This window comes from Pontibacter sp. MBLB2868, assembly GCF_051904785.1.
Classification (GTDB): Bacteria; Bacteroidota; Bacteroidia; order Cytophagales; family Hymenobacteraceae; genus Pontibacter.
Window position 1 is genome coordinate 1,267,856 of sequence record NZ_CP196710.1, and the last position, 55,761, is coordinate 1,323,616.

The 55,761-nt window shown below is 46.0% G+C and carries 57 protein-coding genes (2 of these 57 only partly in view); 25 read left to right on the top strand and 32 right to left on the bottom strand.

Features of this window, described 5'->3' with window-relative positions; all coding sequences use genetic code 11:
• Both ACSX1A_RS05485 and ACSX1A_RS05490 read left to right on the top strand, forming a co-directional pair.
• Positions 1-602: the 3' portion of a 2-hydroxyacid dehydrogenase gene (locus ACSX1A_RS05485; protein ID WP_439882616.1), read on the top strand. Its footprint begins 328 nt before the window's first position; 602 of the gene's 930 nt are visible here — the last part of the coding sequence; its start codon lies beyond the left edge, outside the window; it ends in the stop codon at positions 600-602.
• Between the two features lie 2 nt (positions 603-604).
• Positions 605-1,018: a VOC family protein gene (locus ACSX1A_RS05490; RefSeq protein WP_439882617.1), complete on the top strand. Its 414-nt coding sequence runs from the start codon at positions 605-607 to the stop codon at positions 1,016-1,018.
• 46 nt (positions 1,019-1,064) lie between these two features.
• On the opposite strand, the gene ACSX1A_RS05495 is transcribed toward ACSX1A_RS05490, so the two are convergent.
• Together ACSX1A_RS05495 and ACSX1A_RS05500 are read right to left on the bottom strand one after the other, a co-directional pair.
• Positions 1,065-2,417: a sensor histidine kinase gene (locus tag ACSX1A_RS05495; RefSeq protein WP_439882618.1), complete on the bottom strand. Its 1,353-nt coding sequence runs from the start codon at positions 2,415-2,417 to the stop codon at positions 1,065-1,067.
• Complete coding sequence (locus ACSX1A_RS05500) at positions 2,407-3,765, bottom strand: sigma-54-dependent transcriptional regulator (protein WP_439882619.1); 1,359 nt, start codon at positions 3,763-3,765, stop codon at positions 2,407-2,409. Before ACSX1A_RS05500 ends, ACSX1A_RS05495 begins: the two co-directional genes overlap by 11 nt.
• Positions 3,766-4,112: 347 nt before the next feature.
• Between ACSX1A_RS05500 and ACSX1A_RS05505 the strand changes: the two genes are divergently transcribed.
• Positions 4,113-6,539, top strand: coding sequence for an ABC transporter permease (locus ACSX1A_RS05505; protein ID WP_439882620.1), 2,427 nt, complete (start codon positions 4,113-4,115; stop codon positions 6,537-6,539).
• Positions 6,540-6,657: 118 nt separating this feature from the next.
• Here ACSX1A_RS05505 and ACSX1A_RS05510 read toward each other — a convergent pair whose 3' ends face one another.
• The 3 genes from ACSX1A_RS05510 to ACSX1A_RS05520 form a co-directional block, all read right to left on the bottom strand.
• Positions 6,658-8,220 (bottom strand): protein adenylyltransferase SelO, encoded by a 1,563-nt coding sequence (locus ACSX1A_RS05510; protein ID WP_439882621.1) that lies wholly within the window; start codon positions 8,218-8,220, stop codon positions 6,658-6,660.
• 73 nt (positions 8,221-8,293) lie between these two features.
• Positions 8,294-8,746 (bottom strand): cold-shock protein, encoded by a 453-nt coding sequence (locus tag ACSX1A_RS05515; RefSeq protein ID WP_439882622.1) that lies wholly within the window; start codon positions 8,744-8,746, stop codon positions 8,294-8,296.
• A gap of 356 nt (positions 8,747-9,102) precedes the next feature.
• Complete coding sequence (locus tag ACSX1A_RS05520) at positions 9,103-9,537, bottom strand: hypothetical protein (RefSeq protein WP_439882623.1); 435 nt, start codon at positions 9,535-9,537, stop codon at positions 9,103-9,105.
• 248 nt (positions 9,538-9,785) lie between these two features.
• Between ACSX1A_RS05520 and ACSX1A_RS05525 the strand changes: the two genes are divergently transcribed.
• The 3 genes from ACSX1A_RS05525 (at position 9,786) to ACSX1A_RS05535 (ending at position 12,084) form a co-directional block, all read left to right on the top strand.
• Positions 9,786-10,022: a hypothetical protein gene (locus ACSX1A_RS05525; protein ID WP_439882624.1), complete on the top strand. Its 237-nt coding sequence runs from the start codon at positions 9,786-9,788 to the stop codon at positions 10,020-10,022.
• 331 nt (positions 10,023-10,353) lie between these two features.
• Positions 10,354-11,478 carry a three-Cys-motif partner protein TcmP gene (gene tcmP, locus ACSX1A_RS05530; RefSeq protein ID WP_439882625.1) on the top strand — a complete coding sequence of 375 codons (1,125 nt, stop codon included), beginning with the start codon at positions 10,354-10,356 and terminating at the stop codon, positions 11,476-11,478.
• Positions 11,479-11,514: 36 nt separating this feature from the next.
• Positions 11,515-12,084, top strand: a complete 570-nt coding sequence (locus ACSX1A_RS05535; protein WP_439882626.1) for a DUF1543 domain-containing protein — start codon at positions 11,515-11,517, stop codon at positions 12,082-12,084.
• Positions 12,085-12,181: 97 nt separating this feature from the next.
• Here ACSX1A_RS05535 and ACSX1A_RS05540 read toward each other — a convergent pair whose 3' ends face one another.
• Positions 12,182-14,731 carry a T9SS type A sorting domain-containing protein gene (locus ACSX1A_RS05540; protein ID WP_439882627.1) on the bottom strand — a complete coding sequence of 850 codons (2,550 nt, stop codon included), beginning with the start codon at positions 14,729-14,731 and terminating at the stop codon, positions 12,182-12,184.
• Between the two features lie 338 nt (positions 14,732-15,069).
• On the opposite strand from ACSX1A_RS05540, the gene dacB reads away from it, so the two are divergent.
• Entirely contained in the window at positions 15,070-16,467 is a 1,398-nt protein-coding gene (dacB, locus tag ACSX1A_RS05545; RefSeq protein WP_439882628.1) for a D-alanyl-D-alanine carboxypeptidase/D-alanyl-D-alanine endopeptidase, read from the top strand.
• A gap of 93 nt (positions 16,468-16,560) precedes the next feature.
• A complete protein-coding gene (locus ACSX1A_RS05550; RefSeq protein ID WP_439882629.1) occupies positions 16,561-17,427 on the top strand; it encodes an aldo/keto reductase in 867 nt (288 codons plus the stop codon).
• An 18-nt stretch (positions 17,428-17,445) separates the two neighbouring features.
• On the opposite strand, the gene ACSX1A_RS05555 is transcribed toward ACSX1A_RS05550, so the two are convergent.
• The 5 genes from ACSX1A_RS05555 to ACSX1A_RS05575 form a co-directional block, all read right to left on the bottom strand.
• Entirely contained in the window at positions 17,446-18,507 is a 1,062-nt protein-coding gene (locus ACSX1A_RS05555) for a proline iminopeptidase-family hydrolase (protein ID WP_439882630.1), read from the bottom strand.
• A 123-nt stretch (positions 18,508-18,630) separates the two neighbouring features.
• Positions 18,631-19,365, bottom strand: a complete 735-nt coding sequence (locus ACSX1A_RS05560; RefSeq protein ID WP_439882631.1) for a hypothetical protein — start codon at positions 19,363-19,365, stop codon at positions 18,631-18,633.
• 141 nt (positions 19,366-19,506) lie between these two features.
• The gene (locus ACSX1A_RS05565) at positions 19,507-19,884 is read right to left on the bottom strand and encodes a spore germination protein GerW family protein (RefSeq protein WP_439882632.1); all 378 of its coding nucleotides are present in this window, start codon (positions 19,882-19,884) and stop codon (positions 19,507-19,509) included.
• 48 nt (positions 19,885-19,932) lie between these two features.
• A complete protein-coding gene (locus ACSX1A_RS05570; RefSeq protein ID WP_439882633.1) occupies positions 19,933-20,580 on the bottom strand; it encodes a c-type cytochrome in 648 nt (215 codons plus the stop codon).
• A gap of 140 nt (positions 20,581-20,720) precedes the next feature.
• The gene (locus tag ACSX1A_RS05575) at positions 20,721-21,506 is read right to left on the bottom strand and encodes a hypothetical protein (protein WP_439882634.1); all 786 of its coding nucleotides are present in this window, start codon (positions 21,504-21,506) and stop codon (positions 20,721-20,723) included.
• A 273-nt stretch (positions 21,507-21,779) separates the two neighbouring features.
• Here ACSX1A_RS05575 and ACSX1A_RS05580 point away from each other — a divergent pair, with 273 nt between their 5' ends.
• The gene (locus tag ACSX1A_RS05580) at positions 21,780-22,547 is read left to right on the top strand and encodes a hypothetical protein (protein WP_439882635.1); all 768 of its coding nucleotides are present in this window, start codon (positions 21,780-21,782) and stop codon (positions 22,545-22,547) included.
• Between the two features lie 272 nt (positions 22,548-22,819).
• Positions 22,820-24,256, top strand: a complete 1,437-nt coding sequence (locus ACSX1A_RS05585; RefSeq protein WP_439882636.1) for a hypothetical protein — start codon at positions 22,820-22,822, stop codon at positions 24,254-24,256.
• A 9-nt stretch (positions 24,257-24,265) separates the two neighbouring features.
• Here ACSX1A_RS05585 and ACSX1A_RS05590 read toward each other — a convergent pair whose 3' ends face one another.
• Positions 24,266-25,087, bottom strand: a complete 822-nt coding sequence (locus ACSX1A_RS05590; RefSeq protein ID WP_439882637.1) for a tRNA pseudouridine synthase A — start codon at positions 25,085-25,087, stop codon at positions 24,266-24,268.
• A 183-nt stretch (positions 25,088-25,270) separates the two neighbouring features.
• Between ACSX1A_RS05590 and ACSX1A_RS05595 the strand changes: the two genes are divergently transcribed.
• Positions 25,271-25,813 carry a hypothetical protein gene (locus ACSX1A_RS05595; protein WP_439882638.1) on the top strand — a complete coding sequence of 181 codons (543 nt, stop codon included), beginning with the start codon at positions 25,271-25,273 and terminating at the stop codon, positions 25,811-25,813.
• 26 nt (positions 25,814-25,839) lie between these two features.
• Here the strand turns inward: ACSX1A_RS05595 and ACSX1A_RS05600 are convergent, their stop codons facing one another.
• Positions 25,840-26,247, bottom strand: a complete 408-nt coding sequence (locus tag ACSX1A_RS05600; protein WP_439882639.1) for a hypothetical protein — start codon at positions 26,245-26,247, stop codon at positions 25,840-25,842.
• Positions 26,248-26,579: 332 nt separating this feature from the next.
• On the opposite strand from ACSX1A_RS05600, the gene ACSX1A_RS05605 reads away from it, so the two are divergent.
• The gene (locus tag ACSX1A_RS05605; protein WP_439882640.1) at positions 26,580-27,200 is read left to right on the top strand and encodes a hypothetical protein; all 621 of its coding nucleotides are present in this window, start codon (positions 26,580-26,582) and stop codon (positions 27,198-27,200) included.
• 241 nt (positions 27,201-27,441) lie between these two features.
• Positions 27,442-29,190, top strand: coding sequence for an ABC transporter ATP-binding protein (locus ACSX1A_RS05610; RefSeq protein WP_439882641.1), 1,749 nt, complete (start codon positions 27,442-27,444; stop codon positions 29,188-29,190).
• Between the two features lie 74 nt (positions 29,191-29,264).
• Here ACSX1A_RS05610 and ACSX1A_RS05615 read toward each other — a convergent pair whose 3' ends face one another.
• Positions 29,265-30,101, bottom strand: coding sequence for an alpha/beta fold hydrolase (locus ACSX1A_RS05615; protein ID WP_439882642.1), 837 nt, complete (start codon positions 30,099-30,101; stop codon positions 29,265-29,267).
• 238 nt (positions 30,102-30,339) lie between these two features.
• On the opposite strand from ACSX1A_RS05615, the gene ACSX1A_RS05620 reads away from it, so the two are divergent.
• Genes ACSX1A_RS05620 through ACSX1A_RS05630 form a run of 3 tightly spaced genes read left to right on the top strand, consistent with a single transcriptional unit; the run spans position 30,340 to position 32,230 of the window.
• Complete coding sequence (locus ACSX1A_RS05620) at positions 30,340-30,813, top strand: DinB family protein (protein ID WP_439882643.1); 474 nt, start codon at positions 30,340-30,342, stop codon at positions 30,811-30,813.
• A gap of 15 nt (positions 30,814-30,828) precedes the next feature.
• On the top strand, positions 30,829-31,812 hold the full coding sequence (locus ACSX1A_RS05625; protein ID WP_439882644.1) for a cache domain-containing protein: 984 nt from the start codon (positions 30,829-30,831) through the stop codon (positions 31,810-31,812).
• Positions 31,813-31,843: 31 nt separating this feature from the next.
• Positions 31,844-32,230 (top strand): hypothetical protein, encoded by a 387-nt coding sequence (locus tag ACSX1A_RS05630; protein ID WP_439882645.1) that lies wholly within the window; start codon positions 31,844-31,846, stop codon positions 32,228-32,230.
• Positions 32,231-32,282: 52 nt separating this feature from the next.
• Here ACSX1A_RS05630 and ACSX1A_RS05635 read toward each other — a convergent pair whose 3' ends face one another.
• From ACSX1A_RS05635 to ACSX1A_RS05670, 8 genes are all read right to left on the bottom strand, one after another.
• Positions 32,283-32,813 carry a hypothetical protein gene (locus tag ACSX1A_RS05635; RefSeq protein ID WP_439882646.1) on the bottom strand — a complete coding sequence of 177 codons (531 nt, stop codon included), beginning with the start codon at positions 32,811-32,813 and terminating at the stop codon, positions 32,283-32,285.
• Positions 32,814-32,869: 56 nt separating this feature from the next.
• Positions 32,870-33,679, bottom strand: a complete 810-nt coding sequence (locus ACSX1A_RS05640; RefSeq protein WP_439882647.1) for a DUF6597 domain-containing transcriptional factor — start codon at positions 33,677-33,679, stop codon at positions 32,870-32,872.
• A gap of 76 nt (positions 33,680-33,755) precedes the next feature.
• Positions 33,756-34,646 (bottom strand): ATP-grasp fold amidoligase family protein, encoded by an 891-nt coding sequence (locus ACSX1A_RS05645; protein ID WP_439882648.1) that lies wholly within the window; start codon positions 34,644-34,646, stop codon positions 33,756-33,758.
• Positions 34,647-34,802: 156 nt separating this feature from the next.
• On the bottom strand, positions 34,803-35,213 hold the full coding sequence (locus ACSX1A_RS05650) for a hypothetical protein (protein ID WP_439882649.1): 411 nt from the start codon (positions 35,211-35,213) through the stop codon (positions 34,803-34,805).
• Between the two features lie 142 nt (positions 35,214-35,355).
• Positions 35,356-35,556: a helix-turn-helix transcriptional regulator gene (locus ACSX1A_RS05655; RefSeq protein ID WP_439882650.1), complete on the bottom strand. Its 201-nt coding sequence runs from the start codon at positions 35,554-35,556 to the stop codon at positions 35,356-35,358.
• Positions 35,553-35,960 (bottom strand): hypothetical protein, encoded by a 408-nt coding sequence (locus tag ACSX1A_RS05660; protein WP_439882651.1) that lies wholly within the window; start codon positions 35,958-35,960, stop codon positions 35,553-35,555. The genes ACSX1A_RS05655 and ACSX1A_RS05660 overlap by 4 nt, the downstream gene beginning before the upstream one ends.
• 355 nt (positions 35,961-36,315) lie before the next feature.
• Positions 36,316-36,795, bottom strand: coding sequence for a hypothetical protein (locus ACSX1A_RS05665; protein WP_439882652.1), 480 nt, complete (start codon positions 36,793-36,795; stop codon positions 36,316-36,318).
• Positions 36,796-37,216: 421 nt separating this feature from the next.
• A complete protein-coding gene (locus ACSX1A_RS05670) occupies positions 37,217-37,393 on the bottom strand; it encodes a hypothetical protein (protein ID WP_439882653.1) in 177 nt (58 codons plus the stop codon).
• Positions 37,394-37,781: 388 nt separating this feature from the next.
• Here ACSX1A_RS05670 and ACSX1A_RS05675 point away from each other — a divergent pair, with 388 nt between their 5' ends.
• Positions 37,782-38,393 (top strand): hypothetical protein, encoded by a 612-nt coding sequence (locus ACSX1A_RS05675; protein ID WP_439882654.1) that lies wholly within the window; start codon positions 37,782-37,784, stop codon positions 38,391-38,393.
• Positions 38,394-38,517: 124 nt separating this feature from the next.
• Here the strand turns inward: ACSX1A_RS05675 and ACSX1A_RS05680 are convergent, their stop codons facing one another.
• Positions 38,518-39,468 carry an NADP-dependent oxidoreductase gene (locus ACSX1A_RS05680; protein ID WP_439882655.1) on the bottom strand — a complete coding sequence of 317 codons (951 nt, stop codon included), beginning with the start codon at positions 39,466-39,468 and terminating at the stop codon, positions 38,518-38,520.
• Between the two features lie 271 nt (positions 39,469-39,739).
• Between ACSX1A_RS05680 and ACSX1A_RS05685 the strand changes: the two genes are divergently transcribed.
• Together ACSX1A_RS05685 and ACSX1A_RS05690 are read left to right on the top strand one after the other, a co-directional pair.
• Entirely contained in the window at positions 39,740-40,534 is a 795-nt protein-coding gene (locus ACSX1A_RS05685) for a LytTR family DNA-binding domain-containing protein (RefSeq protein WP_439882656.1), read from the top strand.
• Between the two features lie 118 nt (positions 40,535-40,652).
• Positions 40,653-41,441 carry a lysostaphin resistance A-like protein gene (locus tag ACSX1A_RS05690; protein ID WP_439882657.1) on the top strand — a complete coding sequence of 263 codons (789 nt, stop codon included), beginning with the start codon at positions 40,653-40,655 and terminating at the stop codon, positions 41,439-41,441.
• A gap of 306 nt (positions 41,442-41,747) precedes the next feature.
• On the opposite strand, the gene ACSX1A_RS05695 is transcribed toward ACSX1A_RS05690, so the two are convergent.
• Positions 41,748-42,773, bottom strand: a complete 1,026-nt coding sequence (locus ACSX1A_RS05695) for a pentapeptide repeat-containing protein (RefSeq protein ID WP_439882658.1) — start codon at positions 42,771-42,773, stop codon at positions 41,748-41,750.
• A 319-nt stretch (positions 42,774-43,092) separates the two neighbouring features.
• On the opposite strand from ACSX1A_RS05695, the gene ACSX1A_RS05700 reads away from it, so the two are divergent.
• Positions 43,093-43,413: an ArsR/SmtB family transcription factor gene (locus ACSX1A_RS05700; protein ID WP_187065905.1), complete on the top strand. Its 321-nt coding sequence runs from the start codon at positions 43,093-43,095 to the stop codon at positions 43,411-43,413.
• Positions 43,410-43,919 (top strand): SRPBCC family protein, encoded by a 510-nt coding sequence (locus ACSX1A_RS05705; RefSeq protein WP_439882659.1) that lies wholly within the window; start codon positions 43,410-43,412, stop codon positions 43,917-43,919. Before ACSX1A_RS05700 ends, ACSX1A_RS05705 begins: the two co-directional genes overlap by 4 nt.
• A gap of 190 nt (positions 43,920-44,109) precedes the next feature.
• Here the strand turns inward: ACSX1A_RS05705 and ACSX1A_RS05710 are convergent, their stop codons facing one another.
• On the bottom strand, positions 44,110-44,979 hold the full coding sequence (locus ACSX1A_RS05710) for a DUF5694 domain-containing protein (protein ID WP_439882660.1): 870 nt from the start codon (positions 44,977-44,979) through the stop codon (positions 44,110-44,112).
• Positions 44,980-45,245: 266 nt separating this feature from the next.
• Positions 45,246-46,148 (bottom strand): mechanosensitive ion channel family protein, encoded by a 903-nt coding sequence (locus ACSX1A_RS05715; RefSeq protein WP_439882661.1) that lies wholly within the window; start codon positions 46,146-46,148, stop codon positions 45,246-45,248.
• 194 nt (positions 46,149-46,342) lie between these two features.
• Here ACSX1A_RS05715 and ACSX1A_RS05720 point away from each other — a divergent pair, with 194 nt between their 5' ends.
• Positions 46,343-46,630: a hypothetical protein gene (locus tag ACSX1A_RS05720; protein ID WP_439882662.1), complete on the top strand. Its 288-nt coding sequence runs from the start codon at positions 46,343-46,345 to the stop codon at positions 46,628-46,630.
• Between the two features lie 141 nt (positions 46,631-46,771).
• On the opposite strand, the gene ACSX1A_RS05725 is transcribed toward ACSX1A_RS05720, so the two are convergent.
• Positions 46,772-46,897 (bottom strand): hypothetical protein, encoded by a 126-nt coding sequence (locus tag ACSX1A_RS05725; RefSeq protein WP_439882663.1) that lies wholly within the window; start codon positions 46,895-46,897, stop codon positions 46,772-46,774.
• A 322-nt stretch (positions 46,898-47,219) separates the two neighbouring features.
• Here ACSX1A_RS05725 and ACSX1A_RS05730 point away from each other — a divergent pair, with 322 nt between their 5' ends.
• Positions 47,220-47,963 carry a hypothetical protein gene (locus tag ACSX1A_RS05730; RefSeq protein ID WP_439882664.1) on the top strand — a complete coding sequence of 248 codons (744 nt, stop codon included), beginning with the start codon at positions 47,220-47,222 and terminating at the stop codon, positions 47,961-47,963.
• A 141-nt stretch (positions 47,964-48,104) separates the two neighbouring features.
• On the opposite strand, the gene ACSX1A_RS05735 is transcribed toward ACSX1A_RS05730, so the two are convergent.
• The 3 genes from ACSX1A_RS05735 to ACSX1A_RS05745 are packed head-to-tail and all read right to left on the bottom strand — an operon-like array spanning position 48,105 to position 49,892.
• The gene (locus tag ACSX1A_RS05735; protein ID WP_439882665.1) at positions 48,105-48,548 is read right to left on the bottom strand and encodes a hypothetical protein; all 444 of its coding nucleotides are present in this window, start codon (positions 48,546-48,548) and stop codon (positions 48,105-48,107) included.
• Positions 48,549-49,223 (bottom strand): hypothetical protein, encoded by a 675-nt coding sequence (locus ACSX1A_RS05740; protein WP_439882666.1) that lies wholly within the window; start codon positions 49,221-49,223, stop codon positions 48,549-48,551.
• Positions 49,224-49,892 (bottom strand): hypothetical protein, encoded by a 669-nt coding sequence (locus tag ACSX1A_RS05745; RefSeq protein ID WP_439882667.1) that lies wholly within the window; start codon positions 49,890-49,892, stop codon positions 49,224-49,226.
• Positions 49,893-50,169: 277 nt separating this feature from the next.
• Here ACSX1A_RS05745 and hrpB point away from each other — a divergent pair, with 277 nt between their 5' ends.
• Positions 50,170-52,665 carry an ATP-dependent helicase HrpB gene (hrpB, locus tag ACSX1A_RS05750; protein ID WP_439882668.1) on the top strand — a complete coding sequence of 832 codons (2,496 nt, stop codon included), beginning with the start codon at positions 50,170-50,172 and terminating at the stop codon, positions 52,663-52,665.
• A 448-nt stretch (positions 52,666-53,113) separates the two neighbouring features.
• Here the strand turns inward: hrpB and ACSX1A_RS05755 are convergent, their stop codons facing one another.
• Complete coding sequence (locus ACSX1A_RS05755) at positions 53,114-53,929, bottom strand: SDR family NAD(P)-dependent oxidoreductase (RefSeq protein WP_439882669.1); 816 nt, start codon at positions 53,927-53,929, stop codon at positions 53,114-53,116.
• Between the two features lie 674 nt (positions 53,930-54,603).
• Here ACSX1A_RS05755 and ACSX1A_RS05760 point away from each other — a divergent pair.
• The gene (locus ACSX1A_RS05760; RefSeq protein WP_439882670.1) at positions 54,604-54,738 is read left to right on the top strand and encodes a hypothetical protein; all 135 of its coding nucleotides are present in this window, start codon (positions 54,604-54,606) and stop codon (positions 54,736-54,738) included.
• A gap of 26 nt (positions 54,739-54,764) precedes the next feature.
• On the opposite strand, the gene ACSX1A_RS05765 is transcribed toward ACSX1A_RS05760, so the two are convergent.
• Positions 54,765-55,761: the 3' portion of an MFS transporter gene (locus ACSX1A_RS05765; RefSeq protein WP_439882671.1), read on the bottom strand. 140 nt of this gene lie beyond the right edge of the window; 997 of the gene's 1,137 nt are visible here — the last part of the coding sequence; its start codon lies off the right edge, out of view; its stop codon occupies positions 54,765-54,767.

The following is a 55,761-nucleotide window of genomic DNA, read 5'->3' on the forward strand; positions in this document are numbered from 1 at the left end:
GCCTGGCATTCTACAAAATGCAGGAAGCAGCGCATGACTGGCAACCAAGGCATTACCTGAACATTTCTGATGTAACCATCGGGGTAATGGGAGTAGGGGTATTAGGGGCGCATGTAGCAAGCCAGTTAAGTAATTTAGGTTTTAAAGTAAATGGCTGGGCAAGAAGTAAAAAGATGATTGAGGGTGTGGAGATTTTCTCAGGCGATACTATGCTCGGGGATTTTTTAGCTACATCTGACATCCTGATCTGCCTGCTGCCACTTACCAAAGAAACCACTGATATTTTAAACAGGGATACTTTTCAGAAGTTACCTAAAAATGCTTTTGTGATCAATGTAGCAAGAGGAGCGCATCTTGTCGATGCTGACCTGATTGAAATGATTGATACGGGACATCTGTCAGGTGCCAGCCTTGATGTATTCAGGCAGGAACCGCTCCCGGAAGAACATCCTTTCTGGTCGCATCCAAAGATCAACGTTACTCCCCACATTGCCAGCGTAACTGAACCGAAAGCTGTTGTTTCGCTTATCCTGGAAAATTATGACCGGGTGAGGAATAATGAACACCTTTTAAATGTAGTTTCACCCCAAAAAGGATATTAAGTATGAACGCTTTCCATTATGCTTTTAAAGTAAAGGATATTGCCTCTACCCGGCAGTTTTATGTTGAAATTTTAGGCTGCCCGGAGGGGAGGAGCACGGAGCATTGGATCGATTTTGACTTCTTCGGCAACCAGCTTTCAGCCCATGTCAGCAGCAACATTCCAGACCTTGATTACTGTGGCAAAGTGGATGGTATAAGCGTACCTGTACCCCATTTTGGATGTGTATTAAGGCATGAGCAGTTTGTGCAGGTGCAGGAGCGTTTAACAGCTCACAACGTTAACTTTGTGGTGAAGCCCTATACGCGTTACGAAGGGAAAACCGGGGAGCAACTCACCATGTTCTGCCTCGACTACAGCGGAAACCCCCTGGAGTTTAAGGCCTTTAAGCATGAAGAGGAAATGTTTGCTTCCTGATCCTATCACAACCACTTTCATGCTCTGAAACAGGTGTTAAGGCTTGTTAATTAAATTGAAGTATGAATGTGGTGCCCTCATCCACGGCAGACTTTATTGTAATGCTGCCGTGGTGCAACATTACTATTTGCTTACACAGGCTGAGGCCAATACCACTTCCGTTCTTTTTGCTGCTGAAAAACGGGATAAATGCTTTCTCCTGCACTTCCCTGGACATTCCTGTTCCATTATCACTAATCTTCAGTATTCTCTTCTGGTCAGCAGAAACATAAGCGGATAAAGTGATTTTGGGGTTTGGCTGGTTCTTCACTGCTTCCATGGCATTCATCAGCAAATTGATCAACACCTGATCCAGCAGGTTTCTGTCTGCAAGTAGCTGCATGTCTGGTGTTGCTAGAGTTATTTCCAGCTGAATATTTTTCTGGGTAAGCGTTGGGAGCAGTAGGTGTTTTAAGTTCGTGTACACATCCTTTACTGAAACATCAATCAGGTTGAGCTTTGTGATCTTGTTTAAATTCCGATACGTTTCCGCAAATCGTAACAAGCCTAAGCTTCTGCTCTTAATAGTGCTTACCCCAACTTCAAAGTCATCGAGGTCATCAATTGTAGGTCCATTGGCAGTTACCTCCTGCAGTCGGTTTTTAAGGGTGTCGGCAAGTGAGGCAATGGGAGCCACTGAGTTCATTATTTCATGGGTCAATACGTTTAAAAGTTTCTGCCATGCCTTCGACTCAGTTTCATCCAGCGCATCGTTTATATTCTGAAACGACACCAGCTTATATGTTTTTCCATCGCTTGTGAACGTTGTAGCGGAAAGAAGCACTTTAAATGGGCTTTTCTCAAAATGCGATGTATACGCTGTAGAAATTTTAGAATGGCCTGGCTCTAATTGTTGTATATCCTGGTATAATTCAAGATCCCGTTTCTCTAAATGCTGAAGGTGTTTCATGAAAGGGATGTGCAGCAGCTTTTTCAACGACTCATTCATCAGCACGATTTCACCTGATCCGGTATCATACGAAAGTATACCTGTGTTAACCAGTTCCATGATTTTTTGCAAGTGCAGGTGTTGGCTTTCTTTCTCCCGGTTAATGTTTTTTAGGGTAGTGGTGATCTCATTAAATCCCTTGCGAAGCATATGGAATTGAGCACTGGTATATCTCGCATCAAAATGCCTGGAGAAATCACGGTTGTGTACTGAATCAATGAACTGGACAAGTTCATCCTGTGCTTTCTTCAAAAAATTAAAAAGCTCAAGTACCTGGTAAACAATAACCGGCACTAAAAAGACAAGTATTTCCGGCCAGCCTTTGGCTATTACTAGTGCTGGTAGGCTTAATGTAAGTAACAGCAAGCCGATCCGCAGGAGCAGGTTCCACTGAAAGCTTCTAAAAACCATACTTTCCTATTCGTCGGTACAAAGCAGTGCGGGTAATGCCCAACTCCTTTGCCGCCTTTGTTAAATTGCCGCTATGTTTTTGCAAAACATGGTTTATCGTACTTTTTTCAAGTTCCTCCAGGTTGGTTTCCTGAGGCTTTTCAGGCGTTACAGGTGCTGCTTCTATAGGTGAAAATACAATGTCGTCGGCACCAAGTGCCTCGCCTTCTGCCATAATAACTGCCCGTTCCATAATGTACTGCAGTTCCCGTACGTTGCCCGGAAAATCGTACCGCATTAGTTTTGTAAGCGCTTGTTTGCTGATTTCAGGTATCGGTTTCATGTACTTCTCGGAGTACACCTTTGCAAAGTGTTTTGCCAGGAGCGGTATATCGTTGCCTCTGCTGCGTAAGGGTGGAAGTATAATCTCTACTGTATTAATGCGATAAACAAGGTCTTTACGAAACCTGGACTCATTGGCGAGTCCTGTGAGGGGTACATTGGTAGCACACAACAACCGGACGTCTACGTTTAGAGGCTTATTAGCCCCTAATGGCATAACTTGCCTGTTTTGTAATACACTAAGAAGTTTAGACTGCTGGTGGAGGGATATGTTGCCAATTTCATCCAGGAATATGGTACCCCCACTGGCAATTTCAAAGCGGCCTTGCCTATCTTCACGGGCATCTGTAAAAGCACCTTTTTTATACCCGAAAAGCTCGCTCTCAAAAAGGGTTTCAGTCAATGCGCCCACATCAACTTTCACAAATGGTTTGGATGCTCTCAACGAGTAATGGTGAACTGCCTTTGCGACTAATTCTTTACCCGTACCATTCTCCCCCAGGATGAGGATATTAGCATCGGTTGGTGCAACTTTTTTAATTTTCAAAAAAACATCCTGCATGGCTTCGGATTCTCCGAGTAAACCGGCGTCAAAACCTGTTGCTGTTTCTAGTGATCCCGCTGAAGAATTTCCTTTACTTTTATTAACTAACGCATCTTTAAGTATAGTCAGCAGCTTCTCGTTCTTCCATGGCTTTACTACAAAATCAAACGCGCCTTCTTTTAACGATCGAATGGCAAGGTCTATATCACCGTAAGCTGTGATCATCACCACTGCTGTTTCAGATCTCAACTCCTTCACTTTCTTTAGCCAGAACAAGCCCTCGTTACCTGTATTCAAGGCGCTTTTGAAGTTCATATCCAATAGTACAACGTCAAACTCTTTTTGCTTGAGCAAGGCAGGCAAATGTACCGGGTTCTTTTCAGTTATAATTTCTTTGACCTGTGGGCGCAGCAGCAACCGTACAGCTGTAAGTACATCCGTATCATCATCAACAACTAGTATAGTAGCATGCTTTAGCTGCATAGTAGAGAAAATATTGTAACTAATAAACTATTATTATGCCATTATTGCAATAGCTTGAAAACGAGGGACTACCGTGGTGTTGAGTGATAAAAATCGTGCGAATTCGCACACTTATCGCACGAATATGCACAGTTGTCAATCAATTTATATTGGTATGTGGCTAGTAATCAATTATATATACTGTTGGCATAGGTTCTGTTTAATCGAATTACGTAAACAGCAGCCCTTTGAGCCAAAGATATTTTTAATAAGAACTGTCATTTGTTCATTGGCTTTTGCAAAAAGGATGGAGCTGTTTTCGGATTAAGTATACTTGCAAAATAATGCTTCTCTTAATACTAAACCCTATGTTCAGAAACTACCTTAAAACAGCTTACCGAAATTTGACAAGGCACAAAGTCTTTACGATTATAAATATCACAGGCTTAACTTTTGGACTGACAGCGTGTTTGTTAATTGGTCTTTTTGTTCATGACGAACTTCAATATGATAAATTTCTGCCGGAAGGTGACAGGGTTTATCGTATTTACAATACGTTCAGTACGAAGGATGCCGGTGAGGTAATGGCTGTTACGCCTCCGATGTACGGTACCACACTGCAGCAAAGTTTACCCGAAGTAGAAACAGTAGTACGGATTCTGATGCAGCAGTTTGATGCCAATAACCTGGTGGAAGCGGAAGGGAAAAAGGTGTATGAAACAGGGCGTTTTTTAGCTGATCCGGATTTTTTTGAAGTGTTCCAACTTCCATTTTTGTATGGCACTCCCGTTAATGCGCTCACTGACCCGTCCTCCATTGTCATTTCTGATAAGTTTTCCAGGAGAGTTTTTGGTGACATGGATCCTGTGGGAAAGGAAGTAACGGTTAACAAAGTAAACTACATTGTAAGAGGAGTATTTAGTACTGATAATAAGTTTCACTTACCTGTCAACTTTATACTTCCATTAGCAGCTGCAGAAATTCCGGCTGACCGCATGAAGGGTTGGGGATGGCAGCAGTTTTATACTTATGTTAAATTGAAGCCAGGTGCTGATCTGAACCTAGTACAGGATAAATTTACCGACATCGTAGCAAAACAGATCGATTCCGAAACAGGACAGCCTTATGGGTACCAGCCGCATTTTCAGCCCCTGAAAGAGATCTATCTGTATTCTGCTGCTTTTAAATTTGAGCCTTCAGTAAAGGGGAACATAACGTATGTAAAAGCACTTAGTATAATTGCTGTTTTTATACTACTCATAGCCTGCTTCAACTTTGTGAATCTTGCCACTGCCAAATCAACGCAAAGAGCAAAAGAAGTGGGTGTGAGGAAAGCAGTTGGTGCAAGCCGCAGCCAGTTAATGTTGCAGTTTGTAACTGAAACTGTTTTTCTCACCTTTATAAGCGTTGTTTTCGCTGCTGCACTTACTTCACTTGTGTTACCTTCTTTAAATGCTTTTACGGGTAAGCAAATGGTTTTCAATGTTTTTCGGGAACCATTCCTTCTCCTGCTCTTACTGTTGCTCACCTTATTAGTAGGTATATTGTCAGGTTTTTACCCAGCCCTGGTACTGTCAGGTTTCAGGCCTGCTAAAGTGTTGAAAAGCGCTGTTGTAATTGACAGCGGTTTTGGCCGAATAAACTTGTTGCGGCATGGCTTAATAGTGGCACAGTTTGCACTCTCCATCTTCCTGATCATATGTTCGGCAATAGTATTTAAACAAGTTAGTTACCTGCACAACAAAGACCTGGGTTTCAATAAAGATCAGATCATGTTCTTTCAGATGCGGGGTGATGCTATGTTTAACAACTATGAAACGTTCAGGAGTGAACTGCTGAAAGCACCAGGTATAAAAAATGTATCCATCGGCTATGGGTTTCCAGGAGATGCCACGGCTGGTGACGGAGTAATAGTGCCAAGGGATGGCGAACAGGTACGCCACTCGGTTACACAAATAATGGTGGATTACAATTATGTTTCTACACTAGGGATAGATGTTATTGCAGGCAGGCCCTTTTCTAGAAGCTATAAAACCGATGCAGACCATGCGTTCATGATCAACGAGACTGCAGTAAAAGAACTGGGCTACGGCACCCCTGAAAAAGCCCTGGGGCAGCCTTTGAAATGGCAGGTATGGAGTGATGAAAATCCTGATTCTCTGAAGGAAGGGAAGATAATAGGTGTTGTAAAGGATTTCCATTACAAAAGCTTATATGATAAAATGGAGCCTACTGTGCTGCAGATCTTTCCGGATGCTTACTGGAAAGTAGCTGTGAAAATGGACGCGAATGATATTGCAGGGAGTTTAAGCTATGTAAAAGGTGTTTGGGATAAGTTTTCGCCGGACTACCCTCTGGAATATGTTTTTCTGGATGATAATTTTGTGAAAATGTACAAGGCAGAAGATAAGTTAAAAACCCTGATGTGTGTATTTACGGGAATTGCCATATTTGTTGCCTGTCTTGGCTTATATGGACTGGCGGCTTTCTCAGCGGAGCGCCGTAAGAAGGAGATCGGGATCCGAAAAGTAATGGGCGCTGCGTCATCCTCCATTGTTTTCCTGCTTTCAAAAGATTTCCTGAAGCTTGTATTAGTCGCTGCTCTGGTTGCTTTTCCTGTGGCCTGGTATGCTATGCGCACCTGGCTTCAGAACTTTGCCTATCGCATAGAAATTCCTGTTTGGGTATTTCTGATAGCGGGACTGTTGGCAACACTGGTGGCATTTCTTACAATTAGTTACCAGGCATTCAGAGCCGCTTCTGCTAATCCGGTTCTAAATTTAAGAACTGAGTAAAAATATTGTTAATTACGTTTTCAAGTAGCCTGTGAGTTTTTGTTTAGTTTGTTTGTTAAAAAGAGAAGGCCGTAAATTCAGATTTACGGCCTTCTCTTTTTAACATATTTTCCAGGTTTTAAGAACTACAGGATAGCATAGAACACCCTGCTTTTTCGGATGCCCACTCTGGCCTTTTCGCAAAAAACATATCAAACTTATTGGAGTAAGGTGATCTGATTGCGGACTGCAGTTCATTAAATAGTTTCTCATCGCCTTTCTCCAGTTGCTCAATGGCCTGGTGCAGGAGGTAATTACGGAGTATGAAACGCGGGTTAGTAGCACGCATTAAATCCTGTGAGTCTTTTCGTTTGATCGTATTCCTGTTAAGGCGTTGCAGGTAAGCCTTTATAAGTATAAAAAGGGAGTTACTCTCTTCCTCTGTCAGCTCCTGGTAAAAACTTTGCTCGAAATGCTTTACTACCTCCTGCGTGTCTTCAACCTGCAAGGGCAGTTCGATAAGCAGCTGGTAAAAGATGGTCATGTCGGGTTTGATGGCAGCAAGTGTTTTCTCTACGTGCTTAATCAGCTCAATATCTTGCTCAGTCACCTGGTCCAGGCCAAGCTTTTTGCCCATCATGGCATAATAGTTTTGCCAGTACGTTGTCTTGAAGCTTTCCAGAACGGCAACCAGTTCATCTTTTTGCTCATTTACCAGGGGTAAAATAGCGCCGGCCAGGCAGCCAAGGTTCCAGAAAGCAATAGACGGCTGTTTACCAAAAGCATATCTTTTTCCCGGAAGGTCAGTTGTATTTGGTGTGAAATCAGGATTATAGTCATCTACAAAGGAGTAGGGGCCATAATCAATTGTGAGACCTAGTATGGACATGTTATCGGTGTTCATCACGCCATGCACAAATCCCACCCGCATCCATTCTACCATGAGTTTAGCAGTGCGGTCGACAACCTCTTTAAACCATAACAATACCTTATTCTCCCCTTTTATGTGAGGGTAGTAACGCGTAATGGTCCACTCAGTAAGCTTACGCAGGTTATTTGTTTCCTTGCGGGAATTGAGTATCTCAAAATTGCCAAATCGAAGGAAACTCGGAGCTACGCGCAGCACAACAGCACCTGGCTCGTAAGCTGCATTCCCGTTATAGAACATGTCTCGCAATACCGGCTCACCGGTACTTACCAAACTAAGTGCTCTTGTTGTAGGAATACCAAGGTAATGCATGGCTTCACTCATCAGGTATTCACGAACGGAAGAACGTAAAACAGCCCTACCATCTGCTCGGCGTGAGTAGGGGGTAAGGCCGGCGCCTTTTAGCTGAAACTCATACACTTTACCGTCAGTAACTTCCCATTCACCGAGCGTTATAGCACGGCCATCGCCAAGCTGCCCTGCCCAGTTACCAAATTGGTGACCGGCATAGCAGGCGGCATATGGGTACATCGATTCTGAAACGTAATTGCCACCCAGTACATCTATGTCCTGCTGGTCAGCAGGATAAAGTATTCCCAGGTCCTTGGCCAGGTCTTCTGACCAGGCCAGTAAAGCAGGCTGCGCTACTGGTGTTGGCTTTGCTTTACAGTACAGTTGCCCGGGGGTTTGGCGGGGTGTCAGAATACCGGAATCGTCACCATCAAAAGCACTAACAAATTCGTTCTTAAATTCTTTTGAGCTTAGGCGCTGCATAAGTTTCAGGGTAAGATCTGATCAGGATACTTAGGGGCAGATTTAAGTTTAAAAAATCAGGAACGAAAGCTGATTAAACGGCTTTCTTAACCTTGATCGCGTTAGGACCTTTAGGGGTCATTTCGATCTCAAAAGTTACTTTGTTGTTTTCCTTGATCGAGTCTATCAAACCGTTCAGGTGAACAAAGATACTCTCTTGTGTTTCCTGGTCTTTAATAAAGCCATAACCTTTGGAATCGTTGAAGAACGCAACTACGCCTGTCCTGACAATTTCTGGTTCAACGTCTTCCTGTCTGGCAACACCGATCTGAATATCTTCCTGCATGATGACCTTCTTCTGCTTCGGATCTGGTGGGGTAGACGTGAAATTACCATCTTCATCTACGTATGCGATCATTGCCTCTAGGCCCTGCCCTTTATTGGCATTCGCTTTACGCTCTTCGCGCTTCTCTTCTTTATCCTTTCTTTTTCTTAATTTTTTCTTCTCGTTTTCTTTTTTACTGAAGGTTTCTTGTGATCTGCCCATGTATGGTTTTTTGTTTAAGTGAAAAATTCCCGCTCCTTTTAAGTGCAACGGGATAAATATGAAATAAGAAAGGTAAAATCTTAACTTTCTGCTTGTCTCTTATTCTTAACGCCACTGATGCAGTAACAATTCAAATAAGAACCTGGCGAAGCGATTATTTATACTTAGTACAGTACAGTGAGTTTCACAACTACCAAAAAGATGGTTACTGACTGCACTTTGGAAGTAACAATTTTTGCCTTCGGATTTTAATCAGAAGCTTCTGAGCAGGCTGAAAGAGAGAGTAATTTGCTTCCTTTAGCGGGTCTGGTGCAAATATATGCAATTTTACTGATGTAATGCTGCAGGAGGTATAATTACTTATTCTTTCGTGCCTTGCTTTTCTTTGCCTTATTGGCCTCGCTTCTGTCTCTTTTTATCTGCTGAAACTCTTCGTTCGATACCGTTACAGTATAATCAATGAACCTTAGGATGGTAAGGTCCGTGTCAAAATCGTAGGTGGTGGTTAAATGCAGCTTCTTGTTTTCATTAAGCTCGTAGCCCTCCGGTGTTTTATCATATACGGCAAATTCATGCTCACCTTCTTCCAGGTGCTTGCCTGTAATACGCGCTAACCGGTCACCGGTAATGATAATTGGTGTGTCGAGTTCATCTACAAAGTCAAAAGGCTGGTAAAACCGGCCATCTTTTTTGTGCGTGATGTATTCGATCTGATCTACCTGAAGTATGATCTCACTGTTGTTATCGTCCCTCTTGTTCTTGATCTGCTGTATGTTACCTGTTAATCTCATTTTAATGTATTCTGGCTTATACCTAACTGCCACCTTTAGCTGTGGGCAATAAAGTATGCGAAGATAGGAAGTATATGCTAAAGCGCATCTTCCTTGTTCCCTTTATACATTAATTGGATACTCCCACCTGTTAAAATTGTTTTGAAAAACGGGTGTGGTAAAACGGTACAGCTTTAAATTCCGGTTTCATACTTTAAAATATATCCAATCGTGAATTAACGCCGTACTAACTCAAAAACGGAATCATTATGAGAACTAACTATAACACAATTAACAAATTACTCGACAACCCTTCTGAGATATCGGAGGTTATAAGTAACCCGGGCAAATATGGCGTGGATTTTTGGAACGAGCTCTCAAATAAGCACAAGAGTTATATTGCGTTTGCTGCAGCGGCGTGCCTTGTGATGTATGGTATTTACCTGAACAGGCAGGAAGAAGAACCAATGCTTGAAAAAGATTCTATTAAAGGCGAATTGCAGTAAACAACCCCGGCGTATCTGCCTAAAAAACTTTTAGTCCAGTAGGTCCATTTTGAGCCTATCTACGGGAGCAACGAGCTTGAGTGTTTTTTGATAATAGCCAGCCTGTAGTGGAACACAGGCAATTATACAGCGTCAGCGTTATACTCTGGCGCTTTTTTTATGCTTTTTATTTGATGGTACTGCTGCTTTATATTTCGTGTTAAGTAAGTAGCTGCCTATCAGCAAACATCTATTTTACTCTGCTTACATTACCCTCTCTTTAAAATTCCGGCTTAACTTTGTCTACATTCAAAGTAAGGCTCTCTATAATACGCGCTCATTATTACCAATTATGTCAAGTGTAGATACGAACGAATTTTTTAAGGAACAGCGGGATACGTCTGATATAAAGGCTGAGATACTCAATGAATTCTTTAAAGCATGGTGTACCAGCATGCTGCAGGGGCAACGCTATAAATCAGAACACACGCTGGCCTATGTAGACCTTTTTGCCGGAGAAGGTAATTATGAAGATGGTAAACCGGCAACTCCTGTAAAGATCCTCAACAACATCTTCGGGGCTACTGACAAGTATAACCTGAACAAGATCGTCAGAACTTTTTTTACCGATGAAAAACCAGCTGTTGCGGCAAAGCTGAAACAGAACCTTGAAAGCCTGCCGTATTACGACAACCTGGTGCACAAGCCTGTCATACTTAATGAGGAACTAAACTTTACAATGCTGGCGAAAGTGCTTGGTAACAATGCGCCTGCTTTACTTTATACTGATCCGTTTGGTTATGACTTTGCTCAGCAGATGCTGCTACAGTCTGTAAGGCGATGGGGAATGGATCTGTTCATGATTTTTACCCCAGCAAAAATGCGCGCAGCCTTCCAAGCTGTAAGTGAGGGTAGCTTGTTATGGGATATCTTCGGGGCGAACCGAATAACTAAGATCAGGGAGTTTAACGAGCGTTACCAGGATGCATCCCAGCGGGAGGATTTTATAGTTGATAACTTCGAGGACATTTTTAAAGAGAAAGAATATAAGACGTTCCGTTTCAAAATAAGCCTTCCGAAAAAGAACCAGACCAGCCATTACCTGTTCTTTGCATCCAAAACCGATAACGCTTACATGAAAATGAAGGAACTGATGCTGATGTACAGCGATTACCAGGAGGATGGGGTTCCTTTGTTTGGTGCCAACATCAAACATCAGTTGTCATTGTTCCAGGAGCAGTACCGGTACTCTATTAAAAACCTTATAGCTGAGCTTGCTTCAAAAACAGGTTACTACCACAACCTGCCGCTGGATAGTATTTACAGGCACCACAACATCGGTACAAACTACATCCGCGGTAACTACCAGGAGGCATTTGAAGAACTTAGAAAAGAGGGAGTGGTGGAAGCCATCAACCCAGTAAGCCGGAAGCCTATGCGAAAAGTGGCATTCACTTCTATCATAGCTTATAAATAGATCGATCGTTTTATCTGTATAAACTTCAACAACAGAATGAGAGAACCTAAACTATTTATGCTGATGCTCGGGTGCACGCCTGCTGGCAGAAATACAGAACAGCATGATATCTTTTTTGGAATCGGGGAAACAGTAAAAGACCTGGTGCCTGCCATTACAGCTTTCTGGCCAGAGGCAAAGGGCATACTGCACATCGATGCCTGGCGCGAAGTAACACATGTAAATGGTTTTGAGGTGAAGGTAATACCCAAAGCAATGCCCGGAGATGCTACAGAGGATGGTGCAGCAAAACTTTTCTTTTTGAACCTTGGAGGGTATAAAACAGGTCAGTTTGACGAGTTACATTACAAGATGCTGGTTGTTGCCGGTTCAAAGGCGGAAGCAATTAAAGAGGCGAGGCAGACAGCTTTTTATAAACATACTGGCTTCAAAGGTGCGGCCTCCCATATTGATGATAAATTTGGAGTAGATGTGGATGACCTGCACCAGGTAAAAGACATTTTAGCCGATGACCTGAAGCAACAATATAAGCTGCAGGTTACTCCGTCGGAAGCGCAGCACGAGGACCTCTTACATCTTGGCTATTTTATGCTGGAGAAACTGTAGTTTATACTCCCTGCCATAGTAAACAAAAAACAGGTCATGCTCACTTTAGCTTAAAGTAGAGCATGACCTGTTTCTGTATTTTATGAGGCCAAGGCGCTTAGTAGCGTATTACCTTTCTTGTCAGGCATTCTTTACCTGAGTAAAGCTTGATAACATACATGCCGGCAGGAAGATTGTTCAGTGAGAACTGCATTTCTTTTGCCTTAACCGCCCTTGCGAACAGCAGTGTACCCAGGTTATTGTAAAGCTCCATCCGATCGATCACAGCTTTTGCATTAATGTTTACATCACTTTCTGTGGGGTTAGGATACAAAGTAGCAAATCCATCTCCTAAAGGAGTACCTGTAACTTGTAGCTGTACGCTAACCGGTTCTGATCGATTAGGGCCAGCTATGACACGGTACGAAAATGCGACCATCCCTGTATACCCTTCTTCAGGTACATACACAAAGCCTCCGTCCCGGTAAAGTATAAGCTGTCCGTGTTCGGGCCCCACATGAATCACGGCTTCCATTGGGCTGCCATCCAGCGACATATCATTTTGGAGCAACCCTTCGCTTGCTCTCAGCTCATTAACCTGATCCAGCTTTACTGTGTAATGATCTTGCTTTGCAACCGGGTTGCCAGGCATGGTTCTAAGGTACTGGCTGGCTATGTCGTACGAAGCTTTTTTGTATTCTTTAGCTGCAAGGGTGTTGGTCCAGTTTTGCCAGGTAAACCGTGAGGAGGTGGCATAGGTCTCACCCTTGTAAATTACGGTTGCTGCAATACCATCTGACTTCATTTCCTGCCGGCCTGGCACAGCCAGATCATCGTGCATCACGGCAGAAGAACTTGGATCTGTAAAGTTCAGCAGTGTCCAGGGAAGTTTGATGTCGATAGATGTGTCCTTTAAGGTGACCGCGTCCATGGAGGAGGGAGGCAGCCCTAATCTGTTAACGCGCAGGCTTCCGATATACTGTACCTCCTGGTCGTTATTGTTATTGCGCCAACGCACAATTTTCCAGGGGGCTCCGTCAGTGGCAATTGACTTGTAGAGTTGTTTTGCTGTGGATGTTCCGTGCCAGATGCCATACAGGTCATACGCCTCGGTTACATACAGCTCGGCCTTATAATTGGTGATCATCAAAGCAAACTCAGCTCTGTTAGTGACAGTCTTTCCGTTGGGAAGTATCTTTTCACCCAGATCAGCTGCATAAGTGTCCAGTGCGATCCAGATGGTGTCGTTTACATCAAGCGGACGCTGTACGTTTAGCTTTAAATTAAAATAGGTGAAGTCTGCACCGGCTTCAACAGATTTCACTGGACAGGTAGTACAGAACTGTTCCCATTCCTGTACTGCTGGTCCGGCCTTTTTAAAGCCAAGCAATCCGAAGTTCTGCTCAGCCGCTGTAACGTTATGCCATAAAACACGCCTGTCTGGGTTTGAATCCATGGGGTCCGTTATCCAGGTGCGTTTAAACCATTCATCTATAATGGAGAATTGTATGCCACCACCACCGCCGGCAGTCTCTATATTACGAAGCATGCGCAGGTTATTCTTTCCCTGTGTTTCCTCATCCATTCCCCCATGATGGATACCACTTTGGGCATAATGCGCAACACCCCAGCTGGATGGCGCACCATATTCACCTATAATGAGGGGCACGTTCTTGTAGTGTTTTTTTAAAGCTGTCAGATAGCCCAGGTAGCTGTTTTGTCCCAGGTAATCTGTGTATCCCGCATATGCCGGATCGCGGCTCATGAAATCAGGATAGTATGGGTAGGCATGGTAGCTGGCAAAATAACCTGCAGGCGCTTTCGATAAGTCTATCCCGGACACATCAATTGACACCATGTCTTCGTAACGGTTCAGTTCACCTGGGTGGTCAAGCGGGTCCAGGGTGGGCCAACTTGAAAAACTGATTGGGCGCTGCGTTTTATACTTTTCCATTTCATAAGCAACCAGCTTGTCCAGATGCTTCACCGTCCAGGCCTCAGCAGCATGCACATTTTCGATGCTGAAGTAGCTGCCTTTGTATGAGGTTTCTGTAGGATGTTTTTCATTGGTATGCACTACTTCCGGCGGGTGTATTTCGCGGCCAATGATGTAGCCGATCATCCACCTGGAAGCATCAATACGGTATGCGCCATACGCTTTTCCCTGTCGGCTGCTGATGGTTTTGTTCCCGTGCACACAATCCACGTTTTCTTTGATCTCCTGCTCGAAATAAGAGGAGAGCGTGTACAGATCCTCATCGTAACCCGGTACTTCTTCCTCCAGCCACACACCCTGGAAAAAAAGGATTGGTTTCTGCGGATTGGCCAGGTTAAAAGAATCAAGCACTTCGTAGAAACGGGGGTGGTGCAGGGTGTACAGCCTGATAGTGTTAAAGCCAGCATCCCGGATCAGTTGCAACCACCTGGCGTAGTCTGCTCTGCTGGCAGCCAGTTCACCCGGGAACGTGCCCGGTACAGCAATACCCATGTTCACGCCCTTTATAAAAAGCGGGACGTATTGTTCGCCATTCCAAACAGTCAGGTTTGTACTGTTGGTCGAAAAAGGAACAGGTGCTGAAGCAGGCGCTTGTTGCTGTGCAGTAGCAGTTAAACTGAGGCAGAAAAGAACAAGGGCAAAAAAGGAACGGAGATAGTAAAGGTGTTTCAAAGGCAACCAGGTAAAACGATGTTATTTTCTATATAAAAGCGGCAGTACGACACTAAATGCTGCGATTCCGGCAATACTTTGGAGCGTTACCTAATTGGCTGCGTGTCGTTTATTCAGAATCTGAAAATTTTACAAATGTATGTCCTAATCTCTTTAGTTCCTGCTGTCTAACTAAATATTCCTAAGGGTTTTTAGTGGGCAGCAGTGCACTGCCAGCTTGTTCACCCTTTAGTATAGTTGGATTTATAACCTGTTGACAATGAGTGTGTCATCCCCTGTGTCGTATGGCCGATGCTTCAATTCTTGGGATACAGGCGATTAATCTTTAATTTATAGGCATGAAAAATATTTTTCCAAGGTTCATCCTACTGTTGTTTTGTTTGCTGTTACAATTTTCTGCCCGGTGCCAGTCTGTTCCGGATAAACTTGCCGCTGCCTTCAAAAGCTTCGAAGAAGATGCACAGCTTGCCAACGGTATTGCCTCCCTGTATGTGACAGATGCCGCTACCGGCAAAGTTGTTTTTGAAAAGAACGGTATGGTCGGTTTAGCACCTGCATCTACTATGAAAGTGATCACGAGTGCCAGCGCCTATGAACTGCTCGGTAAAAACTATACCTACCGGACTACTTTTGCCTACCAGCAAAATAAGCGAAATCCATACCTGCTCATAGTGCCAGCCGGCGACCCTACTTTAGGCAGTTGGCGCTGGAGTGCTACCAATGAGAATACCATACTTAAAGGGTTAACAAGCGCGATAGAAAAGACAGGGGTGAAAGCATTTGGAGAAGTGATCGTGGCAAATAAAGGGTGGAATTTTGAGACCGTGCCGGATGGGTGGATGTGGCAGGATATTGCTAATTATTATGGTGCCGGAGCAAGCAAGTTTAATTGGAGGGAAAATCAATATGACGTCATTCTCAAGTCGGGTAAAAAAGTTGGTGACCCGGTTACGGTTGTAAAGACGATTCCCCGCATGTATAATTATGGCCTGAGGTCCGAACTAACTTCTGCTGCTGCAGGCACTGGTGATAATGCCTACATCTATTTCCCGCTGAACGCACCGGCAGCTACCATCAGGGGCACGATTCCGGTAAACGAAAATAGCTTCAGGATTTCCGGGGCCATGCCTTCGGCAGCCGATCAGTTTGTTTACAGGTTATCCGACAGTTTAAGAAACATGGACATCACACTTCCAACTACAGTTGTGAAACAGGATAACGATTCCTGGAAAGGAGGAGATTATACTACATTTTACACCGTTACATCACCGCCGCTGGACAGCATTATTTACTGGTTCAACAGGAAAAGTATAAATTTATACGGCGAAGCCCTGGTCAAAACCATAGCCTTTGAAAAGGAGGGAAGCGGTTCTACGGAGGCAGGCCTTAAACTTATCAGGGATTACTGGCAAAAAAAAGGCATCCCCGATACAGAGCTAAGTATGGTGGATGGTTCAGGTCTTTCACCCCTCAACCGGATCACCACACACGCACAGGTACGCATTCTGGAACATGCCCGCAAGCAGAACTGGTACAATGGTTTCTATAAGGCGATGCCGCTGTATAATGGCATGAAAATGAAGAGTGGCACCATCCACGGAGTGAAGGGATATAGTGGCTACCATAAGAGCAAAGACGGGAAAGAATATGTGTTTTCGTTCCTGGTGAATAACTATAGTGGATCGTCCGGTGCATTGGTACAAAAGATGTACAAGGTACTGGACGTGCTCAAATAAAAATCTGCTGTGCCTTACAAAAGGGATTTTAACTATCAGCTGGGGCTGCCGTATGAACTGAATTGATATTGTTAAAACATTTAATTCAAAAATATGGCTGATAAAACAAACTATTCCAGCACCTATACTATAGGAAACGACCTGACTGTGAACCGAATGGGTTTTGGCGCAATGCGCATTACCGGTGAAGGTATATGGGGGCCTCCCAAAGACAAGAAAGAGGCAATCAGGGTGCTGAAACGAGCTGTTGAGTTGGGAATAAACTTTATTGATACCGCCGACAGTTACGGACCAAACGTATCCGAAGAGCTTATTGCGGAAGCGCTGTATCCGTACCCGAAAGATCTTGTGATCGCAACGAAAGGAGGTCTCACCCGAACAGGCCCGAATGTGTGGCCCATCAATGCTGATCCAGAATATTTACAGGGTGCATTGGAAGGTAGCCTGAAACGCCTGAAGCTGGATAGAATTGACCTTTACCAGTTGCACCGCGTGGACCCTGATGTGCCTTATGAAAAAACGCTTGAGTTTTTGCAGCGGGTGCAGGAGGAAGGCCTTGTGAAGCACCTGGGGCTGTCTGAGGTAACTGTTGAGCAGATCAAAAAGGCGCAGGAGTACTTTGAGGTTGTGTCGGTACAGAACAAATATAGTGTAGACTACAGGGTATGGGAAGATGAACTGGACTTCTGCCGTGAGCAAAACATCGCTTTTATTCCCTGGAACCCTATTAATGCGGGCAATGTGGGCGCACTGGAAAAACTACAGCAGGTAGGGCAGAAGCATGATGCGACAGCCCACCAGGTGGCGCTGAGCTGGCTGTTGCACCATGCTTCCAATATTTTACTGATACCCGGAACTTCTCAGGTGAAACACCTGGAAGAAAATTATCATGCAGCTGACATCAGGCTAACCGAAGAAGATATGCAGGAACTGGAAAAAGTTAAGCAGTCTGATAAGTAAACCTGGATACGTACCTTTTTAGTTGGAATTCGCTTTTGCGTCTACTTCTTTAATAAATTTGGTCAGGCCTTTGAAGTAGGTATCCTGGTCATCATACATCGCCATGTGGCTACCGTTAGGGCAGTATAAGTTCTGGCCTAACGGCATCTGGCTTGCCATCCATTTCATGTATTCAGGGTCCATGGTGTCATGTTCTGCCCCGATTGTAAGCGTTGGCACCTTTATTTTAGGAAGATCAGCAGACCTGTCCCAGTTCTTTAAAGAAGCGTCGCCGGTAATCCCGAATTCGCTATAACCCTGCATCTGAATGTACACGGTAGAATTCAGGTGTTCAAACATCCTGTTTACTGGATCCGGCCATTTTTCAACAGGCATCCGGAGAGCGTGCTTGGTGTAAAAGTTAGGCATCAGCAATTCCATGTAACGCGGGTTTGCAAAATCATTATTCGCTTCGATCTTTTTGATCTCGGCCAGTACATTTGGGTCCATCTGCGGACCTAGCACCTCTTCTGCGTACTTATTATACGCCGGTACGCTTGCTACCATGTTCGATATGATAAGCCCTTTCAGGTTTTCCTGGTATTTCAGCGCGTACTCCATCGCCAGGATACCACCCCATGAATGACCCAGTAGGTAGAAGTTATCTTTGTTCAGGTTAAGTGCCTTACGCACCTGCTCTACCTCCTCAACAAAGCGCGCGGTATTCCAGAGGCTGGTATCGTTTGGCTGGTCACTGTAGTGCGAGCCTAACTGGTCGTAATAATAATACTCGATGCCTTCCTTTGGCAGGTAACTGTCAAAACACTCAAAAGCTTCATGTGTGCCTCCGGGGCCACCGTGAAGCAGCAGTACTTTCATGGTGGGGTTATTTCCTACACGCTTCGTCCAAACGTTATAATCTCCTTTGGGTGTAGCGATCTTTATCATCTTAACCCCGCCGCTAAGCTGGTCGCCGCTTCCGTCATAATTATGATATTCGGTAAGGGTGGGGTTTGTTTCAGTAACAGTTTTATCTGCTGGCGCCGTACAAGACTGGCTAATAAGTAAGCTGGCTAAGGAAACAGCTAAAATGGTTTTCATACCTGATGAGTTTAAGGGTGAGGGATTTAAGCGATGAGTAAATTTAGGTGTTTATTTTAAAGATGCAAACGGGCTCCATTTTTCCGATTCTTACCCTGTAAGAAAGGGCTTTACAACTTAAATCTAATCCCAATCATCGTTATAGAATTCATCATCATCCGCTTCCTCTTCCTCCTCCATTCCGGTAAGTCCTATATCAGAAAGCAGGTCATTCACAAAACGCTGCTGTGGTTCGTCAAAGATCAGTTCACCGCGTTGTAGAAACCTGTTGGCATCCAGCATTACCTCGTAAACCGGTGTATGGATGTGCTTGGGGATTTTATATAGCCGCGGGTCATTTTTAGAAAAAGGGATGTTTACTTTAGCATTATATAAATAGGGAATAAGCGTTTTGGAACAGCTGATCGCAATGCGGTGTATGTCATGATTATCAAAATAATCCTGCAGCCGCTCGTTGATATTTTCAAAAAATTCAAGTGTTTCCCCAAGACGTACCCTGGACCCAGCCCTGGACTTTCCTTTAGTTTTCAGGTATTTGATCTGGCTCTTTCCCTGTTTTTTCCGGACCATGTAAGAGCGGAACACCTTATGATTAAAGTTTACGCCGCCTTCAAAATACCCGATCGCACAATTCCCGGACTGTATCAGCAGGATGATATAGTGAACTGGCATAGCACCGGGTAATACATTGCCCGGTGCAGGTAGCGTTATTGGAAGCCGGAAGTATAACTCTTTATTATTAATTGGGTCTAGTAATGTGATCCGGTGCTTATCATACTCATACGTATACACGATCGCTTCCTCCTCAATTTTTTGAAGTAGCGCTTCAGAAATGTGCTTTGGTAAAAAACGGTTCATGAACAGCCATCGGAAGGAACAGGGGTAGTCAGCCTGTACCGGTGGCAAGTTCGTAAAACTGTGCTAAAAGAAATAATGACCGGAAATTTTTTCGGTACTATACTCCAGTATTTATCTACTGGCCATGAAAAGCGTCACAAGCTATGGCTTCACCCGTTTCATAATGCTTCTTACCGTCAGGAAGGTGAACAAACCACTGATCGCAACGATCTTCATCACAGTCTCAGGATCGCGTATACTACGGAACTTTGTAGTGCCATCCTTCATCTCGATAAATCCGACAGGGGTAATAGCCACACCGCCACCTCCTCCGAAGCCTTTTTCATCTCCTTTTGTTCCTCTACCTCCTCCAAAACCATACCTGGCCTTGGCAACAGGTATAACTGTAGCGCCATCGCGCTCAACAGCCTCGCCATAAATTTTTGTGGCGTTGGCTGATATACCGAGCTTGTCAGCAAGGCGTTCAACAAAATTTCCTTTTCCTGTTTCGTTATTGTTGCTGTTTTCTTCCGTTGCCATATCGATCAGTTTTAAAATGAGGGGCGCACTTAATTAAGTGTGTTTTAGTTACTTATCACTTGGAGCCGTAACAGGTGGCTCCGGTTCCGGAACCACGTTCCGTATTGGTTTTGTAGACTTTAGATAAGCAAAAATGGCTTTCAGCTCATCGTCGTTTAAGTTGCGGTACATCGGCCATGGCATTGGGGGAAGTACGTCGCGGGCAGAGGCTATGCCTTTGTGCTTTCCCTCCCGGATGGAGGTAATAAAATTCTGCTCCTGCCAATTACCGATCCCTGTTTTGTCGGAGGTAAGGTTGGCCGCATATGAAATTCCCCAGGGGCCTACCCAGGCTGTAAAATTGTCGCTGCCCGACAAACCCTTTTTTTCAAATGTTGCACGGTCAATATCCGGAGGGGGCATTTGAGAGGGATGCCCTGACAAAGCCAGCGACATATCCGGTTCGGGTCCCTTTTCTGTCATTTTTTTAGGGGTATGGCAATCATGGCAACCGATACTTAACACCAGGTGCTCACCATATTTTATCTGGCTTTCGTAACCGCCATACTTTACTGGCTGTTGCTGCAAGCCTGGCTGGTTATTACTACTCAGCTCAGCTTGCTTGCTGTTGCTTTCGGTAAGGGTTGTGGAAGATAAAGTAATATAACTTATGCCCGCAAGCCCCATAACCAAGGGGAAAATCAATTTCTTTTTCATACGCTTGATTGTAAAAAACCCATAAGATTAAATACTGGGTGTTTTATGGAATGTTTTGAAAATGAAGCACATAAGCGTGCATTATTCCGTGTGCGGTAAGTGGTAGCTTGTTAATAGGTAGTATATGTGTTCAAGCAGACTTAATCATTCTTCAGGAGCAGCATGCTATCCTGTTTTACTTTTATTATCCCACGCTTTGGCCTGTCCAGATCAATAATTATAAACACGACCAGGCAAATCAGGAAAGTAAGCATAAGACTGGGCAGGGAGCTTCTTTGTTTACCTAGTCCGCTTGCAAAGCCCATCATTGCCCCAGAGGTAACAAACACGACGAACAACAGGTAAAGTATCACTTCCGGAACGTGTAGCTGCAGTTGCGCATTTCGGTTGCCGTAGGCATCTATCATGTTGTTAAGCGCAGAGATGAAATAGCCTGTCGTTACTGGCCGCGGGTCTATTCTTGCTGCCCGTACTGCGTTTATCCATATGTCACTTTGCAATTTTTTTGTTTCGTCATCCAGGCGCTGCTGCTCTGTTACCATGGCATGGTCTGTATTGCTAAGCGCTAACCGGAGGTTAATGTAATTTTGAAGCATTGCATGAGTAGAGGAATCATAGGGGACCGGGAGTAACTGAGTTCTAAGTAGTGCGGTACCTATCGCATTCGCCTCTGTTATTACGGCTTCGCTCCGGCTGTTGAATCGGTTAAGTGCCATGTTAAAAGTAAAACTAAGTATAAGGGCTAACAGACCTAAGGTGCCGGCTTGTATGGTATTTGCCTGGTTTTTAACATCCACATCAGTTTTGCTTTGATAGTCGTGACCTAATCTATAACCTCCTTCATTGGCAAGTAGGATCAGGACAAAAAGAGCACCTACAATTATTATACTATTCAGATTATACATTATTTCCTTAATGAGTGTCATTTGCCGCCACATAAAACAAGTGTCTGAAGCCAAAGTAGTCACTGTATTTAACCCATTTAGCTACAAAGTATACGCATATTAACCATTCATTGCCAGTTGTATAGCAATGCATTACCAGGAATCATTCTTGCCTTACCGCCTACCGGAAAATGCAATAGCTACCGAAAGTTTCATCTCATTTATATACTAAAGAACTACCCTGTTGGCAGGTACTTGTTAGCTGCCCTAGCAACAATAGTAGCAAGGTACTGGTACTAGTAGTAGCGCCTAAACATGATCAGGATGAGATATTTTATACTTTCGTTTTTTTTACTTTCTGTATTCCCATATTCGGCTGCCTTTGCCCAGGAGCAGGAGGAGGAGGAAGATTCTTTTTCGCAGCCGATCCAGGAGTTCCCTTTTGCAGAGGCTGTTTACCTACAGGAGAAGCATGAAGTACAAGCAACGCTAAGCTATTATCACAACTATGAAAGGGCCAGGATCGGGAACGTACTTAATTTTGAAGTAGAGTATGGTTTTACGGATTGGTTTCAGGTTTCTGCCGAAATTACCCGGGATCATAAGCATAACAACCGCTTAAGCTTCTCAGTTGACCAGTTTGAAGTAGCTTCCATGATCAGTTTATACAATACACCACGGCAGGCAGTCAGCCTGGAAATGGGTGTTGAGTTTCCTCTCACCTCACCAGCTATAGAAGGAGAGAATCTGGAGGGCTCTGAGACTTCGTATACTCCCATGCTGATCTATGGCCTGCAAGCTGGCGCTTTTCAGTTTCATCTGAACGCAGGTGTGGAATTGGAAAAGGACGAGCACACCTGGTTCTATAATGCCGCCGCAGTTTACGGAAAAAGCCGTCTTCACCCCATCCTGGAGCTGAACGGCATCCGAGAAGAGGAAATGAGCTGGTACCTGGCACCAGGATTCGTGCTTAACACCAAAAATGGATGGGAACTGGTTACCGGAATCCGTAAAGGCATAACGGAACCGACATGGGGCCTGGCCATCAGGCTGCTGTATGAGTTTACCGCAGGTAAGCAATAAACCCTTTTTTTTCTGCTTCTGAATCGTTTTCGATCAACCTTAAACCATGGGGATGATGCTCTTGTGTTTTAATGAGATAAATTATACTTATTAAAACACAACCTTTTTTCTGTATTGTAGATATAATGTATTTAATATTAAAAATTACAATACTAATATATTGGCTTTTGTATACGTTTTCCGATAAGCGCTGGCAATAGCTGAAACGTCCGGATAAAAGACAAGATTCTCATATGCATTCATCTTTCACGCAATAGCAACAAGCAATTCTTATGAAACCACTTCTGATCGTTTGTCTGCTCCTGGTGAGCAGCCTGGTAAAGGCACAGGTAAGCACCTACGCGAGCTTAGAAGAGCAGATCTCGGCCCATATACTTAAGAATCAGTGGGAGGAGATCATCGTGCTGGCTCCCGAACTAACTAAACTGGCTCCTGCACGGGGCGAAGGGGAGTATTATACCGCCATGGCGATGTATAAGGTTGGGCAGGAGCAGCGAGCGTTGGAGCATCTTGAGAAAGCAAAAAAACTGGCGGATGAAAACCTGTTGGGCAAAATATCACAACTGGTGCTGGAGATGCAGCATAACAGGCAGCAGGTTGGGTTGACGAATGGAAGTATAAATCGTAACAGTGACCTGTTACAAATAAATGGCTATGCTCAGGCATTGGAAGATGGGCAGGAGAGCTTGAAGTACAATGATTTTCACAAAGCGATCAGCGACTTTAACAAAGCGCTGAGTTATAAGCCCTCTGACGCAGAGGCGCGGCGGTTCCGCTCGCTGGCAGTGGATGAACTGGCTTGGGAAGAGGCTAAAAAAGCGAATACCATTGCTGCGTACGAGCAGTATGTGGCTGGCGATTCACTCCGAAACCATACTACTGAGGCACAAGAAGTGATCCAGAAACAACTCCTGTTTTATGGCGATAAATACGCGAAGGAAAAGGATGTGATCCAAATGGAGAATTTCCTTGACAAATACCTCCGGGAATATCCTGATGGCCCTGATGCTGGCAAAGCGAAAGAAATTAAATGCAAGGTTTATTTTGAAAATGGAAAGGTTGCCGCTACCGTTCGGGATTATAATTCGCAGGCTGAAGCACTTAGCCTCTTTACGAAAGTGCAGGAGCTATGCCCCGATTCTTATGCTCTTGATACGGAGATCCTGACAGCCCAACGGTTAAAAACCCGCTTTGGAAGGCCTGACAGGTTCTTTTTTGCGTTCGTGCATGATGCGGTTAGTACCTACGGTTTCTCTTACGGAACAATCAATACAACTGGCATCGGCCTTTATGTTACAGCTCGCGCCAATGCCGACATATTCAAGTATGGATCTTATTTCACGGTGAATAATAGTGGCGACATAAAAGGGGATGTATACGGCGATGTAAAATTTACGGGAACGAAAAGCGCCGGTAACACCGAAGGGGTTTTCGGATTTACAAAAAAGCTGACCTATCCTTTCTGGATATATGCGGGAGGTGGCGCAGCGTATAACCCGGTTTACTGGGAGGCCGAAATGTATAACGGAAGCGGAAACTTTGATGAAACGGAGTGGGCACGAAATACCGAAGCAACAACCTGGAAGCCGGTTATTGAACTAGGCCTGATCACAGATGTTGGCGGTTTTAATTTACGGGGAGGCGTTAAAACACAGGATTTCGCTGCCTGGAATGTAACGCTGGGCATTGGTTTCTCGGTGAAGCGCTAGGCACTAGCCTCAGCGTTCTCCTCCTATCAGGTCCCAGCTGTTATCCGCATGGTTCTGCAGGATTGCAGAAAAAGAACTGCGCGGGGGCAGGTCAAGGAAGGGGTAAGTAACCTTGGAGAGGTACAGCCCTTGTGGGTAAGCTGCACTAAGGTGTTTGGGCCTTGCACTAAGAGCGAGGTAACTCTCAAATTCATCCGGACTCAGTGCACCTGTACCTACCTGCAATAGTTTGCCGACAATGATCCGTATCATCCTGCTCAGAAATCTGTTTGCTGTGATCTGGAAGCGTAAGCGGTCCCCATTTTTATCTGTAAGCCATCGGGCTTCTGTTACATGGCAGGTAGTGCTGTCCTGTTCAGCAGGGGTGATGCAGAATGCCTTGTAATCGGTGTAAAGGGGGAGCAGGGAGGTAGCGGCCTGCATCTGCTCGAGGTTCAGCTCTTTAACAAGGTATAAGGAGCTGCTTCCGCTCAGGAAAGGGTCTTTATACGTATGGATAAAATAGTCGTAGCTTCGTTTTACAGCATCGAATCTGGCATGGGGCAACCCTTCCATTGGCAGGATATCGAATACGGCAATATCGGGTGGCAATACTTTGTTAAGACGGAAAAGCATGTCAAAAGTCCACGGCGCTGCAACGTCCAGGTGAAAAAAGAACTGGCTCGCGTGTACTTCCGCATCGGTTCTGCCACAACCCACAATAGCAACCGGCTCTTTAAGGATCTTTTGCAGGCAGCTTTCAATTACCTGTTGCACACTTATGGCATAAGGGTGGCGCTGCCATCCTCTGTACCTGGCACCGTTGTAACCTATATGGAAAAAGTATCTCATGCCAGTTTGATTAACCGTGGGCTTTTAAATGGTTGGCAAGATACTAACAAGCGCTGTAAGTTTTGCTGTCCGTAAACTTGTGTAGGCAGTAAGGCAGCAAATTTGGCCTGCTTTCCGTACGTAAACAGCAAACAGGGGAGGCAGAGGCCTGGGAACAACTGAACTGAAAAGCGTATTGCAAACATGAGATGGAAAGTACTACTATTGCTGCTGCTATGCTCCTGCGCCTCGCAACGCCAGGCTAAAAATAAATCGGATGTTAATGCGCCGGACCTGCCAGTAGTACCCCAACAAGTTGCCGCCGATACACTGCTGGTGGAGGGAGCACCCACTGATAGTACCACACAACCCATGCTTAACCCACCAGCCGAATATACGCCGGAGCCACTTCAAAGCCCGAAACCAATTCCTGCGAAGGTGCAGAAACGGGAAACTGCTGCCACTCGATTGCCAGGTCCGTTTAAATGCCCTGAATGCAAAAGCATCGTTAAAACAAAAACTGTTTACCGGGTGGATACTGTTAAAGTAGGGGTGTTGCGCACAGCTTTAAAGCAAGAGCGTAAAAAGCATAATGTGCTCCGGAATAAACTAAAGCAAACAGAGGCAGAGCGGGACTACTGGAAAGAAATGAACCGAAAAAAGTTCTGGGCACTGATAGCGATGGCGGTGTTCGCGGTGTTATACATCCTGTTTAAGATCCTTGCCTCACGGGTGCGTACCAACTAGCCGGGCTTATGCCGGCACAGCTTACACTATGTGTTAATTTCCCCGATCCAGTCCGCCGCTTCCTTATAAGACATATACTGCCGCACCTCCAGTTCACCTAAGCCGGTAGGAGATGCTTTCTCCATAAAATCTTTAAACTTGTTAAAGCTTATTTTGTCTTCTCCGCTCAACCGTGCCAGCTTACTGATACCCGATGCTATGATCTTTGGCACCACTTCCTGTATGGTCCATACTTCGTCCTCTACAGAAATATCACCAAGCTTCGCTGAGTCTGCTATCCAGAATTTGATATTGTTTTTCAGCAACATGTCTGTGAGAATATTGTTGCCATGCCTGTATTGCTCTGATGATACCTTCGAAAGCCATTCCGAGTGCATCAGGTGCACGTCGTGGTCTATCCAGATGTGCAGGTATTCATTTTCAAAGTCAACCATTCTAATCAGTACTTAGCTATATGCTTTTTATGGCTGGCTTTAAATTTACCAGGCGTTTCATGCATTCGAATTTATCAATTACTGTGTAATAGAAGCAATTATATTTTGGAAATTATATGTAGCGTGCCAGATCTTTCTGTCAGGCATACATTTTATACGTTTTTCAGGTGTTTATTGGCATGTAGCAGGCATTTATCATCTGTGCAGTTAGGTGAGCTTTTTTGCCGCTCAGGAAAAGGTAAAATGGCCGATTTTCTTCAAATTAAACCAGGAAGCTTCAGGTTCGTTTAAAATGTAAGTAATTGAATTGATAACAAACCTAAAGAGAAACTATGGACAGACGAGACAGAAATCGCTACGATCGAAATGACTACGGACTTGATTATGATAGGTATGAAGGCTACAGAAATGACGAACACTATCACAGTGCGCGCAATTTAACCGATAAGTTTGAACGGGACTATCAGCGGGAGAGAGGTTACACTCCTGATGACCGTGACCGCATACCGCATACTTATCACGAAGGTAATATGGGCAACGCCTATGAGCAGTACAGAAGGGATGAAGGCGGCTTCAGGGATCATAACAAGGATAACTGGAATAGCCGGAACTCAAATCAAAACTACGGAGGCAACTATAGCGGTAACCGCGACAGGTACGACAGTTACCGGGCTAACCGCAGCAATGATGAAGACAGAATGTGGAGAGACAGGGCGATAAGCCGTGAACAACGCGGAAACATGGGCTATGATGTTTCAGATCGTAACTCTTCCTACAACAGATATGATGACCGTAGCACCGGAGACAATCAGGATTATTATGCCGGATCAGGAGGCGACGACCGAAGATCACGCTACGGAACCGGGGCGTACGGAAAGGGCATTTACAACCGGAATGAAGATAACTGGTACAGCTCAGGCCACAGAAGAGATGAATTGAACAGGTACTATTAATGGTAGTTGCCAATAATTCATCTGATTAAGTAAAGGGCAACTTTGATCCTAGATCAGTTACTGAATTATACATACTATTAAACAGGAACAGCCGCTACTCAAAAGTAGCGGCTGTTCCTGTTTATTTACTCCGTTTATTACTTAACGGTAAGTTTTCCCTCTCACGTAACTTCTGAAAAGTCACCTGCCACAGGAGTCTAAAAAACATGTACCTTTAGTGCTTCAATGCTACGCACCATTCATGTCTAAATCAAAAAAACTTAAAAATGTTACAGTAGGCGAGGTTTTCAAAACCATTATATGGCCCCGAAAAAAATACCTTGCCAGTGGCCTTGTTCTAATCATTATCAGCCGGTTAGCCAGCCTCGTGTTACCCGGAGCCAGCAAATACCTCGTCGATGATGTGATCCCTAAAGGAGATTTTTTGTTGCTGCGCTGGTTGATCCTGGCAGTAGTCGTAGCAATCATCATTCAATCTGTTACATCATTTGCCCTTACGCAGATACTGAGCGTGGAGGCGCAGCACCTGATCTCCCAGCTACGGGCCAAGGTGCAACGGCACATAATCCAGCTACCTATCCGCTTCTTCGATAACACCAAGACCGGTGAGCTGGTGTCCCGGATCATGACAGATGTGGAAGGTGTGCGTAACCTGGTCGGGACGGGCTTTGCCCAAATGATTGGCGGTGTGCTTACCTCGCTGATATGCCTGGTGCTGCTCATTGTTATCAGTCCCTTGATGACTGCATTTGTATTGATTCCGGTAGCTATTTTCGGACTTATTTCCTTAAAAGCATTCGGTAAGATCAGGCCTATTTTCAGGGAGCGCGGCGTGATAAACGCGGAAGTGACCGGTAGGCTTACTGAAACATTAGGCGGGGTACGCGTGATTAAAGGCTTTAATGCGGAAGAGCAGGAGATAAAGACTTTTGAAGATGGGGTTACCCGCCTTTTCCTGAATGTGAAGAAAAGCCTGGTTACCACAAGTATGGTGACCAGCGCGGCTACCTTATTGCTGGGCCTTGCATCGGCAGGTATCATGGGGATAGGAGGGTACCAGATCATGCACGGGCAAATGACCTTCGGAGACTTCCTGGCGTTCACGCTATACCTCGGTTTCCTGATCGCGCCTATCGTGCAGATGAGCAATATCGGGAGCCAGTTTACCGAAGCCTTTGCAGGCCTGGACCGAACACAGGAAATACTGAACACACCCCTCGAAGACGCGGGCGGACACAGAACACTCCAGCTGGACCAGATCCACGGCGACATCGTGTTCAATGATGTGTCTTTCGCCTATGAGGAAGGGAAAGAAGTAGTGAAGGAGATAAGTTTTAAAGCACCAGCCGGTTCCGTTACCGCCCTTGTTGGTACGTCCGGTTCGGGTAAAACCACCATCGCCGGACTGGCGGCATCGTTCCTGAACCCGGAGAGTGGTACCATCACCGTGGATGGCCACGACCTGCAAACTATCAGTCTGAAAAGCTACAGAAGCAAGTTGGGGGTTGTGCTGCAGGACGATTTCCTGTTCGAAGGTACCATCAGGCAGAACATACTTTTCCCGCGCCCTGACGCAACAGAGGAGCAACTCATGCTGGCCGTTAAAGCAGCCCATGTGGAGGAGTTTACTGACCGCTTTGAAGATGGCCTTGATACGCTGATCGGGGAGCGGGGGGTGAAGCTATCCGGGGGACAGCGGCAGCGCATCGCCATTGCCCGTGCCGTGCTCGCTGACCCACGCATCCTGATCCTGGACGAGGCTACCTCAAACCTGGATACGGAGAGTGAAAGCCTGATACAGGCCAGCCTGAAGACCCTGATGCAGGGCCGCACCACTTTCGTGATCGCCCACCGCCTCAGCACCATCCGCCAGGCCGACCAGATACTGGTTATAGAGCAGGGCCATATCGTAGAGCATGGCCGACACGAAGAACTCCTGGAGAAAAAGGGAAGATACTACCAGCTTTATACGTACCAGGCAAGAATTTAAGAACCGCTATTCCATAACAGAGCCAGCCGCTGCTACTGTGCAACGGCTGGCTTTTGTTTTTAAGCCTTTAGGGCTTATTTCCTTAAAAAGTCCAGTAGTTCCTGGTTCAGTTGTTCTTTGTGGGTTATAAATAAGCCGTGTGGTCCGTCTTTTATGACCACATACTTATTGTTGCGTATCTCTTTTGACGATTGCTCACTGCTTGTGTCTATCGGCACGATCTGGTCGGCATCGCCGTGAATGATCAGCGTAGGTACCCGCACGTTCCGTAATTCCGGCCTGAAATCGGTGTTGGCCCAGGCTTTGGCCGTTTCGATGGTGGCACGGCCTGAGGCGTTGGACGCAACGATCCAGTCATACTTCAGCTGATCTTCGCTTACTTTGTCTTTATTGTCGCTGTAGTTGTAGAACTGCTTGCTGAAATCCGACAGAAAAGATATCCGCTTTGTTTTTAGCGCATCCATTATTTCCTTCAGCTTATCTTCCGGCACGCCATCCGGGTTATCGTCCGTCTTTTTAACGATCGGTATGATTGAGCTTATCAGCACTACCTTGTCAATGCGGTTGTCGCCGAACATGGATAAATAGCGCACCACCTCACCGCCGCCCATCGAAAAGCCTACCAGCACACAATCCCACAGGTCCAGCTGCTCTATGAGCGCGCGCAGGTCCAGGGCCAGTGAGTTGTAGTCATAGTTATACCACGGTTGGTCCGAGTCGCCAAACCCGCGCCGGTCGTAGGCAATGCAGCGGTAACCAGCGTCTACTATGGTCTGTATCTGGTGCTCCCACATTTTGTGGCTAAGCGGCCAGCCATGAATAAGGATAACAGGTTGCCCTTCGCCATAGTCCTGGTAATTGATATATACATTCTCTCCTTTCTGGAAGTCTTCTGTTTCAATAAATGACATAGTTCTTATTGTTTGATGTTTTACTGTTTAAAGGTGTTAGGATCATGTGCAGGTACTCCGGCACTTTTACCTTAACTGCTTCTTAGTACTGATGTTGGTATGAAATGGTATAAGGCATATAGCCGCTGGTGAAAGGGCAGAAGGAGTAAGGCAATGACTGCAAAACCTGCTGCAAGCCACACTGTCTGTTAACCCGATGTAAGCTTTTTTTAGCCATACAACGTAAAAAAACAGAGCTATGGAACAGGAACAACAACTTCGTGAACAACTGGTAAAAATGATGCGTGGGGGCATCGCTTTCAGGCCCCGGGAGGAACTGCTTGAGGGCATAACGCTGGCGGATGCTGGCAAAAAGGTGGAGAGCCTGCCGTATACTATCTGGCAGTTACTGGATCACCTGCGGTTTGCCCAGCACGACATCCTGGACTTTTGCCGTAACCCGGATTACCAGGAGCCAACCTGGCCCGATGATTACTGGCCGAAAGAAACAGCCCCTAAAAATAAGGAGAGCCTGCAGCATACCATCAACGCACTGGCCCACGACCTGGACGAAATGGTAAAGCTGGTGCAGGACAAGAGTAACGACCTTTTCGCACCGATACCACAGGGTAACGGGCAGACACTGTTGCGGGAAGCCATTTTGGTGGCGGAACATAATGCTTACCACCTTGGGGAGGTCGTGGTGCTGCGCAGGTTGATTAACAGTTTTTAGCTAAAGGTTCTGCCCATGAAAGCAGCCACTTTTTTGATCATTACAGTTAGTACGGCGCTCGGTTTTAGTGAGCCAGAGAACAGTGCCGGTATTGTTTCTGGTACTGAAACTGTGGTGCACAACCAGCTAATGTCGCGGCCTGAAATACATGTCCTGGTGCAGGATTATGAACAGGACTCTACACGCCAGCTGGTGGCTTTGGTGAAGAACGCAGCAGAGATGATCCGAAACATGGGCGAAGCGGCATTTGAAGATTTTCGCAGGCCGGACAGCTATTGGCGGCAGGGTGAGAAATTTGTTTTTGTAATGGATCCTCAGGGTAACATGCTGGTACATACCGATATTTCGCTGTTAGGCAAGAACCAGCTTGAGCTGAAGGATGTGAATGGCAAGCCTGTAATTAAAGGCCTGATAGCAGCGGTTACTGCTGATCCGGGGAAGCGGGAAGGCTGGTACCATTTCCAATGGCCAGCAGTGGCAGCGCAGGCTCCAGGCTGGAAAAGCAGCTATGCACGTCTTGTAAAAGCCCCTTCCGGAAAATCCTATATTGTAGGCAGCAGCATGTACACTGATGTTATGGAGCGGGAGTTTGTAGTAGATATGGTAAACAGTGCCGTTGCCGAAATAGGGAGATATGGCAAAGAAGCCTTTAAAGCGTTTCATGATCCGGCAGGGCCTTACCTTGCCAAAGATGCCTACCTGTTTATCGTTGACCCAAAGGGCATAGAACTGGTAAATGGCGCCTTCCCGTACTACGAAGGCAGAAATGTACTTAACCTGCAAGACACAGAGGGCAAGTTCCTGATAAAAGAAATGCTCCGGACCGTTGCCAACGACAGCTCAGGCTGGGTAAATTACATGTGGCCAAAACCGGGTGAAAGCGATCCTGCCCGTAAAACCACCTATGTACGGAAAGCAAAGCTGGATGATTCCTGGGTGATGGTCGGAGCAGGGGTTTACCTGCCTGAAGCCCCGGCAGATACTACTACCATAAAATAAACCTACCTCCGTAACGCAACAGGCTACCGCGATGGAACAGGAGCAGAAACTGCAGAAGCAAAGCGACCTTACAGCTATCAGGAAAAAGCTGGTACTCATCAAGGTTATTCATACCCTGATCTGGGTCTTTTTCAATGTGGTCATATTCTACCTGTTATATGCCGTGCTCACAAACAGGATTGATGTGTGGGTGTGGGTTTGCCTTGGTCTTATAGCTCTGGAAGGCCTTGTGCTGCTGGTGTTTAAGAACATGTGCCCGATCACGGTAGTAGCCCGAAGATACTCAGATTCTACCAGGGATAATTTTGATATCTACCTCCCCAACTGGCTGGCCAGGTACAACAAGCAGATCTACACGACTATCGTCCTCATCAGTGTCGTGATCCTGCTATACCGCTTGTTTATTGAGAAAGCGTAGTAAAGGCGTGCCGATGGCCGGCACGCCTTTACATGGGAGGGGATAGCTGCGCTTACTCCTTTACCTTTTGCAGTGTCATCTCGAAGAATTTATTCCAGTTCTGTCCATTGTCTGTGCTCATCTCTCCGATCTCCTGCCATTGGTTTTTATCATCCAGCCAGATGGTATACCTGATCTTGCGGTTTGGACCGGCTTCCATTTGCCAGATCAGTTTCTTGTTTTCCACTGTGGCATCTGCACTGGTTTGTCGGCCTTCTGCGGTATAAGAGTTAAAAGTATACTTGCCGGTATTGATGTTATAAGATACAAGGGCCAGGGCATCATGAATGGTACGGTTGCCGTTCTTGCCAAGCCCTTCGATCTGCAGTAAGGTATTGTCCAATTTATATTGGATATTCTCTGTCTGGTCAAACGTTTGTTTTTGGTTTGGGCCATAGCTCATCCAGCCCTGGCCCTGCCATTTACCGGTAAGCCAGTTAAGGGCCTGCATTTTCTCCTGTACCGTTGGCTTTGGAGAAGCAGGTGCCTGTGCGAACGCAAGAGTGCTAAACAGCATGCAAAATATAAATGCGAGGTTCTTCATAGTCTTTTTTGATTCAAATGTATAGCTTATACATCCGGAAGTCTTGTAAGAAACCGTCATTCTGGTTTTTGCTGGAGCGGCTTCACGTCCACATGCTCTATTTGCCCGATATGCTGGTAAAAGTCCTCGGGTTTTCGTTTCGTGGTCTGGTGCAGGTCGTGGTTGTAATGGGCCTGGTCAAAATAGCCTGCTTCGTGTACGGCATCCGATAGCGTCTTTTTCTCGAGGTGCACTTTAGCAATGGCATGGCGCAGCCGGCATATTTTCGCCAGCTCTTTCATAGAAAGGTAGGTGCTGCGCTTGAACCGCTTCTGAAGTTGCCGTTCGCTCAGGCAGGCATTTGCCAGTACGCTGCGAATGGGTATGTTTCCTCCGGACTCCATGATCAATCGTACAGCCTTGCTCACTTCCACATCATAGTTAACCGGTTCTTGCTGTGCCAGCAGGTTCAGAAAGTATTCATCGAGTATAGAAGTGTCGCTGAAATTTAGGGTGAGGTGCTGTAGCAGGGGGTGCAGATCGAGGAGGGGGAGCAGGTGCTGTGCAGGTAATTTCTGATTTTTCAGGTTCAGGCCTTTGTCGTTGAACACGGCGCAGAACATTCCGGGCACAAAACGGATGCCCAGGTAAACGGAACCAGGCTGCACAACAGTCTGAACGGCATCTGTTCCGGGGCCTGTCACGAGGGCCATTTTAAACTGTTGTGGTTGCTTATTCACCAGCAGTATGGATACACAACCATCGGCAGGAGCCACATGCTGCACCTCCTGTTGCCCCGCTGCCTCAAAAGGCGGAACCCTGAACAGCCAGTAATCCAGGATGTATGGCTTTAGCTGGGGGTGCGGTGTATATTCCTGGTACAGCATACTATCTCCTTTTTGTTTCGAAAGCAATTTAAAACTATTACTTAATCCTGCGTGCTCAGCCGAGGGAGAAAGGTGCTCAGATCATCCCATGGCAGTACCTGTCCCAGTATTCTGCCAGCATCTTGTCTGCTTCCGGGGTAAATCCCCTGCCACAGCTGGGCGTAGGGGTGAACTCTCCAAAAACGGCGCCTTTGTCGGTGGCATAGAAATCGATCCTCACAAAAATTTCATAGGACCTGCTGAGTTTTTTTGCCAGTGTTATCATTTCATCCAGGCAGGCAGGTGGCTCCTGGTAGGGAGCTTTCTGGTAGTGCGGACTAATATTGTCAATCGGGTTCCAGTTGGCATCGTAGCAACTTGAAAAACCTGTTTTGGGGCTCAGCCTGTTTATGACGTCAATTACAGCTAATTCCCCGTTAAAGAACGACATTTTATAATCGTTCGGGATCTTGTATTCTCCCTTCTCCGTCCTGATAAACTCTTCTACCAGGAACTCGAGGTGGGTATTTTTCTGCAAGGCCTCCGCCATTTGCTGCTTAAGGTCATTGGCAGAATAAGAACGCCTGTCCATCAGGTTCAGGCCATTATCCATTAAGTAGATCATGTTACAGGAGTGCCCGATGGTGGGCCTGATCACGTATTGACCCGGCAGTTTCTTTGTATCCAGCAGACTCAGGTCCCTGCCTTTCCAGTAAAGTTCAGGAACGCGGCAGCCGTGCATTTTAGCAAACTCGCGGGCATTGCTTTTGTTGCTGAGCTTGCGTTGCCAGTTATTGCCAACCTTCCACTGCTCCTTCGGAATACTATGGTTCATGGGCAGGTTGCGGATGAATTCAGCATCTGCGGCCTTCCAGAAAGCCCGGTGCCTGTTGATGATGCGCCTGGAGAACTCACCATCTTCTTTTTTATAGCTGTTCCTGAACGTACTCAACGCAGTACCCAGGTTGTTTTTTAACATTCGTAGCATAGTCAGGAGTGAGTTTAGAATTTATTCTAAATTTATGCCTTGAATATTATTAATAAAATAAAAATTATAATATAAGTGGTAAAAGTGCGAATGTTTTGAGGTAAAAGCAGTTCGTGGGCCTGGGGCAGGCGAATTAACAATGGTACTCGAGCCTGTTTAGAAGGAGTCTTCCACCCATAATTTTCGGGCTACCCCAACGCCAACGCGGTTTCCGTTGCCGCCGCCTCTCAACAGAATGGCTACAGTCTGGCCCATCCTTAATTCACTCAGGCTGATGGGCTGCCCATTGCTGCCAATCAGTTGCGCAGTAGGTAACACGAGCACATAAGCCCTGTCGTAAAGAGAATTCAGCGAAGGGGCAAATGCTTCTACTTCCAGCACTACCTGTCCCTCGTTGTAGCGGGTCGTCACGATACTGCCTCTTATATCCACCCGTTGAGGCGCCAGGCTTCTACTTTCAGCAGCTGTAGCGTCTGAGCCACCCGCTGCGCTGCCGGTCCTGCAACCTGAAATGCCGGCCATGCCCAAGATGAGCCCAACAATCAGGATGTGCTGTAAGTGTTTCATAAGCGTAGTTCTCTTATTTTTTATAACGAAGGACAGTCGGTGGAGGATATATTTGTCTGGCCGTAATAGCCTGGTATTTGTCTTAATCGGGTTGTTTTGACCATAAAAAAAGCACGAGCGAAATGCTCGTGCCAGTGGGGTGTCAAACGATCTCTTCCTCCTGAAAGATCTCTTCGATGGACAGGTTAAATAGCCTGGCGATCTTGAAGGCTAACGGTAAACTGGGATCAAATTTTCCTTTTTCTATGGCATTCACTGTTTGCCTCGATACCGCTAACGCATTCGCAAGATCAGCCTGGGTTAAGTCCCGCTCTGCTCTTAGTACTTTAAGCCGGTTTTTCATCTGTAGCGTTTTTGCCCGATAATGATGCTGCCCAAATAGGTAAGCGCTATCAGTATGACAAGTGTTGAAATTTCGGCATCATTCGCGATCACGTTTGTCACATCAAGCAACGTATAACTCAGGCCGCCAACTACGCCAACGCCCAAGGCAATTCCCATCGCCTCCAGCTGTATCTTTCGTTGCATTTCATCCAGCCCGTTCATGTGCCGGATATTCGCGAAGATCATACCTACTCCTAATACAGCATTCAGCACGATGCCTATCAGTGTCAGGGCCGTATTATCTTTCCAGATGTATTGAGGGCCGAAAGTTGCTAAAGCCATTGACATGATCCAGGCTAGGGTCCAGTAGGCCAGCATTCTTGTGTTTTGCCTGCTTTGGGCATTCCAATCTTGATTTTTCATATGTATACGTTGTTTGATATTAAGTAAAGTAAGCTTTACACAAAGGTATATGAAATTTTATTAATGTCAAGTGTTATTTACAAAAAGTAAATAAAAGTATACGTTTTTTATTTTTGGAAAAGGTAGGAGTGGGGGATTTGGTACTAATAGTATGGCATTAGCGATATCAGGCTAACAGAAAAGTAAGGTACCTGAAAGCCAAAGAAAATGGCAGACTATGCTCTTCCTGCTACAGGCAGTAGCGGGACTCAGATAAGGAGTGTTTCATAACCAGAAGTATTACCTGGCTTATACAACAATAAAGGCACGGGTCATAAACCCGTGCCTTCAGTAATAATCTTATACGTTGATCTGCTTATTGTTTTCGCTCAAACTTCCAGGTATAAACACCTTTTCGGGAGGTGGTCTTTTGTGCGTCCGGAACCTCCTCCGGGTAACCTGCCCAGTCTAGTTCGTCAACCCAGACCATAGCTGTATCTGATAAGGATTTGATAATATAATCAGTTGTTTCAGAACCCTGGTGCAGTTCGATGTAAGTAGAATCGTTCGGGTTAGGGAAACTGTAGTCCCACACGTCTTTACTTGAACTACCCGGCAACATAATGGTCATCTTTTTGCCATCGAAAACAAAGGTAGCACGACGCTCCACGGAATCGGCATACATTACAGTATCTGTATCGGAGTAATAAACTCTTTTCACGGAAGTATTCGTCCACTCGCCTCTCATATCCGCATCAATCTCTGATACAGGTGGCGTGACAGTTTCAGTATCCTCATCGTTGCAGGAAGTGAAAAAGAGGGAAAAACACAAAGGGATTAAGATAAACTTTTTCATAAAAAGTACTATTTAAATAAATAAAGGGATTTTCAGTAAAAGTTATCTCATATATATTGCAGGGTGTATTTGGGGTGTTTTAGGTCAACTTGTACGTGTTGTTTGAAGCAGGGTTTATTAGAAATTTAATAAACCAGGTGCAAAATTTCGGAAGTGGCTGTTTGTCACGAGGATAGGTCAGTAGAAAAAATATCAGTTCCCGGCAGGAATAGGGGTGTGCCTATAATCTATACTTCCTAACTCTTAAAGTATGCGTTGTAATGGAGTACCGGGCAGGTGCAGCGCCTGCTGCAGCGTGCATTAGCTCGTGTTACTTGTATAGCAGAAGCTGCTGCTGTTGGCAGGTTAGTAAATGAAGGAGCGGGGAAAGTATTCGGACAAGTAATTAAAAAGCCCCTGGGATTAGCAGGGGCTTTCAGATTTATTTTACCGGTATCGGTATTAACTCACGCTCATAGTACACAAGGTCCTTCTGCGAAGGGTTGTTGTTTACAGTGCAGTAGTAAATACGTTTCAGGTATTGTCGTATCGTTAATCTTAGATCCGGATTCACTTTGGCAAACACTTCGGATCCTATGGGAAATATATTTTCTAACATACCCTAAGGTACGCAGTTCACCAGGATAACAACGGGTTATTTTAATGTATTTCACAAAAGGTGCCACTCAAGGATATCAGGGATATTATTGGTGAAGCCCTCACCGATTACCCGGCTACCGCCATGTGTAATATCCCAAGAATACCAGCCGCCTACCCAAAAGACCTCGCGGCGTCTTCAAGACCCGCGAGCGTCTGAGCTAGGAACCGATTGCCTTACACCCCGCACCTCGCATGAGCTGCGCATTCAAAAAAAGCTGCACCCAACACTCACCTTACCCCAACGCGACTGCACCTTGTTTTGGTAGCTTTACAGGATTTAATTGCTAAATAATTTACCGGGATAAATTATTTTCATATATTGTATCGTATTATAACTATATATGTATATGAACAAACTTAAATTGATGTTTATCTGGTGCCTTATGATAGGTATCATGACTTCATGTGGCAACGATGAGGATGCCACGCCAGCTTCCGCTGAACAGGACTATGTGCCGACTACAAAAGGTTCTACCTGGTCCTACGGCGGTGCTTCTCCTTATACTTTAACCGCCACCGGCAATACCAAAGTGATCGATGGGAAAACATATGCGGAGATGGAAACGAAGCAGGGGAGTGAGACGAGAAAATCCTATGTACTGAAAGAGAAAGGAGTTTACACTGCCATTGGAATGGACCCAACCATGGGTAATTTTGCCCTTATGTTCCTGAAAGAGGAGACACCGGTAGGAAAGCCCTGGTTCCAGACCAGCACCATCAATGGGATGGATGCTACCATGACATTCACCATCCTGGAGAAAGGAGCTACGAAAACCGTGCAGGGTAATACTTTTAAGGATGTGATCCATGTTGAGATGGTTTCAACCTACACTCAAGCGGAAATGGGGATCGAATTTAACCTTACATCAGAGTATTATTGGGCTAAAGGTGTAGGACTTATCCTGTCAGATCTCGAACAAGTTGGCGAAATTCCGTTAATGACCTACAGCATAAAATAAACCTGACTGGGCAAAATATAATGGACTAATGCACTGAAGGGGCACCTTGTATAGGTAGCCCCTTCTTGATTTATAAGGTGTGCGATGCGCTGAAATATTCTGAGTGGCTGAAGTTCTCCCCAGGCTACGGCACGATCACGATCTTACCTTTGGTGTGCTGCGTCTGGATCTGGTTTAAGGCTTCGGCGGTTTGCTCCAGGTTATAGGTGTTGCTCACGTGCACTTTCAGCTTGCCGGCTTCGGCATACTTGCGCAGCTTGTCCAGCTGGCTGGAGTTGGGCTCCACGAATACATACTGGAAGTCAATGGATTTGTCAAGGTTCTGGCCCTGGTTGAGGATGGAAACCAGCTTGGCCGATGGTTTTAAGGCCGACAGGCTCTGCTGCAGGGTCTCGCCGCTGGCGCAATCAAAGATCAGGTCCACGCCGTCGGGGGCTATTTCTTTGGTAGCGTCTCCTACGTTCCGGGTTTTATAGTCTATGGTATGGTCGGCGCCGAGCTCTTTCATAAAGGCGTGGTTCTTTTCGCTGGCTACGCCGATAACCGTTGCCCCAGCGTTTTTAGCGAGCTGAATACCCAGGCTGCCCACACCGCCCGAGGCGCCCAGGATCAGCACCGTCTGGCCCTGCTGCAGCTTGCCCGCATCAAATAAGGACTGATACGCTGTAAGGCCCACCAGCGGAATACCGGCTGCCTCTTCAAACGAGATGTTTTCCGGCTTTGCGGCCAGGTAGCTCTCCGGTATAATGATGTACTCGGCAAAGGTGCCATGCTGTACCACCGGGCGACGGGCATAAGCATATACGGCATCGCCTACCTCAAATCGCCTCGCGCTGAATCCTCTTTCCTCAATAACGCCTGCCACGTCCCAGCCTGGAATGACCGGGAACTCATACGGCAGGAAGTCCTTCAGGTAGCCCTCCCGAACGGCGGCGTCCACGGGGTTTACGCCTGCGGCCTTTACCCGGACCAGCACTTCGCCCTCCTTTACCTCGGGCACATCAACGGTAGTAACTTCAATTTTTTCTGCCCCGCCAAACTCCTTATAAATAGCGGCTTTCATCTTTTCTTTCATAGCTTCTTTCTGTGTTACTGTTAAACCTTTTTATCCACTTGCTGCCAACCTAACAGGAGCAGCGCCTGCTTGTTTACAGGTTTATAGGTACGGACCTGGCCCGGAATGTATACTATAGCAGGGTATTTTCTGGTCTGGCTATGCAGATGGGAGTGGGCGGGGCAGGTATTCAATTTTATCAACGTATACTTAAATTTACTTAAATTGATTTTCGTATAATTGGTGTATGTTTAACCGTGCCATTCCAGTTGTAAATATAAAGTCTGCCTTTATGGAAGCCCTGTTCTTTGGCTTCTTTGTCTTCTTCTTTTTGATAATTTTTCAGCCTTTTGGCACTTACAATTTCGAGCACGAGCACAAGGCGCTTCTACTTATGGTGTATGGCGTTATTGCCTGTAGTGTGCATTTCCTTTTGCGCACATCAGTTTATTGGAAATGGAGCGGAGCCTGGAGCCTGAAGCAGGAAGTGCTGTTGCTGCTGATCTCCTTACTGCTAAGTGCTGTGCTGAGCTTTGTTTACAATCAATTTGTGTTTAACGGGCATTTCGATTTACTGCATTTCCCGGCTTTCTTCCTGATGGTGCTTTCTGTTTATGTTTTCCCGTTACTTGCCATTTTATGGAGCCGGTTTGCTGTGTTGCCTTCCAGAGGTATGGCAACCGTGGCTACTACCCGAGAGTTGACAGAACAACCTGCTGCACCAGTAGTAGTGCTATTAAAGGGGGCAAACAAAGAGGAGGAGTACCAATTTAGACAAGACCAGATCCTGTTCCTGAAAAGTGAGGGGAATTACGTGAAGGTGGTTTACAGGCAGGATGCCAAATTACGCTCTGTAATGTTGCGAGCCACTCTAAAGCAGGTACAGGAGCAATTACCCGACTCGTTTGTGCAGGTACATCGCTCTTACCTTGTTAACCTTTCTCATTTTGTGGCGCACCGTACGGTTGGGGGCAAGTATGAACTTGTATCGGAAATTAGCCCGGAACGGATTCCTGTTTCGAATTCGTATCGCCCGCAGATCCAAAACAAGCTGCAGAATTTCACCCATATTTCGTCCCAAAATTAGGTGCTTCGTCCCAAAAGGCCAGCATTCATCCCCAGCCAGGCCACCTCGTCACTCTTTAATTGACTCTCGCTTTACCAGGCTTTTACTTGGCAGAAAGTTTAACCTAATTCTTACAAGTATGAGAACCAAAATTGTTTTACAAAGCGTGCTGGTGTTAGCCGCCCTGTTGGGTGAGTATTTCTCCCAGGAGCTGATCCGGGCTGTTTCTTTTCCGATGAGCCTGCTTCCACAAAACCCTTACTTGCGCGACATTGCCTGGAAAGCGCTTAATTATGCCCCGATTCTCCTGGTAACCGGCGTGCTGTTTTGGAGGCAACTCCCATACCTGCTAGGCCTGAAGCATTCGCTAGTAAGAAGTTTTGGTATTGCCTTGTTGTTTACTCTGCCTATGTTTCTTTCTTTTCCTTTTTTCTTTGAGTGGAACGGGGCGTTAGATGGCCTCACGGTTTACAGGGGAGCATTTACAGCGGCTGTTTTTGAGGAACTCGCCTTCCGGGCATTGGTTTTTGGAGCGCTTTATTATGGTTGTGGGTGGCGTTTTCTGCCGGCCGCACTCCCGCCAGCTATCGTGTTTGGACTAGAGCACCTATACCAGGCCAGCGATGCAACTAGTGCGGCACTTACGGTGCTCTTTATGTTCTCCTGTGCTTTATGGGTTACGTGGCTCTACGTTAAATGGGGTAACAATTTGTATCTCGCCATCTTCCTACATTTGCTCATGAATTTTTCGTGGATGCTGTTTAGTGTAAGTGATGATGCCCTCGGCGGCTTAGCGGCTAACATGGCCAGGCTGGCAACTTTTATAGTTTCCGTGGGCGTTACATTATACTTTACCGGGCACCAACTGCCTGCCAAAGCAGCACTAGAAACTGATGAGACAGCAGCACACGAAAAGGCATTTGCCTGATAACTACATTTGCTTGATAACTATGAAAGTTACTTGTGGTGCCTGGTAAGCTTATCAAAAAAATAGCTCTCCAAAGTATACAGTGTTCCAAGCATTATAATGCGTAAACCCAAAAGACCCCGCGGCGTCTTCAAGACCTGCGAGCGTCTGGCTACGGAGCAACGGCTTATTCACCCCAAATGCACCCAGTAGCTCCCCATGCTGCATGCAAAAGAAATGGCAAAAGCTACAAGCGCGCATTAAACACTAATATCCTTTAATGCGAGTAATTTTCTGCCTTTCGTTAAAGCTGATGAACCGACACAACTACCGCAGCAGTATACCTGTTGTATCGGCATGTTGTAAAGCGGTGTCGCTCAGGAATCGGACACTCCGCAGGTCTGCCCCGCGCAGGCTGGCATTTTTCAGGTTTACGCCTCGCAGGTTAGCACCTCTTAGATTGGCATTATCCAACACTGCGTTTTCTAAGTTGGCATCTACTAAAATGGAATTGCTCAGGTCGGCACCGCGTAGCATAGCACCGCTTAAGTCTGCGTTAACTAACATGGCGAATGTAAGCGTTGCATTTGTCAGATCGGCATTAAATAACTTAACACCCCGCATGTCGGCCAGCGACAGGTCGGCACCATTTAACTTAGCCCTGTTCAAATCAGTACTGTCTAACTTGGCAAACTGAAAGGTAGCACCGCGCAGATCAGCAGCCTGGAAAAAAGCATGGCTTAGCCTGGCTTCACTTAGGTTGGCTGCCCGCAGGCTGGCTCCGCTTACAAAAGCACGGCTGAAATTAGTGAAGGTGAGGTTGGCCCGGTCAAGTATGGCGTTGCGAAGCCAGGCACCTGTCAGGTCAGAGTTGGCTAATATGGCGGCTTTTAAGTTGGCGCTGTCCAGTACGGCTTCGTCCAGTTCGGAATTGGTGAGGGTGGTATGGCTAAGGTTCGCCTTTGCCAGCTTTGCATTCGATAGGTCGGCTCCGTATAAATTAGCCCCTTGCAGGTCAATCCCTTCAAAGAAGCCATACTCCCCGTTAAAGCCCCTGAGATCAACGCCTTCCTGGCGTAGGAATAGTAAAGCTTCCATGCGGCCGCCACCTTTTTCGTACAGTACAGCCCAGTTCTCGCGAATGGAGGCATTCCGGCGTGTGGGTGCCTCCCAAAACCAGCCAATAATAGCGACCAGTATAGCAAGCTTGCCTACATACTTCAAAAGCTTAAATACAGCCAGGTGGCTCATCCAGTAAGTGAGCCAATTCATTCCCCACTCCATCCACAGAAACGGAGCTTTTAACATAGAACCAGTTACTGGCTTGGAAGGCTTCTGGATCTTTTTACTCATAGGGGAGAAGCAGACTGCTTATAGTATGTATACTAACTGGCAGGGGCACAGTTGCGGTAAGCGTATATAATACTGATTGGAGGATCTAGTCTGATAGGGAAAGGCAGCCACTTGAACCGCTACGCGTGTTGATGGTATAGCTGGGTGGGAGTTAAGGCACTAGTTACAAGCACGCGCCAGCAGATGAATTGGTTAATCAAAATGACTCCATACTATTTATACCTTAATGAGTTGCATAAAAAAATAACCAAAACAGTATACGCAACCGATTAATTGCACGTATATTAGCAAACAAACGGTTGCATATTTTGATAAACAGATGAGAAGAGACGTTTTCCAGGCGATAGCAGACCCTACCCGAAGAGCCATTATTGGGTTGATTGCCTTGCAGGCTATGACGCCGAATGCGATAGCTGAGCATTTTGACACCAGTAGGCAAGCTGTTTCAAAGCACTTGCAGATACTTGTAGAGTGCCAGCTTGTGAAACAGGAACAACAGGGGCGGGAAATTTACTACCAGCTTGAAGTAGCTAAAATGAAAGAAATTGACAAATGGCTGGAACAGTTCAGGAAGATCTGGGAAGACCGTTTTAACCAACTCGACACTATATTTTCTAACATAAAACAAAATAAGCCATGAAACACGACCTGGAATTCGAGTTCTCCGTGAACAAGGAAAACAAAACAATCACCGTTAAAAGAGAGTTTGCGGCAGAGCTACAGCTTGTGTGGGATGCTTACACAAAAAGTGAGATCCTGGACCAATGGTGGGCGCCTAAGCCCTGGAAAGCCCGCACCAAAACAATGGATTTCAGGGAAGGTGGCTACTGGCACTATGCCATGGTTGGCCCCGCAGGCGAAGAGCATTGGGCATTGGCAAAGTACAAGACCATTGATCCTAAAAGGCGCTTTACCGCGTTGGATGGCTTTGCAGACGCGGAAGGAGTGGTAAACACTGAAATGCCGCAATCGAAGTGGGAGGTAAACTTTACACTCAAAGAGGAGCTTACTTTAGTAGAGAACCTGATCACATTCGATGACCTGGCACAGCTCGAAACCACCATCCAGATGGGCTTTAAAGAAGGCCTGACCATGGCCATGGAAAACCTTGATCAATTATTGGCTGCCCAGAAACAGGAGGCCTAAGGTAAGTAAGAGGCAGAAAAGAGATCATATTAAATAGCATACATAAAAGCGGGGCTGGTGCATAACCATAAAGTCCCGCTTTTATAGTTTACAGTAGTCTTTCATCGTCTGCTGTTGCGAGCTTGTACTGTTACTCGTACTGATGGTATCGCTGCTATACTTTCAGCGAGTGCATAAACAACACCACCGCCTAGCGCAGTAATTTATATGCCGGCACAAGCTGGTGCGAGGGAGAGCTTTCTACGGCTTGCTGCAGCGGACCCAGGTGGCCTGCACCGTAGATCACCAAAATGCGGTCATCGGGGCTTTCTGTAATGCGCTGAATGTTGCGGAAGATGCGCAGGTTTCGGTTAAACCAGGAAGCGCTGTACCAGTCCACGCCGGTATAGTCGTAAGGCTGTGCCTCGTACTGAAAAGCCTCCCGGAAATAGTTTTCCAGTCCTTTTCGGATGGCCGCTGGCTGGTTCATCTCCTTTATTTTCTGGTAGACCGTGCGTGCTTGATTGCCTGCCAGCTTTTTATCGGCTTCGTGGCGGGCCTTTACCGTTGCCTGCATGTACTCCCAGAAAGCCTCCATCTGCGCTGCTTTGTCTTCCCGAACCTCAAATTCTTTAGCGTCGGATTTCTGATAGGCATCCAGGTTGCCCCATGTATCGATGGCGTACACGCGCGGGTGCCCCAGCTGTTTGGCCAGCCTGAAACCCAGCTGGTACTCCTCATTCACGCCCAGCTCATAGCGGCCATCCAGGTAAGCCTGGTACAGCGAGTCCAGTCGGGCCTGCTTCTCCGGCCTTACTTCGACAGCAATTTTAGTGGGTTTGAACTTCGCCATCCGGCTGTTGATGCGTGCTATGTCGCGCTGGCCCTGAGGGGAGGTAACGTCCAGTTGGTCGGCTTTTGCTGTTGTGATAATGTCGGCATTGGGATAGGCAAAATGGAAGGTACCCAGCAACATGACCTGCGCCCGGTTCTCCCGGCCACATGCCTTTTTAAACTGTGCCAAAGCAGGCATAAGGCAACTGCTAGCCAGCAGCGCTGCAGCGAGTAATAGTTTTTTCATAGTTAGGTAGCGTTTGTTTTTGGTATAGATGCAGGAGAGGGGAGGGCGGTTGCCCGTGGGCTAGGAATTTATGGAGGCCGGACAATTACACCTCCGGATGAGTACGCCTTACGCTAATGAAAGCTCATAGCTCATACTTTTACTTATGCTGAAGTTGTATGCTGCGCGGAAAGGAAAAGGCACGAGCTACAAGCTCGCGCCAGCGGGGGGAGTAGCCAGAATTATTTCGTGCAGGAGCGTAAAACTATCTTTCGCTGTAGCTGAATTTACTCCTGCACCGACTTCTCTACCATCCGGATGGGGAGGTCTTTCTGGTAATCGTACAGCTTGAGTTCCTGTATGTTGGCCGGGAGTCCGAAGCCATTTTCCAGCAGGGCTTTTGAAACGGCCTGCATGATACTGCCTTTCAGCAGCACAACGCCTTTTTTATAATCATCAGTTTCAGCCCAGAAAAACACTTTGATGTTTAAGGTACTCACATCGAGCAAGTCTACTGTGGCATAGGGTGGGTCCTCCTGTAATACGCCAGGAATACCCAAGGCTGTTTTTTCGATCAGGTTAATGGCGGCCTGTGCATCATCATTGTAATCAATACCCACCACAAAGTCCATCCGGATGCGACCATTCTGGGTCAGGTTGGTTACTTTGGAGCTTAGTATTTTGGCATTCGGGATGTACACATCGCGGCTATCGAAGGTGAGGAGGTGGGTAGAGCGCAGGTGCAGGTTCTGTACTTTCCAGATGGTGTCTTCTACCTCTATGGTGTCAGTTATCTCGAAGGGACGGTCGAAAGCAAGTATAAGACCGGCCAGGAAGTTCTCGGCAATATCCTTGAATGCAAAGCCAATCACAAATACGGATAAGCCTGCGCTAGCCAGCAAGCCACCCGCCACGCCGCTCAAGCCAAGCGCCTGTAAGCCCAGCAGCACCCCAATGAAAATGACAACCCAACGGGTAACGAGCGCGATGTACCTGCCCGTGATCTTGTCATGCGATTTGGTGGTCAGCCGGCTTTCCAGCCAATTTTTGATCTTACCCGCCAGCCACACCGCCACAATAATGATGAGGATCGTGACCAGAATGTTTGGGAGCAGGAACAGAAACTTTTCCCAGTAGTAGTTGATGACCGAGATCAGATTAGCTGAAGAATTGCTGTAGTCGTCTTGCATATACAAGGTATTTGGTTTGAGATACAGATACTACCAACCAGCGCAGCTTTTGTTTAACGCGCTTATGTCAGTGTACCTGCTGTCTCTAAACGACAGGCCAAAGTTACAGTTGCAGTAAGTACATTGCTTAAGGCTTTAGAATGGTCTGATAAAGTACCTCTGGCATATGTGCCTGCCAACCAGTGCGTTCGCTAGTGAAAGCTTGTAGCTCGTACCTCCGTTGTTCAGGCAATATCAATTTTCAGCAGACCTTTGCCACCGCTATAGATTATGGTGCTGTTATACTTCCAATGTTCCGGCTCCGACACAAAGCTGGCTTCTACGGGGTTGTTATGGATGTAGTCGTTCTTTTGATCTATTACGGCGGCGCTCCACAGCTTGCTAGGTTTGTTGTGTTGCTGCCAGAACTGCCGGTGCTACGCCGAAAGCTGTGGTTCAAAAGACCTCGCGGCGTCTTCTCGACCCGCGAGTGTCTGTGGTAAAAACTACTGCACCAGGCTTTAACACGTATTGCCACGGCCATGGCGGCAGACGCTCGCGGGTTTGTAAAACGCCGCGAGGTCGGAGCGGTAATAGTGGAAAAAGGCAACAGGCATAATTTACCATGCTTTTGTTTTTGCGGCTTAATCCAGGCTGTCGGTAAGTAGGGCAAAGTACTCCTCCCGCGTGAACACGTCTATCCAGTACACCACCGCAAAATCTACAAAGTATAGCCCTTCCTTGTTATGAAATTTATACTTCCTGCTCATGAAAGCTTATACTTTAAATAGCAGTTTGCGGGTTTAGGAATTTGTACGCTAGTGCGAGCTTGTAGCTCGTACTGTTACTTGAGCTCAAGGTATAGCTGCGTGGAAAAGAATAGGCACGAGCTACAAGCTCGCGCTAGCGGGGGAACCTTATACTTACCCCTGCTTTGCTAGCGGGAAAGCAACCGCGTTGTATCGTAAAGGTATAAGCTACAAGCTGTAATTACAGGTAATTACTCATTAAGATTGTGTTGGCTTCTAAAATATGATTAAATAGAAGTTAAATCTCAAGTAGTATCTATGTAATCTAAATATTTCTTCCAAAATGGCTAATAATGATGAAAATAAATCCATTGTAGAAAAAGACTACGAAATATTGAAAACTAGAATAAAGGAGTTAAGCTTTATTCATGGAGTTTCTATCTATATTGATGATACAGCAACTAAGAGAAGAGTAGAGGCTGGATATTCAAGTAAGTTCGAAAATAATATGAGTGTCGTGACTGAAGATGGATCTTTCCTATTTGATAAAATCTTTATGCGAATGGATCGCTTTTATCATACTGTTACTATAAACTCATATGGATTATTTGAGTTCACCTCTAAAAAGTATAATGGAAGGTACGAACTTAGAAATGAAATAGCATTTTATAAGTATATATCAGATTATGAGGGGAATTTTCTAAGTGAAAATGAATTTAATAAACTCTTAGAAATACTGAGTAATAGAACTATGTGTTTTAAACCAGAAGACTTCATTAAAATGGATGCATATATTCTAAATGGAAGTTTTGAAATCCCATCTATTAAAACAGGGATATATGGTATTAAGGAGAAAAGCTACGATTTTGATTTACATCCACTTTCAATGAGTGGACTCAATGTTGTTTCTGAAGAACACAGAAGACCTCTTTCTGATTCTACTACCACAAGTTCATATGTTGAAGATTCATCAGGAAATAAGCTATCACTTCATACCTTTTATTTTGGCATGCTAATGCTAAATAATGGAAATTTATATAGAAACAGTTTATTAAACCAATACCCCTTCGCTAGTACAAGCTTGTAGTCCGTGAAGTTACTCGTGATTAGAGTAAAGTTGCATAGATAAGAGAAAGCATGAGATTTAAGCTCGAACCAGCGAGGGAATATATTGATAGAAATTGAAGATTCAAGCTTCTTTAAAGAGCTTGAATCTTCAAAAGAATTTTTAGGTATCTATAGACCAATAGCCAAGCTCGACCATTTCTAATCTAAACTTGTTATCATTTGGTAATCCTTTACTGCCTTCAATGATTGAATGAGCTCTATTGTTTGGCTCATGTTCTCTCTCAGGATCATTAAATATAGGATCATGTAGTACCTGTTGTTTTATTGTATTAAGTTCCCTTAGTTTTTTTACACTAAATGAATACACAACATAATCTTCTGGGTTTCTAAAGTTTCCAGTTTTATGGTGGATTAGCTTTGATACAAAATTTCTGCAGTCTATAGCAGAAGCATACTTAGACCAATCAGAAGAAAGATTTGTCCCATCTTCAGGCGTATTTCTAAATGCAGATGCTGAAGGTTTTTTTGTTTTAGAAGAATAGAATTGTTTGTGAACTCTACAATGAACCGTGTCTATATCTGGAATTTCTTCAATTTCCCACATCTATACTAAATATTTCATCCAAGAAGCTAAGAACTCTTGTACTTTGTCAGTCTCAACCAATCCTTCTATACTATTTAAGCTGTTATACTTATCTGCATAATAAGAAGCAATCATATTATCTGCATTAGAAATATTGATCAACATTCTTGCTGTATTAGTTCTCCAAGATAAATCAATTGAACCATCACGGCAAGGGTTGATTTCTGGAGCTGATATCTTCAGTTGATATGTATCAAATATATAAGAAGAATAATTCACTAGAAAGCTGATTGTTCTGTACCATGAAATTATACTTATTTCTTTAGCATTTTCATCATCCCATCCTTCTTCCAAATCAAGTATATACCTAGATTCTTCTACAGCTTCATATATACTTTTTAATTCTGTAGAAATAACAATAGAGGGATGATTTGGAACTTCTATTTTATGCTGTGAAAAATTCCTTACCTCGAACAGCTGAATTAAATTATCAGATTGGTTTCCTATGATAATATCATAAAGAATATCAGATTTAGCTATAAGTGGCTCTGCAATCGCCAAACGAGTTTTTGATTCAGATCTTACATAGCTGTAAGAGTTTATTTCTCCCCAATCTTTTAGAGCTACATAAGTATTAGGGTCATTCGTTCTTGAAGACCTTGATTTAGATTTCCTTGGAATGTTTAATGCCTGCATTTAGTCTGTTATTTCTATAAAAGAAATGGAATCTTTATAATTTTCTTTTAATAATTCTTCTTTTTGAAGAGCTCTTTCTATTTGAGCTTTAAGCTTCTTTAGATCAGAAGTATCTAAGGATACAAATAATTCCTCTTTTTGATTAGCCTTTCTATATTCAATCTTTAATTGATTGATTATAACTGCATTTCTTTTCTTGTCTTCTAAATTATCATTGAATACCATTCTGATGTCTGAGAGAATCCGAGCTTCACTAAAGGACTTTTCATTCTCTGTCAATAATAAAAGAGCTTTAAACGTTAATTTAAGATTCTCATAATTAGAGAACAAAGTAATTAATTTGTTTTCTAGCTCTAACAGCTCATCTTTTTGAAGCTCCTCTTCTAAATTCTCATTAAATGATTCAGAAAGTTCTTTTGAGATTTCTTCCGTAGAAAATTCCTCTGAAGACAAAATACTACCTAGACTAAATAGTGTGGTACCTAGTTCATCTGTATCAATATTTTCGAAAGACATTCTTGAATCGATGATTTCTTGAAATGACTTCGGACCGGTACCTAAGGGAATCTCAGCAATAATTTCTGATAAAGTGCCTATCTGTTCTATATTTAATTTTGCAATTTCATAGAAGCCAGGCAAAAAAGGTTCTGGTATCTGGATTTTAGCCATCAATCTGTAGTATAAAATGCTTTTGTATTTAGATGTTTGTTATACAATTAATTAAGAATTTTGTTTAAAACAATAATAGATTATTAGTTTAACACACCTTAATATTCCTAACGAGTGATTACTATTTTCATTATTACCATAAACAAAACGTTCAATAATATTGCTATTATCTAATATATCAAAATAAATGTATTGGACTTAGGCATATAATATCTTTAAGTCCCCATCATAAAGTTTTATCTAATAAGATAAGCATGAGAAACTATTGCTTATCTTAATGCACAAATATAGACTTTTTAAAACTACTACTTACATTTTAGTACTCTTGCCCTTCAACCCATTTACCATAGACTTACCCGTTCGGGAAATTATACCAGCTGTCAGAGAACATCTGTCAGCGCAGAACACGCTGATCGTAAACGCCCCTCCGGGAGCCGGTAAAAGTACCTTGCTGCCGCTGGCTATACTTGACGAGCCATGGCTCAAAGATCAGAAGATCATCATGCTGGAGCCCCGGCGCCTGGCGGCCAAAACCATTGCCGAGCGCCTGGCGCAGCTGTTGGGTGAGGAGGTAGGCCAGACCGTCGGTTACCGCATCCGTTTCGAGACGCGCATCTCCGAGCGCACCCGCATCGAGGTCGTTACCGAAGGCATCCTCACCCGCATGATCCACAGCGACCGCTCGCTGTCGGGCATCGGCATCGTGATCTTCGACGAGTTTCATGAGCGTAGCATCCACGCCGATGTGGCCATGGCCCTGAGCCGGGAGGCGCAGCACGCCCTTCGCCCGGACCTGCGCATCATGGTGATGTCGGCCACCTTGGATATGCCCCAGCTTACCAAACTGCTGCAGGCCCCGGTGGCGCAAAGTATGGGGCGGCAATACCCCATCGAAACCTTTTACACCGGCGACGCCGACGACCGCATGCTGCCCGAAATGACGGCCAAGGTAGTGCAGCAAGCCGCCAAGGAGCAGGAAGGGGATATTCTCGTGTTTCTGCCCGGCGAAAACGACATCCGGAAAGTAGAAGAACTGCTCCGCAGGCAGCTGCGCGATTTTAAGATACACCCGCTGTTCGGTATGCTGCCCTTCGGCAAGCAATACGCCGCTATCATGCCCGACCGCCAGGGCAAACGCAAAATAGTGCTGGCTACAAGTATAGCCGAGACCAGCTTAACCATAGAAGGTATTTCGGTGGTGGTGGATACGGGCTTCGGCAAAACCTCCCGCTTCGATCCGAAGTCCGGTTTGTCGCGGCTCGAAACCGTGCGCATCTCCAAAGACGCCGCCGACCAGCGTGCCGGAAGGGCAGGGCGTTTGGGTCCGGGTACGGCCTATCGCATGTGGAGCAAGACCACGCAGGAGCGCATGGCCCCGCACCGCACTCCCGAGATCATGGAAGCCGACCTGGCCAACCTGGTGCTGGACATGGCGCAATGGGGCATTATGGATATCCGTGGCCTTACCTGGCTGAACCCGCCGCCGCGCGCCGCCCTGCAATACGCCACCGACATGCTGCACCAGCTGCAGGCGCTGGAGAACGGCCGCATTACCGAGCACGGCAAGAAGATGCACGCGCTGCCATGCCACCCGCGCATTGCGCACATGCTGCTCAAAGCCGAGGAAACGGACCAGGTGGCGCTGGCAAGCGATATTGCCGCCATCCTGGAAGAGCGCGACCCGCTGGACCGCAACGCCGGCATCGACATTAATTTAAGAATAGAAGCCCTCAGAAGGTATAGAAAAGAGCAGGGGCAGGGCAAGCGTTTCGGTAAGATCGAGAAGATCGCCCGCTCGTACCGCTCCATGTTTGAGCTGCAGCCGGATAACAGCACTTTTGACGAGTATGAAACGGGTGTGCTGCTGACGCATTGCTACCCGGAGCGCATCGCCTATGCACGGCCCGGCAACAACGCGCAGTTCCAGCTGGCAAGCGGGCAGTATGCGTCTGCCGGTCACCGCGACGACCTGGCGCACGAGCCCTGGCTGGCCATCGCGCACCTGCACGCCGGCACCGGCGACAACCCAGGCCGCATTTTCCTGGCTTCGCCGCTTAACCCCCGCGACCTGGCCCCGCTCGTAAAGCAGCAGGAAGTATACCACTGGGACGTGAACGACGGTGAACTGACCGCCTCGATGGATACGCGAATCGGAAGCATCGTGCTGCAAAGCAAGCCGCTGCCACCACCCGACGAGAAGCACCGCTTACCTGCTATGTCGGCAGCCATAAAAGTAGAAGGCGAGCACCTGCTGGACTTTAACCACGAGCTAACGCAATGGCAGAACCGTGTGTTGAGCCTGCGCAAATGGCGCCCTTCCGAGTTCTGGCCCGACGTAAGCACCAGTACTTTGCTCATGACCAACATGGACTGGCTAAAGCCATACTTGTACGACATTGAGCACCCCGACGACCTGATGAAGCTGGACCTTCAGCCGATACTGGAAGCCAAATACCTGAACGAGGAGCAGCGTGCAAGGCTGGAAGTATTAGCCCCGGCAAGTATAACTCTGCCGGATGGCTCAAGTATAGAACTGGAGTATAAACCTAACGGAGAGCAACCCAAGCTGGAGATTCGTCTGCAGGACGTGCTGGCATGGGAGGAGAGTCCGACCGTAGATAATGGGGAGATGACCGTGGAGCTGGCCTTGCTTTCGCCGGAGCTGAAGCCGATCACCACTGTATCAGACCTGGCCAGTTTCTGGAAAGGCAATTACCGTGTGATCAAACGGCAGCTGGAAGTGGTGTTTCCGGAGGTGGAATGGGAGCGGTGACATCCCCCAACCCCTCGTAAGATTTAAAATGCTTCAAGTCTGTGACTTGGAGCTGTATTAGGGCCAGTTTCTAACTGGCGTAGGTTATCTGACAGGCACAAGGCCAGTTACAAACTGGCCCCATTTGTACTCCAAGTCACAGACTTGAAGTATGTAGTTTTGGTGCTGTTAATATTAGGTTTGTGTCCTGGTCATAGCCCTAAAACAGGGGGGAGTTTTTTAATCCTCACAACGTGTGTAGCTCCTGCGAGCGTCTGGGGTGGTTAAGCTGTTGCTTCGTAGCCCAGACGCTCGCGGGTCTTGAAGACGCCGCGAGGTCTTTAGCTTCATACTTGATTTTAAGGTTCTTTAAGAGAGTTTCTGCTAATGAGCTTCTGCCTCTAGCTTGCTAAGTGGCCGGGAATGTCTGGATGAAATTCTGCTAACATTTTGTACTTGAAGCTTCCTTTTACCCGAAAGCAGTTTCCACGGCTCCGCAATCTACACGGTAGTTGCTGCCGTTCACGTAGCTGGCCCGTTCCGAGCAAAGCATCGCGATCACGAAGGCAACTTCCTCTGCTTTGCCACGGCGGTCCACGGCAATATGTGGTCGCTTGTTCTGCAGGAACCACTCCACGGCCTCATCTACCGTTTCACCGCGTTTCTCAGCCAGTTCTTCCATCATGGCGTCCGTCATGGGGGTGGCAATATACGCCGGAGACACCGTGTTTATCAGTAGTCCCTCTTTAGAATAGGCCCGCGACAGGCATTTGGCCAGGTTCACGATACCGGCTTTGCAGGCATTATAAGGGCTTTCGGTTTCGTAAGGCTGCAGCGCGTTTTCTGAGGAGATAAGCACAATGCGTCCCCATCCTTTGTCCTGCATCTGCGGAATAAAGGCACGACACACACGCACGGCACCCATCAGGTCGATGTCAATGGTCTCGTACCAGTCTTCGTCGCTCAGCGTCAGGAAATCGCCGGCAGCGCCCCGTGCTCCTGCGCAGTGCACCAGCATGTCGGCCCCTCCGAATTTTTCCTTCACCTGCTTCGCCAATTCCTGAACATCATCATTGTTGGTCAGGTCTGCCGTAATGCCAGTAACCTGTGCGCCGTCTTTCGCTTCTTTCTGAACTTCCGCTATTGCCTCTTTTAACTCCTGCTGTGTTTTATCAGACAGTACTATATGTACTCCTTCAGCTGCCAGTAGCTTGGCAGTCGCTTTTCCGATGCCGGAGTCACCCCCGGTAATAACAGCCGTGTGGCCTTTTATTCCTAGATCCATAGTTTTACAAGTTGTTGCTTACAAGAACGTACACCATCCGGAGCCATTTAGTTGACAACAAGTATAGAATGGATCTGTTTTGCCTGGTGCGAGACACAAGAGGGAAAGGCCGGTTCTACTGTTTCTTATCAGAATCAGGATTTGCATGATAAGAGGATGGTCAGGATTTACTGCAGTGCTGAATCCAAGCACCCCCTGGAAATTCTCTTGTCTTCGTTCATACCTACCCGCTTTATAGAAGCTTCTTTTTCTCTTAGCTAGCTTTCGCCTTGCCGGCGGGGCCTTACTTTTCTCCTTGATGAGAAAAGTAAGCAAAAGAATCAAGACGATTTTGAACTCGCTGAACGCTCAGACAAAAAATCGTCGTCAATGCACATGGCCACAGCTTTTGCTAGGTGAGGGGTTTCTACTACTGCTGTGGCTCAGGTCGGTGTTGGCAAAGCTGTGGGTATGAACCCACCCCTAACCCCTCCGAGGAGGGGAATTCTCCTTGTTTTATAGCGGAGGCAACAACAATAGCAATAGCTATCGAACTGATCCCAGTCCTCGAGTTGAGCGCCTTGTGCATGTTGCGGTGCCCGTAGGGCAGCCGAAGCAGAGCGGAGGCAGCTTCAGGCACACAGCGCGATGCCCGAGGACGTGCCCTCGCGGGCTAGAGCGCACCAAAGCATGAGATGAAAAAGGACAAACCTAAGACTGAGGATGCAGCCGCAGCTAACAAGGATAGCAGAAATAGTAATAATCCAGTGGCAGCTAGAAAAAACAGCAGAATTAGTAAAAATGCAGCAGAAGCTAACAAGAAAAGCTAATTACTAACCAAACCCATTACATTCCCTTACTGCTCTATCCTGAAAAACATCTTAGACACCGGAATAAGCATGATACCCGCAAATGCGAAAAGTATAAACGACACCTTCAGGTTAAAAGCATGCGCCAGGTACCCGATCAGCGGCGGCCCGATCAGCATACCGATGATGCCATAGGTAACAATGATGGAAAGCGTAACGCCGGGGGAGTATTTAGTGGAAGAACCTGCCAGTGTATACGTCATGGGTATAACCGACGCCGTTCCGAATCCGACAAACGAAAAGCCGATCATTGCGGGCCAGAAGCTGGGGAAAACGATGGCCAGAGTGATGCCGGTAAAGATAAGTATGGAGCTTAAAATATAGGTTCTGGCCATCCCGATCTTGTCGATGATGCGGTCAGAGATAAACCTTGAAAGCGCCATGAACGACATGAAAATGAGATAGCCGGACGTAAATACATCCTCCTTTATCACCTGCTGGAAATAGATGCCACTCCAGTCGAACATGCCACCCTCGCACACCGCTGCAAAGAATACCAGCAAACCTAAGTATACAATGGCCGGGTCCGGTTTCTTAAGCGACAATTTATTGCCCGACGTGGAGCGGTCGTTGCGCAGCAGGTACTGTGTTGTGATCAGGGTTGCGATAAACGAAAATACCGATACCGAGAGTAAGTGCGGTACAATAGAGATATTCAGGGAAATCAGCAAGGTTGTCACGCCTACGCCAACAATACCGCCTAAACTCCAGAGCCCGTGAAACGAGCCGTTTATCTTCCGCTCAAACTGTTTCTGTAAGGTGATCGCCTGCGTATTAACAGCGATATTGAAGATGCGCATACTTAAGGCAAACAGGAAAAGCGCAATGACCAGCGAAACAGGAGAATCTGCCAAACCGATCAAAGAAAGCGATATGGCATTCAGCAAAAAGGCCGAAGTAAGCGGTATCCGGCTGTCGAACCTGGTTACAAGCCACCCGGATAAAGGCAACCCGATCAGGGAGCTTATGGGCATGGTGAGCAGG

What these genes read in the sequence shown, in the direction of transcription:
- ACSX1A_RS05505 (WP_439882620.1), top strand. Translation starts at nt 4,113, where the DNA reads ATGTTCAGAAACTACCTTAAAACAGCTTACCGAAATTTGACAAGGCAC.
- ACSX1A_RS05560 (WP_439882631.1), bottom strand. Translation starts at nt 19,365, where the DNA reads ATGAACCGTTTTTTACCAAAGCACATTTCTGAAGCGCTACTTCAAAAA.
- ACSX1A_RS05600 (WP_439882639.1), bottom strand. Translation starts at nt 26,247, where the DNA reads ATGGTTGACTTTGAAAATGAATACCTGCACATCTGGATAGACCACGAC.
- ACSX1A_RS05715 (WP_439882661.1), bottom strand. Translation starts at nt 46,148, where the DNA reads ATGCAAGACGACTACAGCAATTCTTCAGCTAATCTGATCTCGGTCATC.
- ACSX1A_RS05535 (WP_439882626.1), top strand. Translation starts at nt 11,515, where the DNA reads ATGAGAGAACCTAAACTATTTATGCTGATGCTCGGGTGCACGCCTGCT.
- ACSX1A_RS05595 (WP_439882638.1), top strand. Translation starts at nt 25,271, where the DNA reads ATGAGATGGAAAGTACTACTATTGCTGCTGCTATGCTCCTGCGCCTCG.
- ACSX1A_RS05630 (WP_439882645.1), top strand. Translation starts at nt 31,844, where the DNA reads ATGGAACAGGAGCAGAAACTGCAGAAGCAAAGCGACCTTACAGCTATC.
- ACSX1A_RS05740 (WP_439882666.1), bottom strand. Translation starts at nt 49,223, where the DNA reads ATGCAGGCATTAAACATTCCAAGGAAATCTAAATCAAGGTCTTCAAGA.
- ACSX1A_RS05620 (WP_439882643.1), top strand. Translation starts at nt 30,340, where the DNA reads ATGGAACAGGAACAACAACTTCGTGAACAACTGGTAAAAATGATGCGT.
- ACSX1A_RS05500 (WP_439882619.1), bottom strand. Translation starts at nt 3,765, where the DNA reads ATGCAGCTAAAGCATGCTACTATACTAGTTGTTGATGATGATACGGAT.
- ACSX1A_RS05675 (WP_439882654.1), top strand. Translation starts at nt 37,782, where the DNA reads ATGAACAAACTTAAATTGATGTTTATCTGGTGCCTTATGATAGGTATC.
- ACSX1A_RS05665 (WP_439882652.1), bottom strand. Translation starts at nt 36,795, where the DNA reads ATGAAAAAGTTTATCTTAATCCCTTTGTGTTTTTCCCTCTTTTTCACT.
- ACSX1A_RS05585 (WP_439882636.1), top strand. Translation starts at nt 22,820, where the DNA reads ATGAAACCACTTCTGATCGTTTGTCTGCTCCTGGTGAGCAGCCTGGTA.
- ACSX1A_RS05735 (WP_439882665.1), bottom strand. Translation starts at nt 48,548, where the DNA reads ATGTGGGAAATTGAAGAAATTCCAGATATAGACACGGTTCATTGTAGA.
- ACSX1A_RS05650 (WP_439882649.1), bottom strand. Translation starts at nt 35,213, where the DNA reads ATGAAACACTTACAGCACATCCTGATTGTTGGGCTCATCTTGGGCATG.
- ACSX1A_RS05690 (WP_439882657.1), top strand. Translation starts at nt 40,653, where the DNA reads ATGAGAACCAAAATTGTTTTACAAAGCGTGCTGGTGTTAGCCGCCCTG.
- dacB (WP_439882628.1), top strand. Translation starts at nt 15,070, where the DNA reads ATGAAAAATATTTTTCCAAGGTTCATCCTACTGTTGTTTTGTTTGCTG.
- ACSX1A_RS05490 (WP_439882617.1), top strand. Translation starts at nt 605, where the DNA reads ATGAACGCTTTCCATTATGCTTTTAAAGTAAAGGATATTGCCTCTACC.
- ACSX1A_RS05510 (WP_439882621.1), bottom strand. Translation starts at nt 8,220, where the DNA reads ATGCAGCGCCTAAGCTCAAAAGAATTTAAGAACGAATTTGTTAGTGCT.
- ACSX1A_RS05575 (WP_439882634.1), bottom strand. Translation starts at nt 21,506, where the DNA reads ATGACACTCATTAAGGAAATAATGTATAATCTGAATAGTATAATAATT.
- ACSX1A_RS05700 (WP_187065905.1), top strand. Translation starts at nt 43,093, where the DNA reads ATGAGAAGAGACGTTTTCCAGGCGATAGCAGACCCTACCCGAAGAGCC.
- ACSX1A_RS05570 (WP_439882633.1), bottom strand. Translation starts at nt 20,580, where the DNA reads ATGAAAAAGAAATTGATTTTCCCCTTGGTTATGGGGCTTGCGGGCATA.
- ACSX1A_RS05590 (WP_439882637.1), bottom strand. Translation starts at nt 25,087, where the DNA reads ATGAGATACTTTTTCCATATAGGTTACAACGGTGCCAGGTACAGAGGA.
- ACSX1A_RS05755 (WP_439882669.1), bottom strand. Translation starts at nt 53,929, where the DNA reads ATGGATCTAGGAATAAAAGGCCACACGGCTGTTATTACCGGGGGTGAC.
- ACSX1A_RS05515 (WP_439882622.1), bottom strand. Translation starts at nt 8,746, where the DNA reads ATGGGCAGATCACAAGAAACCTTCAGTAAAAAAGAAAACGAGAAGAAA.
- ACSX1A_RS05685 (WP_439882656.1), top strand. Translation starts at nt 39,740, where the DNA reads ATGGAAGCCCTGTTCTTTGGCTTCTTTGTCTTCTTCTTTTTGATAATT.
- ACSX1A_RS05615 (WP_439882642.1), bottom strand. Translation starts at nt 30,101, where the DNA reads ATGTCATTTATTGAAACAGAAGACTTCCAGAAAGGAGAGAATGTATAT.
- ACSX1A_RS05710 (WP_439882660.1), bottom strand. Translation starts at nt 44,979, where the DNA reads ATGAAAAAACTATTACTCGCTGCAGCGCTGCTGGCTAGCAGTTGCCTT.
- ACSX1A_RS05730 (WP_439882664.1), top strand. Translation starts at nt 47,220, where the DNA reads ATGGCTAATAATGATGAAAATAAATCCATTGTAGAAAAAGACTACGAA.
- ACSX1A_RS05555 (WP_439882630.1), bottom strand. Translation starts at nt 18,507, where the DNA reads ATGAAAACCATTTTAGCTGTTTCCTTAGCCAGCTTACTTATTAGCCAG.
- ACSX1A_RS05635 (WP_439882646.1), bottom strand. Translation starts at nt 32,813, where the DNA reads ATGAAGAACCTCGCATTTATATTTTGCATGCTGTTTAGCACTCTTGCG.
- tcmP (WP_439882625.1), top strand. Translation starts at nt 10,354, where the DNA reads ATGTCAAGTGTAGATACGAACGAATTTTTTAAGGAACAGCGGGATACG.
- ACSX1A_RS05610 (WP_439882641.1), top strand. Translation starts at nt 27,442, where the DNA reads ATGTCTAAATCAAAAAAACTTAAAAATGTTACAGTAGGCGAGGTTTTC.
- ACSX1A_RS05705 (WP_439882659.1), top strand. Translation starts at nt 43,410, where the DNA reads ATGAAACACGACCTGGAATTCGAGTTCTCCGTGAACAAGGAAAACAAA.
- ACSX1A_RS05580 (WP_439882635.1), top strand. Translation starts at nt 21,780, where the DNA reads ATGATCAGGATGAGATATTTTATACTTTCGTTTTTTTTACTTTCTGTA.
- hrpB (WP_439882668.1), top strand. Translation starts at nt 50,170, where the DNA reads ATGCACAAATATAGACTTTTTAAAACTACTACTTACATTTTAGTACTC.
- ACSX1A_RS05605 (WP_439882640.1), top strand. Translation starts at nt 26,580, where the DNA reads ATGGACAGACGAGACAGAAATCGCTACGATCGAAATGACTACGGACTT.
- ACSX1A_RS05670 (WP_439882653.1), bottom strand. Translation starts at nt 37,393, where the DNA reads ATGTTAGAAAATATATTTCCCATAGGATCCGAAGTGTTTGCCAAAGTG.
- ACSX1A_RS05725 (WP_439882663.1), bottom strand. Translation starts at nt 46,897, where the DNA reads ATGAGCAGGAAGTATAAATTTCATAACAAGGAAGGGCTATACTTTGTA.
- ACSX1A_RS05745 (WP_439882667.1), bottom strand. Translation starts at nt 49,892, where the DNA reads ATGGCTAAAATCCAGATACCAGAACCTTTTTTGCCTGGCTTCTATGAA.
- ACSX1A_RS05655 (WP_439882650.1), bottom strand. Translation starts at nt 35,556, where the DNA reads ATGAAAAACCGGCTTAAAGTACTAAGAGCAGAGCGGGACTTAACCCAG.
- ACSX1A_RS05680 (WP_439882655.1), bottom strand. Translation starts at nt 39,468, where the DNA reads ATGAAAGAAAAGATGAAAGCCGCTATTTATAAGGAGTTTGGCGGGGCA.
- ACSX1A_RS05520 (WP_439882623.1), bottom strand. Translation starts at nt 9,537, where the DNA reads ATGAGATTAACAGGTAACATACAGCAGATCAAGAACAAGAGGGACGAT.
- ACSX1A_RS05645 (WP_439882648.1), bottom strand. Translation starts at nt 34,646, where the DNA reads ATGCTACGAATGTTAAAAAACAACCTGGGTACTGCGTTGAGTACGTTC.
- ACSX1A_RS05565 (WP_439882632.1), bottom strand. Translation starts at nt 19,884, where the DNA reads ATGGCAACGGAAGAAAACAGCAACAATAACGAAACAGGAAAAGGAAAT.
- ACSX1A_RS05640 (WP_439882647.1), bottom strand. Translation starts at nt 33,679, where the DNA reads ATGCTGTACCAGGAATATACACCGCACCCCCAGCTAAAGCCATACATC.
- ACSX1A_RS05495 (WP_439882618.1), bottom strand. Translation starts at nt 2,417, where the DNA reads ATGGTTTTTAGAAGCTTTCAGTGGAACCTGCTCCTGCGGATCGGCTTG.
- ACSX1A_RS05760 (WP_439882670.1), top strand. Translation starts at nt 54,604, where the DNA reads ATGAAAAAGGACAAACCTAAGACTGAGGATGCAGCCGCAGCTAACAAG.
- ACSX1A_RS05695 (WP_439882658.1), bottom strand. Translation starts at nt 42,773, where the DNA reads ATGAGTAAAAAGATCCAGAAGCCTTCCAAGCCAGTAACTGGTTCTATG.
- ACSX1A_RS05625 (WP_439882644.1), top strand. Translation starts at nt 30,829, where the DNA reads ATGAAAGCAGCCACTTTTTTGATCATTACAGTTAGTACGGCGCTCGGT.
- ACSX1A_RS05660 (WP_439882651.1), bottom strand. Translation starts at nt 35,960, where the DNA reads ATGAAAAATCAAGATTGGAATGCCCAAAGCAGGCAAAACACAAGAATG.
- ACSX1A_RS05525 (WP_439882624.1), top strand. Translation starts at nt 9,786, where the DNA reads ATGAGAACTAACTATAACACAATTAACAAATTACTCGACAACCCTTCT.
- ACSX1A_RS05550 (WP_439882629.1), top strand. Translation starts at nt 16,561, where the DNA reads ATGGCTGATAAAACAAACTATTCCAGCACCTATACTATAGGAAACGAC.